Here is a 55,626-nt window from a genome sequence, read left to right on the forward strand (position 1 = left end):
CGCACTGGTCCTTCGGCACCGGCCTGGCCCTGCCGGCGACCGTGGGTATTGCCACGCCGATCGGCGGCAACGGCGAAGTGCCGGGGCAGTTCCGGCGCGATACCGCGTGGGGTGCCGCGGCGGCTTACCAGGGCGGTCCGTTCGGCGTGACCTTCGGCTACGACCAGTGGAACCCGACCATCGGCACGAGCAACGGCACGGTCAAGAAGGCCGTGGTTGGCGCCAGCTATTCGTACGGCCCGGCAAAGATCATGGGCGGCTACCGCTGGGGCCAGAACAAGAACGCCGCGGACGTGGTGATCCAGCGCGACGATTTCTACTGGATCGGCGCTACCTACCAGGTCACCCCCGCCGTCGGCCTGACGCTCGAATACAACTACGACGACGTCAAGAGCCTGTATGGCGACACCCATGTCGCCAATCCGTGGCAGGTCGCCTTCGTCGCGAACTACGCGTTCTCCAAGCGCACCGACTTGTACCTGACCACGGCATACGCCAAGAATGCCGGCCTGATGATGGAATCGCTGGCCACGGTCTATGCCAACAGCCTGTCTCTGGGCAACAGCTACGTGCTGGCCAACGGGCAGAGCAACATGTTCGGCGCGGCAGTGGGCATCCGCCACAAGTTCTGATAACGCGTCTCGCAGCATCGACCCTGCAACCGATGCTCTTTCGCGGCCGTCCGGGATTCCGGGGCGGCCGCGTTTTTTTTGGGGGGGTCTTTGCTGGTTTGCGGGACGGTTATGAATTGCGCTCCGGGAACCGCGGTGGCACAAACGTGCTGATTTTGGGGGCTCCCTCTCCCGCTTGCGGGAGAGGGTCGGGGTGAGGGCCGGCGCCTCCACGAAGGGAATCGCTGCGCTGCGTCGATGCTCCGGCCCTCAGCCCTTCCCCCACTCACTTACCCCTTCTCCCCCGCCCCCTCTACCGCGAGCGGGACAGGGGAGCAAACAGGCAGGAAAATGAAGGCAACCGGCACACCAGCGATGGTGTGCGCGAGCGCAGCGACGCACTCCGTGCCCGGGCTTCGAACCGGCGATACTGCCGGCGCGCAGCGCAGCCGAAGGCTTCCAAACGTTTCAGGTTCAATCAGCGTTGATCTGGATCCGGCGAGCTGTCACAACGTACTCGTGCAACAGGCGCCGGCCATTGTGGCGCTCCAGCTTCGCCCGGCTCGCCGGCAGTCCGCTAGCCGCGCAAGAAGCCGCGGACGACGCTGGCTGCGTGCTCCGGCCCGGTCACCAGGAAGAGATGCCCATCATCGACCATATGCAGCGTCGAGTCAGGGATGCGGGCCGCCAGGATCCTGGCATTGACGGGGGGTACGATCGGATCGTCGGTGCCGTGCATGACCAGCGTGGGCTGCCGCAGCGCCCCCAGCCACGGCAGGCTGCTCCAGCCCCATGCCGCCAGCAGCTGGTAGAGATAGCCGCGCCCTGGCGGCGGCTGCATGTGCTGGCCGTGCTCGTCGAGCAGGGAGGGATCGTGGCGGAAGGCACCGCCGTAGAGGTCGGCGCCGATGCGGCGCAGGTATTGGGGGTCGGTATAGCGGCGCACGCCGATCATCCTTGCAAGCACCGACAGGCGGCCCGGCACCATGAGCACGCCGGGCGACGTGGCCGCCAGCACCAGGCGCCGGCACCGCGACGCATAGAGGCGGGCGAACTCCTGCGCCAGCGCCCCGCCCCACGACACGCCGAGCGTGTCGACCTGGCCCGTATAGCCAAGGTGCGACAGCAGGCGGTCGGCCAGCACGCAAAGACCGGAAAGGCGGTAAGGCAACACCGGCGCGGGCGAGCCGCCGGCGCCGGGAACGTCGAAAAGAATGACCTCGATGCCCGCCAGGGCATCGACAAAGGGGGCGAGCAGTTCGAGATTGGCGCCGATGCCGTTGAAGATCAGCAGCGGCGGTCCGGCATCGCTGCCGGGCCGGATGCCGGCCCGCACAACCTGGCCATCCAGGTCCACGGTCAGCACCTGCAGCTTTTGGCCGGCGTGCGTGCCGGCGTCTGTTGTTGTCATCAGCTTGTCCTGGAGAGGTTGCGCACGGGCATGTCCGGCGCGCGGCCATGCCCGCCGCAGCTTATTGTTTCGGGCGCAGGATCCCCTTCACCTCCTCGACGTTCTCGGCGATGCGGCGTCCGACCACCGAAATGCTGTCCGCCTGCGCCTTGTACAGCGTGTCGGTCAGGCCGCGCACGCCGGCAACGGCCTTCTGCAGCGAGCGCGGCAGGGCTTCCGCCAGCTTCGCGGGCGCCGTGCCATCGACGGCCTGGCCGCGCGACAGCGCCTGCAGGTCGGCGGCGGCATCGCACAGGAACTCGGCCTGCTGGCGCACCAGCGACTGCAGGCCTCCCAGCAGCGTCACGTTGACGCTGGCGAGCGCCTCGATGTCCTTGCGGCGCGATTCCAGGACCGCGGCCGGGTCCAGGCGGTTGTTGCGCACGAAGTCGAGCAGTTTCTTGTGCGGTGCCTGCGCGGCCGAGGCACTTGCGGTGTTGGTCGATTCCATCTTGGTATCTCCTGACAGTTGGGTTGAAAAATTAAGATTGCAGTGTTGCGGAGTGCGCCGTGCGCGCTACGCCTCGGTCACATAGCGGCCCGGCGCTTCGCCGCAGGGGGCGAAGCGCAGGCTGCCGGGCGCCGCGGGCGCGTTGCGCTTCGGGCCCGAGCGCTTCTTCATCCACTGGGTCCAGTGTTCCCACCATGAGCCCTGCTCGGCGGTCGCGCCCTCCAGCCAAGTCTCGGGCTGCGCATCGGGCGTGCCGTTGCGGAAATACCTGGCCTTGGCATTGCCGGGTGGATTGACCAGGCTTTGCACATGGCCGCTGGAGCTCAGCACGAACTCGGTGCGCCCGCCGAACGCTTGCGCCGAACGGTACACCGCCTTCCACGGCGTGATGTGGTCGGTCATGCCGGCCAGCACATACTTGTCGCAGTCCACGTCGGCCAGCGAAATGGCGTGGCCGAGCACCTGCAGCGCGCCCGGCGTGGCGAGCTGGTTCAGCGTCAGCATGTCCAGGAACTGGCCATGCAGGCCGGCAGGCAGGCGCGTGGTGTCGTTGTTCCAGTAGAGGACGTCGAACGCCGGCGGCGCATTGCCGAGCAGGTAATTGTTGACCCAGTAGTTCCACACCAGGTCGTTGGGCCGCAGCCACGCAAAGACCCGGCCCAGCGCGTCGCCGTCGAGCACGCCGCGTGACGCACTGCCGTGCCGCGCCGCCGTGACCGCCTCGGGCGTGCTGAACAGCCCGAGTTGCGACTCGGCATCGAGGCCGAACACCGCCACCATCAGCGTGACGGCGTGCACGAGCTTCTCGCCACTGGCCGCGCAATAGCCCAGCAGCGCCGCCATCGTCATCGCGCCAGAGCAGGCGCCATGCACGTTGACGTCGGCACTGCCGGTGATATCGCGTATCGCATGGATCGCCTCGACCAGCGCGCCGACATAGGTATCGAGGTTCCAGTCGCGCTGCGCCGCCGTGGGATTGCGCCAGCTGACAATAAACACCTGCAGGCCCTGCCCCAGCATGTACTCCACCATGCTCTTGCCCGGTGCAAGGTCGAATACGTAGAACTTGTTGACCTGTGGCGGCACGATCAGCTGGGGCCGCGCATGCACCTTCGAGGTGGTCGGGGCGTACTGGATCAGCTCCAGCACTTCGTTGCGGAACACCACCACGCCAGGCGTGGCAGCAAGATTCTGGCCGACGCTGAATGCGCCCTTGTCGACCTGCGTGGGCATGCCGCCGTTGGTCAGGGCATCGCTGGCCAGGTTGAACAGGCCGCTGACCAGGTTCATGCCGCATGACTCGAAGGTCTTGCGCAGCGCTGCCGGGTTGCCCGCCAGGGTATTGGTCGGCGCCAGCGCGTCGGTGAGCAGCGACATGAAGTATTGCGCGCGATGCTTGCTGCGCGGGTCCATCACCGAACGCCGCACCGTGCCCTCGAGCGCGTCGCGCCAGGCCTGGTAGCCCTGCAGCGACATGCGGAACAGCGGAAGGTCGCGCCAGGCGTCGTCGCTGAATCTGCGGTCGCGCGTCGACGGCATCGGTGCCGAGCCGTCCAGCACGCTGACCAGGTCATGGGTGAGCTGCACCTGCTGCTCGAGTACCAGCACCGGCTCCTGCACGCACTGCGCGCCGATCTGCTGGGCGGCTGTGATGAAATCCTCGGGACGGATCCCGACAAACGGATTGGGTCCCGCCAGAAAATCGGTTGGCGCCTCCACGTTGGCTGCACTTGTCATACTGCTTCTCCTGTCTCTTCCTTGCTTACATCTGCTGTTGCCGCTTCACGCCATGACAAGCGCCAGGGCTTCGGCCACCATGGCCGGCTTGGCTTCGCCCTCGATCTCCATCGTGTTCTCGGTGCGCAGCAGCACACGGCCATCGCCCTTGTTGTCCGCCGACATCAGCCTGACGCGATTGCGCACGCGCGCCCCCGCCTTCACCGGCGCCAGGAAGCGTGTCTTCTCCACGCCGTAGTTGACGGCGGCGCGCGCATCCTCGGGCACCACGCCCATCTCGACCAGCTTCCCGGCCAGCAGCGACAGCGTCAGGTAGCCGTGGGCGATGGTGCCGCCGAACGGGCTTTCCCTGCGCGCGCGCTCCACGTCCACGTGGATCCACTGGCGGTCCCCGGTGCACTGCGCGAATGCATCGATGCGCGCCTGATCCACTTCCATCCACGCCGAAACGCCGAGTTCCTTGCCGACGAATGCGGCGAGCGTGCCCATGCTGTAGCCTTGAATTGCCATATGCTTCCTTGCTTGCTCTGGTTTCCCGTGCCTGCCGACCGTGTCGCATGCACGCATGTTTGTTTGTCTGCCGCATCGTAGTGCTGCGGCGCACAAAACCGGCTACCAAATCCGGCCCAATCGCTGACAATGCATGCCGCTTTGCATGGCGCTGGCACGGCGTGCGCGCAATGCGCAGCCGGGTCCTCACGGGATGGCGCGATTTGTCAATCGGGCGGCCGGCATTGCCAGCCACGGTGCGGCGCTAGGGCGCGCGGCGATAGGCGTTGGGCGTGCTGCCGGTCCAGTGCCGGAAGGCCCGATGGAAGGCAGTGGGATTGTCGAAGCCAACGTCGAAGGCAATGGCCGTGATCGCGTCATTGGATCGTGTCAGCCGCTGGATGGCGATGTCGCGCCGCACGCCGTCCTTGATCGCCTGGAAGGTGGTGCCTTCCGCGGACAGCCGGCGGCACAGCGTGCGTACGGAGCAGTGCAGCGCCGCGGCCACTGCTTCGATGGTCGGCGCTACGGGCAGGCAATCCGCTACGTACTGCCTGACGCGATGACAGGTCATCGGTTCCGCGAACGTGACGAAGATCCAGTCCTCGGGCGCGCGTGCCAGGAATTTTTCAAGGTCGCCCTTGCGTTGCCGCACCGGCATGTCGAGGAATGCAGCGTCGAACACAATGCCGCCGCGCTCGCAGCCGAAATGCACCGGGCCAGGAAACAGGTAGAGATGGTCGTTTGCCTGCGCCGGCCGCCCTGACGGCAGTTGCACGGCCTGCAGCGGGATCTTGTGGCGAATCAGCCATGACGCCACGCCATGCACCAGCTTCAGCATCAGTTCGCGCGCCATCGGGCTCACCGCCGGACCCGCCGCAGCCTCCACCAGCTCCACATATGCGGCATTGCCTTCGCGCCGTGACTCCACGCGGAACTCGTCCAGCAGCAAGCGGAAGAATTGCCCGAAGCGATGCAGTGCCACTTCAAGCCGTGGCGCATCCAGCAAGCTCAGGCAAAGGTACTTGAGCGTGCCGTTGCGCAGCGGGCGGCTGAAAATGCCCGGCATTTCATCGTCGAGCTCGTGCGCCAGCAGCCGGTACAAGGTCGAGAACTGTTCCTGCGTCACGCGTGCCGCGGGCTCGTCCATCAGCTCCGCCGCAATGCCCGAGCGCGCTGCCAGCTGCGCGATCAATGCAGGATCGGCGCCGGGCAGGAAGCCGTGGACGAAGGAAACCGGGACGGTGGGAGACAGGCAATTCACTTGAAAACTGGCAGGTATGCCGCAGCTGGAAAATGACATTAGGGCGCGATTGCGCCAGCGCCACGACACTGTGCAACGTTGCCCGCGCCCCGCACATCGTGTTTTCCCTGACTGTCCCGAAATGCCAAGCGATCGTCCCGGATCGTCAAATTGTTTCATGCCGTTGACCGATACTTCGGGTCATCGAATGACGATGAAAACAGGCGGACGGACCGCGAACCAGCAGGTTCTGGCCGGACCGCATGCGGACAACACCCAGGAGCAACAGTATGCAATTCCTCGACGATTCCCTGCACCCCGAGAACCAGGACAAAGTGGTTATTACCGTGGCCCCGTACGGCCCTGAGTGGATGCCGCAGGACTTTCCGGAAGACATCCCGGTGACGATGGAAGACCAGGTGCAGAAGGCTGTCGATTGCTACAACGCCGGCGCCACCGTGCTGCACCTGCATGTGCGCGAACTGGACGGCAAGGGCTCCAAGCGCCTGTCGAAGTTCAACGAACTGATCGCCGGCGTGCGCAAGGCCGTGCCCGACATGATCATCCAGGTCGGCGGCTCGATCTCGTTCGCGCCGGAAGACGACGGCCAGGCCGCCAAGTGGCTGTCGGACGATACCCGCCACATGCTGGCCGAACTGGATCCCAAGCCGGACCAGGTGACCGTGGCGATCAACACCACGCAGATGAACATCATGGAGCTGCTGTACCCGGAATACCTGAAGGGTACGTCGCTCGAGCACCCGGCCTACCAGCAGGCCTACCGTGAAATGACCGTGCCGGCCGGCCCGGGCTGGGTCGAGGAACACCTGCGCCGCCTGAGCAATGCCGGCATCCAGCCGCACTTCCAGCTGACCGGCATCCACGCGCTGGAAACCCTGGAGCGCATGGTGCGCGCGGGTCTCTACAAGGGCCCGCTGAACCTGACCTGGATCGGCATCGGCGGCGGCTTCGACGGCCCCAACCCGTTCAACTTCTTCAACTTCATCCACCGCGCGCCGGACGGCTGCACGCTGACCGCGGAATCGCTGCTGAAGAACGTGCTGCCGTTCAACATGATGGCCATGTCCATGGGCCTGCACCCGCGCTGCGGCATCGAGGACACCATCATCGACCAGCACGGCAACCGCATGACTTCGGTGCAGCAGATCGAGCAATGCGTGCGCGTGGCCAGGGAACTGGGCCGCGAGATCGCCTCGGGCAAGGAAGCGCGCGAGATCTACCGCATCGGCACCTGGTACGACAGCGCCGAGGAAACCCTGGCGGCACACGGCATGGCGCCCAACCGCAAGAGCGGGCAGAAGAACCTGCCGCTGCGCGCGGCCTGACGCGCTTCGCCTGGCTGGGGCCCCCCGGCCGGGTATTCATCGGCCGGGCGTTGCCCGGCCCGTGCGCCAAACCAACCACGACATCGCTGAAGTCATGAACCCTGCCCCCGCCGTCGCCAACCCGTGCCTCAACATCTGCCGCCTCGACGTTGCCGGCCGGTACTGCCAGGGCTGCGGCAGGACACCGCTGGAAATCGGCACCTGGGACCGCATGACCGATGCCCGGCGCGCCGAGGTGCTGACCGAGCTGCCAGCGCGCCAGCCCTGGCGCCGCGCCCCGGCCGCGTCCGCGCCCTGATTCCCCATCGCCCGCCCCCAGGCACGCATGTGCCGGCGGGCGTCATCAAGCTGTCGCCATGAACTACCCGACCACGCTTACGGTTGACGCCTACTTCGACCTGATCTGCCCCTGGTGCATGATCGGCAAGAAGCACCTGGAAACCGCCATCGAATGGCTCGTCCAGGAGCACCCGAACGTTGCCGTCCGGGTCGACTGGCGCTCTTACCCGCTGCTTCCGGCCACGCCTGCGGAGGGCACGCCCTACCGCGATTTCTACCTGGCACGGCTGGGAGGCCCCGAGGCCCTGGCCGCGCGCCAGGCGCAAGTCTGCGCCGCGGCACTGGACGCCGGCATCACGCTGGCGCTGGACCGCATCGAAACCTTTCCCAGCACGCTGCTGGCCCACCGGCTGCTACGCCACGCTGTCAGGCAAGCCGGCGCCGGCGCGGCGCCGGCGCTGCTGGACGAGCTGTTCACGCGCTACTTCATGCGCGGCGAGAACATCGGCGACCCGCAGGTCCTGCGGTGCGCGGCGGCAGCCTGCGGCATCGCATTGCCCGACGCCGGCGCCAGCACCGGCCGGCCAGACCTGGACTGGCTGCCGCCGCTGCACGACGCAGAGGATCCTCCCCTGCGCGCCGGCTTCGGCGTGCCCCATCTTGTTTTCAACGGCACGCACAGCGTGTCGGGCGCACGGCCGCCCGCCGTGCTGCTCGAAGCCATGCGGCGGGCGCTGGCGCGCGCGAAGCAGCGCGCCACGCTGGCGGCCGGCTGAATCTGCCCGCGCCGGCCCACGAACCGGCGCAGGCCCCCAATCTCTTCAACCTGATCCCATGACCACCCCGGCAAGAAGGCTGGCATGGGCCGGTTCTATCTCATATCTTTAAACGGAGACAACCATGCCAACCCGCCCCACCCTGTTCCGCCCCCGCCACGCCGTGGTTGCCGCCATGCTGGCACTGGCAATGCCGGCCGCGATGGCCTGGACCAGCAAGCCCGTGCGCATGCTGGTGCCGGCGCCTGCCGGCGGCACCATGGACGTGATCGCACGCCTGCTGGCCGACCAGCTTTCGGCCGACCTCGGCACGCCCGTGGTGGTCGACAACAAGCCGGGTGCCGGCGGCGGCATCGCGATCAGCGCAATGCTGGCCGCGCCGCCGGACGGCCAGACCATCATGGTGACCGCGACCAACGTGCTGACCGAAGTGCCGCACGTGCTGAAGACCCCCTACAACACGATGAAGGACATCCGCCCGCTGGCCGCGGTGGCGCGGTCGCGGCTGCTGCTGGTGGGCTCGCCAACGCTGCCGGCCAAGGACTTCAACGGCCTGGTGAACTATGCGCGTGCCAATCCCGGCAAGCTCAGCTTCGCGTCCTACAGCGCCGGCACGGCGTCGCACTACGCGGGCGTGATCATGAACCAGAAAGCGGGCATGGACCTGCAGCACGTGCCGTTTGCCGGCTCGGCGCCGGCGCTGACACAGGTGATGGGCGGCCAGATCGCCGTGATGTACGACGGGATGGTGACGTCGCTGCCGATGATCAAGGCGGGCAAGCTGCAGCCGTACGCCGTGGCATCGAAGAGCCGCTCGCCGCTGCTGCCGCAGGTGCCGACCTTCGCGGAACTGGGCTATCCGGATGTCGAGTTCAGCAACTGGGTTGGCGTGATCGCCTCCGCGCGCGTGCCTGTCGAACTGGCGCAGAAGATCCAGACCGCCACCTACAAGGCCGCGGCAACGCCTAAGGTGCAGGAGCGGATGCAGGCGCTGAGCTATGAGCCGATGGCCGCACAGACGTTGCAGCAGCTTGGACAGTCGCTGCACGATGAGTTCGACCGCAATGGCGGGATTGTGAAGGCGTTCAATATCCAGCCCTGATCGGGCGCTACCGTTCCGACGGTCCGCTCGCCCCTGCCTCGCCCTCTCCATTGAAAAGGGAGAGGGCGAGGCAGTCATCGTTACGGACCCCGGCGCGGAGTCGGGGCTTTTTTGAGAGCCCACCGCCGGCGAAGCGTCCGACCTGGGCTACTGACGCCCTACTCACTCTCGAGCCACTGGATCGCAAAGCGCATCAACTCCTTGCCGCTGGAAATATCCAGCTTCTCCTTGATGTTGGCCTGATGTGCCTCGATGGTCTTGACGCTCCGGTTCAGTTTCATGGCGATCTCGCGAGTGCTGAAGCCAAGTCCGATCAGATGCAAGACCTCGAACTCGCGTTCCGAAAGACACGCGACCGAACCCGCCGGGGTCTTTCCGGGGGCCGCCAGAGACCGCGCCAGCCTGGCATGCATCGCGGCGCTGAGGTAGATATTGCCTGCCAGCACCTCGCGGATGGCACTCATGACGTGCTCCGTGGCCTCGAGTTTCATCAGGTACCCATTGGCGCCCGCCCGCAATGCGCGCTCGGCAAACAAGGTTTCGTCATGCATGCTGAGGACGAGTATTGCCAGCTTCGGGTGGTGTTGCCTTAGCGTCTTGATAAGGTCCAGGCCGGAGTCCGACTGCAGGCTGAGGTCCACAATGGCGATGTCGGGCTGGCAAGCCATCGCCGCCAGGGCTTCTTCCGTACTGGCGGCCGCACAGCAGACGTGCAGATCCTCTTGCATCAGCAAATGGGTCAGTCCCTCCCGGATGATGGGATGGTCGTCGACGATCAGGACCCTGGTTGCGGGGCCACGGCTAGATAGCGTCTCTGGCATGGCCGGGACCCTCCGGTATCGGATAGCTGATGGCAACCGTGGTGCCGCCCATGGCATTGCGGGTGACGGCGCACGAACCGTCCAGCAGGCTTGCGCGGTGACGCAGGTGGTGGAGTCCCAGTCCCGAAGCGCGTTCCATCCGGTCCGCGTCGATCCCAACGCCATCGTCGCTGATCGATAGCGTCTGGATTTCGCCCTCGCGCTCCAGGTCGATCCAGATATGGCTGCCCTGGCTGTACTTCAGGGCGTTATTGACTGCTTCCTGTGCCGCACGGTAAAGGTTGGTCTGCATTGGCGGATCCGGCAAGTCCACATCTGAGGCGATGCGCAGCGTACAGCCAATGCCGTTCAGCGAGCGTGTCGATTCTGCCAGACCCTGGAGTGCGGCCGTGAGGTCGCCGGACTCCCCGGCGACGGGATCCAGGCCATGGGCAATCCTGCGGGTCATCAAGGACGCCTGTTTCACCAGTTCGACGACCGTAGCCGCATCTGCGGACGCCGGGTTCCCCTGCTTCTGCAGTTCCCGGCTCAACGTGGCGCAATAGAAGCCCAGGCTGGTAAGGTGCTGCCCGAGGCCGTCATGCAGTTCCCGGCCAATGAGCCTTTGTTGGTGATCGCCGATCCGGATCAGCTCCGCCTCCAGCCGGCGCCGCCTTTTCATCTCCTGCTTCAGTTCATCGTTGGCCCGCTCAAGGTCCTGGGTTCGCTCTTGCACGCGCCGCCCGAGTTCCTTGTGGGATGCCATCAGGAGACGATGAAAGCGCTTCTGCCGGGCATGTGCCGCCACCAGCAGCAACCCGGTGATCGCCATCACGTTCGCGAACGCACACCATCTTACAAGGCTGTCCACGGGGGATTCCGCGGCAAACGGGCCGGTGCCGTGCGTGGTGCCCCGAATGGCGATGATCGAGACCAGCAAGGTCGCGAGGCTGGTGCCAAGATGATCAAAGCGCAGGGCGGCCCAGATAACAAACGGAAAGATCGCCATGGCCGCAGGATAGTAGCCGTGCCCGGCAAGCTGCGGCGCGCCGAAGATCAGGTAACTTACCCAGAGGAGCCCCACGGCCAGTCCACACGATTCCACGGCTTGCCTCGCCGAACGGACAGGACTCGGATAGGTGAGCAGGTTCAGCAGCGGCGGAGCCACCACGAGCACCCCCATCATGTCGCCGAGCCACCATTTCAAGAAGGCGGCGCTGTATTCCCCGCCTGACAGCAGCCCTCCACCCCAGAGGGCAGTCGCGCCAATCAACGCGCTCAGAGCCGAGCCGAGCGTCGCTGCCAGGATGATGAAGGCCAGGACGTCCTTGATGCGATCAAGCGACACCTGGAACCCGGCGACCCGCTTTAGCAACCATGTGGCCGTTAAGGCGGCTGCCGTCGCGCCGAGGCCGATCACCGCGGCGACATGCGGAGGCACGCCCACGGACATGTTGGCCAGCAGCGAGCCAATGGCAACGCCGGGGGCAACGCCGAAGCCCATCGTGAGCAGCGCAACGAGGGCGATGCCGCTGGATGGCCAGACCAGGGACACCGCACCGCCCACTACCGCATAAGCAAGCCCCAGCCTTGCACCTGCAAAATACGCCAATGCGACTAATCCGGTTTGAATAAAGAGGTTGAGCCTCGACTTCTGCAGAATGATGGGCATTGTTCGATTCTCAAACCCCGGGACAGACTCCGGCACACCAAGCCATGTCCAGCGTTAGCCGAAATGACAAAATTCCTGCGAAAACCAACACATCAAAATTTGTAAAAACCTATAAATTTGCACCGAATCCGTGCAACGTGCAGCTGGGCAGATCCATTGGAGATGCAATGCCTCCTACGAATCTATGCCAGAACGCTGCTGCGCGGGTAAATGTTCTTGAATGAGTTCGATAGTTCCCGCCCGCCCTTCGAATAGGGCATTCCCCTAGCCGCTTTTCGGAAACAAGCCCTATTCATCAACCTACCGTCAGGGCATACATTGCAGTCGTACGAAGCTATGTCCTCAAACTGGAGCGAAAATGATTCGCGCCAGCTCTTGCAACCGCCATAAGTAGGAGGTGGAAAAATGGTAAAGACACTCATTCTGCTAGCTGGCGCGAGTGCGGCGCTTGGCTCCAGCCTGGCCTATGCCGGCATCGGGGCGCGAGATGTGTATACGGACGGCGCGAGCATCATGGGGCCGCGAGATCCATATTCCGATGGAAGCGCGAAGTTTGACGTCTACTCAGACGGGGCGAGAGTCATGGACAGGCGTGACGTGTTCACCGACGGCGCGAAAATCACCAACCGCGATGGCCTCGTAGAAGACGGTAAGTAAGCAACTACAGAATGGCCCCAGAGCGTCTGCAATAGTGGGGGCGCCCTACGTCGGCGGCCACGACCCAGCATCTTCCCCGAGCAACGGCGTCGGGGATTTTTTTATTCTTCGCTGACGACCGCGGCCACCTGAGCCGAAGAACGGGCATTCCTGGCCCGCATGCGCGGGCCGAAACGGCGCGGCACGCCGGCGGGCTCAGCCGTGGTGCCCCGTCCCCAGCGTGTCGCGCTTGATCTTCTTTGCCAGCGACCACTTGTGGACTTCCGTCGGGCCATCGTAGATCCGGAACGCACGCAGTTCCCGGAATGCCTGGTCGACGATGGTGTCGCGCGACACGCCGTTGCCGCCCAGGATCTGGACGCAACGGTCCGCGACGCGGAACAACGCTTCGGAGACGGCAACCTTGGCCATCGAGCTTTCGGTGGTGCCTGCCGACCCCGCGTCGAGCACGCCGGCGCACCAGTCGATCATCAGCGCAGCCTGCTGCAGGTCTATCAGGTTCTCGGCCAGCATGAAGCCGACGCCCTCATGGTCGATCAGCAGCTTGCCGAACGCCTTGCGCGTCGTAGCGTAGGCCCGTGCGATCTCGTCCGCCCGCGTAACCGTACCGAACCAGCGCATGCAATGCGAAAGCCGCGCCGGGGACAACCGTACCTGCGCATAGCGAAAACCTTCGTTCACCTCGCCCAGCACCTGGTCGGCCGGCACGCGCAAACCGTCGATGAGGACCTGCGCATGGCCGCCCGGCATCGAGCTGTCGATGGTACCCAGTACGCGCTCGGTGCGGATCGCCGGGTGCGGCAGGTCGACGAGGAACATCGTGGCCTGCGCGCGCTCACCCTCCCCGGTTCGGGCCATCACGATACCGACGCTGGCGCCTTCGGCACCGGTGATGAACTTCTTGCGGCCGTTGATCACCCAGTCATTGCCATCGCGGACCGCCGTGGTCTGCAGCATCGACGGATCCGACCCGGCGCCGCCCTCTTCCGCGGGCTCGGTCATGAAGAACGCCGAGCGGGCCTCGCCGCGGACTAGCGGGGCAAGGAAACGCGCCTGCTGTTCGGCGGATGCCACCTTGCCAAGCAGGAACATGTTGCCCTCATCGGGCGCCATGGTATTGACGGCGACAGGGCCGAGCGGCGACAGGCCCGAGCGCTTCAAGACAGCGGCAGTCTCCAGCTGGCTCAGGTGGCTGCCATCGGCAAGGATATGCGGCGTCATGACGCCTGCCTCGCGCGCCTTGGCACGCAGTTCCCCGACCAGTTCGGCCGAGGGCCCATGCGCGGTGCATCGCGCATCATGCTCGTACGGGGCAACGACATCGCGCACGAAACGCTCCACGCGGTCTGCGATGTCCTGGCTTCTTTCGGTGGGACAGGGGGTGAACATGGATGCCATTCCCTCAGAGTGTGTTGACCAGATGGCCGCCGTCGACGGCCAGCACGGTGCCCGTCATGTAGCGCGAAGCATCGGACGCGAGCAGTAGCAGCGGCCCGTCCAGATCCTCCAGTTGTCCGAGACGGCGCTGCGGAATGCGGCTGACAAGCGCCCTGCCCGCCTCAGTCTGCCAGAAGTCACGATTGATATCGGTATCGATGTAACCCGGCGCGAGCGCATTCACGCGAATGCCGTAGCGTGCCCATTCGAGGGCGAGCGTGCGGGTCAGCTGCACGACACCGGCCTTGGACACCGCATAGGACACCACGCCGCCTGCCTGCCGCAGCCCCAGGATCGACGCCACGTTGATAATGCTCCCGCCACCGCGCTCGCGCATGCCGGCGGCCAGCGCCTGCGCCAGGAAAAACATGCCTTTGAGATTGGTGTCCATCACCAGATCCCAGTCTTCTTCGGCATGTACGAGAGCCGGCCCCTCGCGTACCAGCCCGGCGTTGTTGACGAGAATATCGATGGGCCCGGCTTCTTCCACCAGGGCCGCGCGCGACGCGGCACTGGTCACATCGAGCGCCACGCAGCGGGCGCGCCCGTACTGTTCCACCATGCTCGCCACCGACTGCAGCGCGTCCAACCGGCGTGCGGCCAGCACCACGTCAGCGCCGTGTGCGGCCAGCCGTTGCGCGAAGTGCGCGCCCAGCCCGCTCGATGCGCCCGTTACCAGCGCGCGCTTGCCGGCAAGGCCGGGCAACGTTTCCGCCATGGTTGTCTCCATCCGTTTGTGTGATAGGATCATATTGTAGGATGACTTCATCCCATGTCAATGGCTCCGGATCCTGGTCCCGGCCAATCCATTAGAATGGCGCCCGTGCCACGACCAACCTCGTCTTCCTCTGCAATGTCCATCGATACACCCGTTGCGCCTGGCCCGGCGGACAGCAGCGCGTCTGATATCGTGTTTTTTGGGATCATCAACGGCCTGGAACTCGGCAGCTTCGTGCCGGGCCAGCGACTCGTGGAAACCGACCTCGTCGCGCATTTCGGTGTTGGTCGCAATTCGGTGCGCGAGGCACTGCAGCGGCTGGCCGCCGAAGGTATTGTCGACCTCCCGCGCCATCGAGGCGCGATCATTCGCCGGCTGACCCTGCAGGAAACCCTCGATGTCCTCGATGTGGCGGAGCGCATGACCGGTCTGCTTGCGCGCGCCGCTACGCGAGGCAGTGGTAACCGGGCACTGGCACAGGCGCTGCGCGCTTCGGTACAGGGGCTCGTCGCCGCAGAGAAGGCACATGACGACGAAGCCTTCTCAGGCACCAGACGGCATTTCTACCGCACGCTGCTGGAAATGGGCGACAACCGCGAGCTGCGCAGGCTGTTTCCGACCATCCATATGCCGATCGTGCATGCACAGCATCGACTGGCCTCGCTGCGAAAGATGCGGCTGGACGATTATCGGCACATCGCCACGGCCGTGCTGGCCGGCGACCCCGAAACCGCCGAGGCCGCCGGCGTGGCGCACGTGCAGAACGTGCGCCATGCAATTCTGGAGAGACAGCCCGCCTGAGATCAGGGCCGGCAATATGCGATCGCGATCGCTGGCAGCGGCAGATCCGTCTGTCCTTCCCGTCCTGTCGTATCGGGCCGCTCCCGGCCAGCTTCAGTCAGCCACCTCGCGCTCACCGTTGGCAATCGCCAGGATCCCCCAAAGATCGTCGTACATCACTTATCTCCGAGTTTCCGTGCTGTGGCGAACTCCTGATGAGCACGCGGATTTCACACATAGCGCCGCTTCGGAAAGGCTGCACGGGTTCGAGAGGCACTTTGCAATCGGAATTTGACCGACTAATGTTGGACTATGCTCCGGGGCCAGACGACGGAGGCAGTTATGAGCACGGTCTCAACAGAACCCGGCAGCTATCACGTTACACCGCCGCAAAACCCTGGTGAAGTCATCGCTCTGATCAGGAAGCACGGGATCCAGGTCGTTGACCTGAGGTTCACCGACTTGCCCGGCGTGTGGCAGCACTTCTCGATCACGCTGCCGGAAGTCAACGACGATTTGTTCTCGGCCGGCATCGGGTTCGACGGGTCTTCTATTCGTGGGTTCCAGGAAATACACGAGTCCGACATGCTGGTCAGGCCTGACCCGGCCACAGCGTTCGTCGATCCGTTTTGCACGGCACCAACGCTGGCGCTGATCTGCGATGTGCTGGACCCTGTCCTGCACCAGCCGTACTCGCGCGATCCGCGCCACATCGCACGAAAGGCGGAGGCGTACCTCCAGCAAACCGGCCTGGCTACGGTTTGCTACGTTGGCCCTGAACTGGAATTCTTCATTTTCGACTCGATTCGCTTCGGACAGGACCAGCACTCCGGCTACTACTATGTCGAATCTGCCGAAGGCGAATGGGCCTCGGGTCGTGACGAGGGCGGCTATGGCGGAGGCAATCTTGGCTACAAGCAGCACTACAAGGGAGGATACTTTCCGGTGCCGCCAAGCGATACGCTACAGGACATCCGCTCCGAAATCGTACTCGCGCTGATGCAGGCAGGCGTCCAGGTCGAGGTGCATCACCATGAGGTAGCCACGGCGGGCCAGAATGAAATCGACATGCGCTTTGCACCGCTGACCCGGATGGCAGACAACGTGATGATGTATAAGTACATCTGCAAGAATGTTGCACGCCGCCACGGCAAGGTCGCCACATTCATGCCCAAGCCCCTGTTTGCCGACAACGCGAGCGGCATGCATTGCCACCAGAGCCTCTGGCGCGGCGGCGAGAACCTCTTCTATGACGCGAACGGTTGGGCGCAGACGTCCCAGATGTGCCGTTGGTATATAGGCGGCTTGCTCAGGCACGCCCCCGCCCTGATGGCTTTCTGCGCGCCGAGCACAAATTCCTACAAGCGACTGGTCCCTGGATATGAGGCGCCTGTCAATCTGGCCATGTCGCAGCGCAACCGCTCTGCCGCCGCCAGGATTCCGATGGTTTCGGATTCTCCAAGCGCCAGACGCGTTGAATTCCGCTGTCCGGACCCGTCGGCCAATGCCTACCTGGCCTTCTCGGCAATGCTGCTCGCGGGCCTTGACGGCATTGAAAACCAGACGGACCCCGGCGACCCGATCGACAAGAATATCTACGATCTGCCACCGGAGGAAGCCGCCAACATCCGGCAGGTTCCAGGCTCGCTCGAAGAGTCGCTTTCCGCACTGGAATCCGACTCGGATTTCCTGCGAAAGGGGGATGTCTTCACCGAAGACCTGATCAGGACCTGGATTGACTACAAGCGCACACGCGAGATTGATACATTGAAGTTACGCCCGCACCCGTGGGAGTTCCACCTCTACTTTGACATCTGATCACCTGCGCGCCGTGCGCTAAAAAAAAAAGCGCCAATCCCCGCCTAAGGACTGGCGCCGAGCTCCTTACCTTCCCTCTCAGGCTGCGTCTTCCCGCAGCTGCTTCTTGTTGATCTTGCCGACGCTGGTCTTCGGGATTGCCTCGACAAACGTGATGCGGTCGGCTTCGGGCACCGCATACTTGCTGATGCGCTGCGACGCCACGTGTCCCAGCAGATGCCCGCGGACCTGCTCCGCATCCACGTCAACACCCGGCTTGCGCACCACGAAGGCCATCGGCCGCTCGCCCCACCGGGCATCGGGGACGCCGATCACGGCGCACTCCAGCACGCCGGGCACTTCGGTGATCAGGTTCTCCACCTCGATCGACGATACCCACTCACCGCCGGTCTTGATCACGTCCTTGATGCGGTCGACGATCTGCACGAAGCCGTCTTCGCCCATCACCGCGACGTCCTGGGTATGCAGGTAGCCGCCGGCCCACAGCTCTTCCGATGCCGCCGGCTTGCCGAAGTACGCCTTGGTCAGGAACGGCGCGCGCAGCACGATCTCGCCGCGGCTCTTGCCGTCGTGCGGCAGATCCTGCATGTCTTCGCTGACGATGCGGTAATCGACCAGCGTCACCGGCCGGCCGGTGGAGCAGCGCATGCGGACTTCCTCGGCGCGGTCCTTCGGCGCGCGCCCTGGCGGCAGCTGCGCCAGCGACACGATCGGGCCGGTTTCAGACATACCGTAGCCGGCGAAGATGTCGATGCCGCGCGCCAGTGCCGCCTCGCACAGCGCGGGCGGCAGCGCCGATCCACCGATGATGATCTTCCACCCTGACAGGTCCGGCTTGCCGTCGGCAGACGCCTGCAACAACATCTGCAGGATGGTCGGCACGCAGTGCGAGAACGTGACCTTCTCCGTCTCGCGCAGCTTCAGCAGCTGGTCGGGCACGTAGCGGCCCGGCAGCACCGTGCGCAGTCCCAGCATCACGGCGATATACGGAATGCCCCATGCCAGCACGTGGAACATCGGCGTGATCGGCATGTAGACATCCTCGCGATGCATGCGCTGCCCCTCGCGCGGCGAGCACAGGCTGGTCGCCGACGCCAGCGTGTGCAGCACGATCTCGCGGTGGCTGTAGCAGACCCCCTTCGGGTCGCCGGTGGTGCCGGTCGTATAGAAGGTGGCGGCCTTGGTGTTCTCGTCGAAGTCCGTGAACTCGAAGTCGGCCGACGCCTGCGCCAGCAGCGCCTCGTACTCGCCGGCGAACGGCACGCTGGTCTTCGGCACGTCCTGGCCATCGGCCAGCAGCACGAAGCGCGGGTTGCCGGTGAGCTGCGGGCGGATCTGCTCGATCACGGGCAGGAAGTCCGGATGGACCAGCACGATCTCGGCGGCGGCATCGTTGAGCGTATAGAGGATCTGCTGGGGCGACAGCCGCACATTCACGGTGAACAGCGTGGCCCCCATCATCGGCACGCCGAAATAGCATTCCAGGTAGCGGTGGCTGTCCCAGTCCATCACGGCGACGGTGCTGCCATGGCGGATGTCCAGCGCGGCCAGTGCCGAGGCCAGCTTGCCGATGCGGTGGCGGAAGTCGCGGAAGGTATAGCGCATCTCGCCGCGATAGCTGATTTCCTGGTCGCCGTAGAGGCTCAGGGCATTGGTCAGCAGCTGCTTGACCAGCAGCGGATAGGCGTAGGCCGACTTGGCCGGGGTGATCAGGTTGTCTTGCATGCTCGTTTGCTCAAAGCAATTGTTCAGTACGGCCGCGTGCCGATGATGCCGGCCCGCTCCATCTTGCGGTGGCAGGGCGGATAGTCCATCACCGCGTAGTGCTGTGTGGCGGTGTTGTCCCAGATCGCCACGCTGTCGGGCGCCCAGCGCCAGCGCACCTGGTACTCGGGGATATAGGCCTGGCTCACCAGGTAGCGCAGCAGGTCGGCGGCGCCCGGATTGGCGTCCTGCCCGAAGCGCACGCGCGCGGCGGTGTGGTAGTTGGTGAAGTGCGTGGTGAAGGCGTTGACGTAGAGCACCTTCTCGCCGGTGTCCGGGTGCGTGCGCACGACCGGATGCTCGGCGTCAGGATACTGAGCCTTCAGCGCCAGGCGCTTCTCGATCGGCATGGCGGCGCCGAAGCTGGCTTCGATGCTGTGGCGCGCGCGCAGGTCGGCGATCTCTGCCTTGATGTGGTCGGGCAGCCGTTCGTACGCCAGCGCCATGTTCGCCCACATGGTGTCGCCGCCGACCGGCGGGCATTCCACGCAGCGCAGCACGGCACCGAACTGCGGCGCCTCGCGCCACGTGGTGTCGGAATGCCAGGCGTTCTCGTAGCGGTCGTTCGGCTGGTCGGGCGTCTTGTAGATGCGCACCAGGCCCGGGTGCTCCGGATCGCTGCCGGCCACCGGATGGTCCTCCAGTTCGCCGAAGCGGCTGGCGAAGGCAACATGCTCGGCCCGGCTGAGCTTCTGGTCACGCAGGAACAGCACGCGGTGCTGCAGCAGCAGCGCGCGGATCTCGGCGAACAAGCCGTCATCGCGCACGGCATCGGCCAGGTTGACGCCGATCAGTTCGGCGCCCAGCGCGCAAGTGAGTTGTTGGACTCGCATGGCATTGGCTCCTCAGATGACAAAGATCGACGAACCGGTGGTCTTGCGCGACTCCAGGTCGTGGTGCGCCTGCACCGCATCTTCGAGCGCGTAGCGCTGGTTGATCTCGATCCGGATGCGGCCAGCGCCCACGTGGTCGAACAACTCCCCGGCCAGCTGCGACTTCTCGGCGGGATCGAAGATGTAGTCGGCCAGCGCCGGGCGCGTCAGGAACAGCGACCCCTTCATAGCCAGCAGCACCGGGTCGAACGGCGGGATCGGGCCGGACGCAGTGCCTACGCAGACCATGGTGCCGCGGCGCCGGAGCGAATCCAGCGACGCCGCGAAAGTGTTCTTGCCGACGCTGTCGAACACCACCGCCACGCCGACACCGTCGGTCAGCTCGCGCACACGCTTGGCCACGTCTTCATGGCTGTAATTGATGATGTGGTCGCAGCCATGGGCGCGGGCCACTTCGGCCTTGGCCTCGCTCGACACCGTACCGATCACGGTAAGGCCGAGCAGCTTGGCCCATTGCGAGACGATCAGTCCCACGCCGCCTGCCGCCGCGTGCAGCAGGATGGTGTCGCCGGGCTGGAATGCATGGATGCGGCGCATCAGGTAGGCGGAAGTCAGGCCGCGCATGGTCATGGCCGCGGCGGTCTCGAAGCCGATGGTGTCGGGCAGGCGGATCAGCGGCGCCGCGGGCACCAGGCGCTCGGTGCTGTAGGCGCCCAGCGTGTTGATGAAGCCGGTATACGTGACGCGATCGCCCACGGCGACGTTGGTCACGCCCGGCCCAATGGCCTGCACCACGCCCGCGGCTTCGACGCCCATGCCGGACGGCAGTGGCACCGGATACGTGCCGTTGCGGAAGTAGGTGTCGGCGTAGTTCAGGCCCACCGCCACGTGGCGGATGCGCACCTGCCCTGCACCGGGATCTCCCACCTGCGCGTCTTCGTAACGCAATACCTCCGGGCCGCCAGTCTCATACATGCGGACGATCTTTGCCATGCAATTGTCTCCTTGGAACACTGCGGCACCAGCGTGTGCCGCCTATGCATGCAATGTAGGTCGCCGCGGCCCCGGCAGCTTTGCAATAGGCACCAGCCGCTTTGCATTTCATGCCAACCGCGCATATCATGCCGGGCAAAGACCATGCGGCAGCCCCAGGCAAGCCCGCCGCCATAAGCAGGGAGACAACATTGGACACGCTGGTACGTGCCGCGGCACTGACCAATTTCTTTGAAGTGGCCAGCGAACTTGGCCTCAATACGCAGCCTTTGCTGCGCACCGCCAGGCTCAGCCGGGCGCTTCTCGCGGATCCGGACCAGCGCATTCCGGTGAGCGCCTGCGCCACCCTGCTGGAAGCCGCCGCCAAGGCCGCGGACTGCCCGACCTTCGGGCTGCGCATGGCGGAATCGCGGCAGCTTTCGGACTTTGGCGTGATGAGCCTGCTGATCAGCCAGCAACCCACGCTGCGCGCGGCGCTCGCCACGATCATCCGCTACCGGCACCTGGTCAACGAATCGGTGTCGATCCTGCTGGAAGAGGCCGGCGGCGCGGTCATCATCCGCCAGGAAATCGTGCTGGACCAGCCTTCGCGCCAGGGCACCGAGCTGGCGCTGGGCGTGGTGTTCCGCCTGTGCCGGGCCTTGCTGGGCTCGCATTGGCGCCCGTTGAGCATCAACTTCACGCACCCGGCGCCCGACGACCAGCGCGTCCACCGGCGCCTGTTCGGCTGCCCGCTGGAGTTCGACAGCGAATTCAACGGCATCGTGTGCCGGGCAGCCGACCTCGACGCGCCCAATCCCACCGGCGATCCGGCGATGGCGCGCTATGCCGAGCGCTTTGTCGACACGCTGCCGCGCATCAACGCGCCCAGCATCGGCCGGGACGTACGCAACGCCGTCTACCTGATGCTGCCGATGGGCCGCGCCACCTGCGAAGGCGTGGCGCAGGGGCTGGGACTGAGCCTGCGCACCATGCAGCGCCAGCTCGACGAAGCCGGCGAAACCTTCACCGATATCCTCAATGAAGTGCGGCGCGAACTGGCGCTACGCTATGTGGAGAACCCGCAATACGCCATGTTGCGGGTGGCGGAGCTGCTGGGATACAGCTCGGCCAGCACCTTCACGCGCTGGTTCTCGATCCAGTTCGGCGAACCGCCGCTGGCATGGCGCCGGCGGCACGCGCATCCTGCGGGCTCTGAGGGAGTGCGGCGATGAGCGCGAGCACTTCGGACCGCTTGCATTTCGCGACACTGGAATAACGCGATGTCCTACTATCTGCGCAGCGCCAGCCTTACCAACTACGTCGAAGTGGCCCGCGCCGTCGGCCTGGATCCGCACCAGCAGATGCGCGCCGCCAAGATCAGCCGCGACGTGCTGCTCGATCCCGATATCCGCATCCCCGCCGCGCTGGTGGGACGGCTGCTGGATGCCTCGGCACGCGCCGCGCAGGTGGACGACTTCGGCCTGCGCATGGCGGAGCTGCGCCAGTTCTCGAACCTCGGGCCGCTGGCCTTCGTGGTGCGCGAGCAGCCCACGCTGCGTCGCGCGCTGGAGTCCATGGTGCGGTACATGGGCCTGCAAAACGAATCGCTGGCCATGCGCCTGGAGGAATCCGAAGGACTGGTCATCATCCGGCTCCATGTCCTGAGCGAGGAGTCCGGCGTGCTGCGCCAGGCCACCGACCTCGCCGTGGGCGTGATGTTCCGCATGCTGAGCCTGTTCCTGGGCACCTCATGGCGCCCGCGCAGCATCTGCTTTACCCACCCGGCACCCGCGAGCGTGGCGACCTGCATGCGGGTGTTCGGCATCGAGCCGCTGTTCAACCAGGACTTCGACGGCATCGTCTGCGCCGCCGCCGATCTGGAGGCCCCGCTGCCGTCCTACGATCCGGCGATGGCGGGCCAGGTCAAGCGTTACCTCGGCAGCCTCCTGGCCCAGGCCAATGCCACCGCGCCGGACAAGGTGCGCAAGCTGGTCTACGTGCTGCTGCCAACCGGCATGTGCTCGGTGGACCGGGTGGCCCAGCATCTCGGCGTGGACCGGCGCACCATCCACCGCCGCCTGGCGCGCGAGCAGACCAGCTATTCCGAGATCCTGAACCAGGTGCGTGCGGGGCTGGTGGTCGGCTATATCGAGAACCCCGACAGGCCGCTGTCGGAGGTGGCGACGCTGCTGGGATTTACTTCACTGAGCACGTTTTCGCGCTGGTTCAGTGGCGAGTTTGGCTGCAGTGTGTCGAAGTGGCGGTCACAGCAGGCACAGCAGGCACAGCACGCGTAGGGGCGCGGGGCGCCGGGATCAAGCCCCCCGCCGGGCCGCCTCGATTTTTGCGATATCGATTTTCCGCATCGTCATCATGGCGTCGAACGCGCGCTTGGCTGCCGCGCGATCGGGGTCGGTGTACGCCGCGGTAAGCGCGCGCGGGGTGATCTGCCAGGACACTCCCCACCGGTCCTTGCACCAGCCGCATTCGCTTTCCTGGCCGCCATTGCCGACAATCGCATTCCACAAGCGGTCGGTCTCGGCCTGGTCGTCCGTCGCGATCTGAAATGAGAAGGCCTCGCTGTGCTTGAAATGAGGGCCGCCGTTCAGGCCGATGCAGGGAATGCCGGTAACGGTGAACTCGACTGTCAGGACATCGCCTTCCTTGCCGTCGGGATAGTCGCCAGGGGCGCGATGGACGGCCTTGACAGCGCTGTCGGGGAAGGTCTCGGCATAGAAGTTCGCGGCATCCAGCGCGTCGCGGTTATACCACAAACAGATCGTATTCTTGCTCGGCATGGTGTGTCTCCTGGAAAGGTGAGCACGGGCATCCGTGGTCGTCGAACACTCAAGAGCGTCCGCCGGGCACGGTTTGCCGGTCGTCCGCCTCAGGGGTCGATATTAGCCCTATCTTGTCGCCCACCCAATGTGGAGAAAAAGCCACTCCGCGCAGTGCGTGCCTCGAAACGCCCTCTCTATCCCCGCCACTGCGGCCGGCGCTTTTCCACGAATGCCGCAATCCCCTCCTTCGCACCACCGACCATGCGGCACATTTCTTATCGTGAAAGCGTCGCTTATTGCCTTTGCAGGGATCCATGACCGTCGCCTATCCTGTCCTAACCGGCAGATTAATCTGTGCGGAACCAGACATAGCAGAACAATAACAAGGGGATATTCCCCAAAAGCGGGCTGATGCGAGAAGCGCGCGCCGTCCGCGCGACCGGCCTGGCTGGAGTCAAGGGGATGCAACCATCGCACGCGGTGCTGTAGCGGCCGCGGGCGAGATACTCCATTGACAAAACATGGCCGATGCATTCCTGTTCAGCAAGCCGTTCACGTTTCTCGCCTGTCCCGGCATGTCCGAGGTCAGGGCCGGCGTCGATGCGCTCGAATCCCTGCCCGGACATATGTTCTGGCTCGAGAACGAAGACTTCATCCGCCACGTCCACGTGCCGGACTTCCTCGCGCAGAGCCGTGCCGCGCTCGAAGCGGTGATGCCCGGCGGGGCCGCGCTGGTCGACGCGAAGGCCGATGAGATCCGGCGCAGCACGCATCTCATCCCTGCCTTGCAGCGCCTCGATGCGGAAGCGGCCGCCGCCGCCCACTCGTATTGCTACTGGCGCTATTCCGCCGACGTACTCGGACGCTCGCAAGGCATTCCGCGCAGCGCAATCGAGCGCCAGTTCGACCGCGCGGTCGCGCCGCGCGACGGTGCGCACAAGCTGGAATGGATCTGCCCGTGCTGCGACGGCCAGGCGCACTATCAGGTCGATGGACTGCTTGCATCGCAACGCGCCTCGCGCCAGGGTGGCTTTTCGGTGGAATGCCCGCACTGCGGGCACCGGGAACGGCTCTATGCCGGCTTCCTGCACGCGGGCCGCCTGGAGTGTCATTGCAGCGTCTGCACCAGCTTTATCCAGACGCTGGCAGGCCAGCTTGCCAGGCCCGCGCGCAAGCTGGCGGGCGGCCTGGAAGCATTTGCCTGGAAGCAGGCCGCCGATACCGTCGCGGAGATCCACGAGCTCAAGGAAGCCGCCTTGCAGCGGCTGGCGCGGGGCGACAGCCCTTCGGACAACGCGATGGCATTTGCGCTTGCCGTGCAGGCGGACAGCGGCCGCCCCCTTCCGGATATCCTCGGCCAGATCGATCCCACGCTCGACGGGAGGTTCGACAAGAACCCTCGCGTGTGGGCCCTGCTGTGCGAGCTGCTGCAGGAAGGCGTGCTCGACTGCCAATGCACGATCTACGACCAGGACGGGCGCCAGCAGGTGGCGCTGGAGCTTGCGTTGCTCGACGACGACCCGGCCGCGGCCAACCCCGCGGCCCAGGAGCAGCTCGGTACGCTGCTGAAGGGCTACCAGCCATCGGAGCGCGACGCCTTCATCGGCTGGCTGCAGGCGCTGAAGGGCTTGCGGCTGTGCGCGGCGCGTTTCAATGTCGCCGTCGACGTGTCCTGGAAGACCAGCGTCGAGCATTGCCGCATCCTGACCGCGCGGCAACCGGACAGCGTGGCCGCTCCCGGCACGCATGCCAGCGCCGCCCCGCAGCGCTTGCAGCCCACGCGGCGCCTGCGGCGCCCGGAACGGCCGGTGTACCTGGATGCCGAACTGGAGGCAGTGCAGCTGTTGAAGTCCCTCGGGTATATCGTATTCAGTCCGGAGGATATCCGGTCGCAACATGACCATCTGGAAGACATTTCGTAGCCCCCCGCTGAACTGAGACTGGACGTGATCGGCGCGCTCCGAAGCTGACCTGCCCGCCGGGTCGTGCCGGATGGCAAGGTTCCTGGCAGCGCCTCTTGCGATGGACGGCTTTGCGCACTAATCCTATGAAGGAAGCGTCCCCGAGGAGGCCCCATGGCGCAGTGCACAAAGTGCGGATGCGATAACCCCGCGGGGGCCAACTTTTGCCAGCAGTGCGGCAGCGCCCTCGCCCGCCAGTGCCGCCGCTGCGGCCATGCCCTGGCGCCGGCGGCGCGCTTCTGCAGTGCTTGCGGCGAACCTTGCGGCGATCCGGCACCCGCTGCGCCCTCCGCGCCGGCCTCGCCGATCTCGCCGGTCTCGCCCGTGTCCTATACGCCGCCCCACCTGGCCGAGCGCATCCGCAGCGAGCAGGCGGCGCTGGAAGCCCGCGGCGAGCCCGCCGGTGAGCGCAAGACGATCACTGTCCTGTTCGCGGACATGGCCGGTTCGACCGCCCTGATCCACGACCTGGACCCGGAGGACGCCCACCGGCTGATCACGCCGGTGATCGACCTGATGATGGAGGCGGTGCACTACTACGAGGGCTACGTCGCCAAGTCGCTGGGCGACGGCATCCTGGCGCTGTTCGGCGCGCCGATCGCGCACGAGGACCACCCCCAGCGTGCGCTCTACGCCGCGCTGCGCATGCAGAAGGCGATGCAGCGCCACAGCGACCGGCTCAGGCTGGAGCAAGGCATTTCGCTGCAGATCCGGGTCGGCATCCACACCGGCGAGGTGGTGGTGCGCTCGATCCGCAAGGACGACCTGCACACCGACTACGATCCGGTCGGCCACACCATCCACATTGCCTCGCGGATGGAGACCATGGCCGCGCTGTCATCGATCTTTGTCAGCGAATCCACACACCGGCTCGCCGAAGGGTATTTCGCGTTCAAGCCGCTTGGGGTTGCGCAGGTCAAGGGCATCCCGATGCCGCTGGCCGTGTACGAGCTGACCGGCATCGGGCCGCTGCGCACGCGCCTGCAGGTGTCGGCGCACCGCGGCCTCGCGTGCTTCGTCGGGCGGGACATGGAACTGGAGACGCTGCAGCAGGCGCTGCAGCGGTCCGCGGAAGGACACGGGCAGATCGTCGCGGTCGTCGGCGAGGCCGGGGTCGGCAAATCGCGCCTCTTCCACGAATTCAAGGCGCGCGCGCCCGGCGGCTGCCTGACGCTGGAGACGTTCTCGGTGTCCCATGGCAAGGCCTTTGCCTATCTCCCGCTGATCGAGCTGGTCAAGAACTACTTCCAGATCGAGGTCCAGGACGACGAACGGAAGTGCCGAGAAAAGGTTGCGGGCCGCGTGGTGATGCTCGACCGGACCCTGGAAGACGTGCTGCCGTACCTGCTGCACCTGCTGGGCATCAGCGAGCCCGGCTCGGCATTGCCGAACATGGATGCGCTGATCCGGAGGCAGCGCACGTTCGAAGCGATCACCAGCCTGCTGGCGCGCGAGAGCAGCAATCAACCTCTGGTGCTGTTGTTCGAGGACCTGCAATGGCTGGACAGCGAGACCGAAGCCTTCCTCGATGTCCTGGTCGAGCGCCTTTCCGGCGCCAGGATCCTGCTGCTGCTGAACTACCGGCCGGAGTACCAGCATGGATGGAGCGGGAAGGACTGCTACACGCCGCTGCGGCTGAATCCGCTGGGCCAGGCGGAGGCCGGGCAACTGCTCACCGCGCTCCTTGGCGACGACCCGGCGCTGATGGCCCTCAAGCGCCTCATCCTGGCCAAGACCGAGGGCAATCCCTTCTTCATGGAAGAGGTAGTGCAGACCCTGTGCGAGGAGAAAGTGCTGCTTGGCGAACCGGGCCATTACCGCATCGAGGAGACACCCACGGCGCTGCATATCCCGACGACGGTGCAAGGCGTGCTTGCTGCCCGCATCGACCGGCTGTCCCGTGCCGAGAAGGACCTGCTGCAAACGCTGGCCGTGATCGGCAAGGAATTTTCCCTCAGCCTGATCCAGCGCGTGGTCGCGCAGCCGGATGAACAGTTGCGCCCGCTCCTCGCCCAGCTGGAGGCGGGCGAATTCATCTACGAGCGGCCGGCGTTCCCCGACACCGAATACACGTTCAAGCACGCGCTGACCCAGGAGGTGGCCGGCAACAGCCTGCTCACGGAGCAACGCACCGCGCTGCACCAGCGCACGGCGCAGGCGATCGAGGCGCTCTTCCAGAACCAGTTGAAGGATCACTACGGTGAACTGGCCCGGCACTACAGCCTCAGCGGCAACGGTCCGAAGGCGGTGGAATACCTGCAGTACACGGGACAGCAGGCCGTCCAGCGCTCTGCCTACCAGGAGGCGATCAGCCACCTGGATGCCGCGCTGGAGTTGCTCGGCCGCCAGCCGGATACGCCGGAACGCGCCCACCAGGAACTCGTGCTGCGGCTGGCCATCGGGCCGGCGCTGATCGCCGCCCGGGGCTTTGCCGCATCCGAAGTGGAAGCGACCTACAGCCGCGCGCTGGCCCTGTGCGGCCAGGGCAGCGATACGCCACAGCTGTTTCCGACGCTGGTGGGGCTGCGTAGCTATTTCTCGCTGCGCGCGGAACATGCGAAGGCTTACCGGCTGGGCAAGCAGCTGCTGCGGCTGGCCAGGCAGACGAACGATCCGGAGCAGTTGGGAGAAGCGCATGTGGCGCTCGGGATGACCGCGTACTACTCGGGGAGATTCGGCGCCGCGCGTACCCATCTGCGCGATGCCCTTGCGATCTATGGCTCGGGACCGCATCTCACCCACCTGAATGTCCATGGCGTGGATCCGGAAGTGCGCGCCCTGTCGGCTTCAGCGCTCGTGCTCTGGACTCTTGGCTATCCCGACCAGGCCCTCCAGTGCGCGCAGAGCGGACTTGCGCTGGCGCGGCAGCTATCCCATCCCTTCAGCCTGGCGCATGCCCTGTGCCAGGTAGCGGAACTGCACCAGTTCCTCCGCGAGCCGCGGCTCACGCAAGAATATGCCGACGCCGCCATCACGCTGTCGACCGAGCATGGCTTCCCGCTCTGGCACGCGTGGACGACGCTCCTTCGCGGCTGGGCGCTGACAGAACAGGGGCAACAACAGGCCGGAATCGTACTGATGCAAGAAGGGCTGGCTGCCTATCACGCCACGGGCGCAGTCCTGGGCAACTCCCACTTCCAGTGCCTGCTGGCCAATGCCTATGGACGCCAGGGACAATGGCAGGCGGGGCTGGACGCGCTTGCAGCGGCGAAAGACGCGGTGGATCAGACCGGGGAGCACTATTGCGAAGCGGAGTGGCACCGTATCAAGGGCGAGCTGGTACGGCAACGCTCGGCTGTCGAGGGGCAACCTGAAGGCGAGGCGGAAGCGCAAGCGTGTTTCCACAAGGCGATCGAAGTCGCTCGCCACCAGCATGCCAGGTCGCTGGAGTTGCGGGCCGCGCTGGATCTGGCGCAGCTATGGCGGCAGCAAGGCCAGGAGCAATCCGCCACCCAGTTGCTGGCGGACATCCGGGCTGCGTTTACGGAAGGCTTCGACAGCGCGGACATGCAGGGCGCGCTTGCGTATCGTTGATGCGATGCCGGGGCCCGGATTCCAGGAGCCGGCAGGCGCCGCGGACTTCACGATCCTGTTCGGCGCCTTCGACCGCCACAACTTCGGCGACCTGCTGCTCGCGCATGTGGTGCGGCGCATGATCGGCCAGGACGGCCCCTGTGCCAACCTCCTTTACGGAGGCCTCGCCGGGCGCGACCTGAGGCCCCATGGCGGCCATCAGGTCCACGCCCTGGCGCGTCTTTCCGCCACAGTGGGCGACGCCGCCGTCGATGTCATCCACGTGGGCGGCGAAATCCTGACCTGCTCGCTGTGGGAAGCGGCCGTGATGCTGCTGCCGCCCGAGCAGGCCGAGGCGGTGGTGGCGCAGCTCGATAGCCGGCCGCACGCGCGCACCGCGTGGGCGCGCGACCAGTTAGGCGTGCCGGACCTTGTTCCCTACCTGTTGCCTGCGAACCTGTTTGTCAATCTCCGGCGCGTGATCGTCCACGCCGCGGGCGGCATCGACCTTGGATCGGTCGAGCCTGGCATGCGCGCCGAGGTGGTAGCCAAGCTTGGCACCGCCACCAGCGTCGGCGTCAGAGACCGGCAAACCCTGACCGTGCTTGCCGAGGACGGCATCGATTGCCGCCTGGAGCCGGATCCGGCGGTGCTGGTGGCCGAGCTGTTCGGCGAGCGCATCCGCCGGCGCGCCGGCCATGGCGAATGCGCCCGCATCGGGTCGGGTTTCCCTGGCGGATACCTGGCGGTGCAGTGCAGCGCTGATTTTGGCGACGACGAAACCCTATCACGGCTGGCGTCCCAACTCGATCGCGTAGCCCGGGACAGGCACCTGGGCGTGGTGCTGTTCCGCGCCGGCGCCGCACCGTGGCATGACGACCTGGCATGCTACCGGCGCCTCGCCGCGCGGTTGTGCGGCACGCCCGCCGCGCTGTTTGGCTCGCTTGAGCTGTGGGATATCTGCGCGCTGATCGCGCACAGCCAGGGCTACATCGGCAGCAGCCTGCACGGCGGCATTGTCGCAGGCGCCTTCGCGTTGCCGAGGCTGGGCCTGCTGCGGCCCGCGCAACCGCCCGAAGCCAGCAAGCAGGTTGCGTTCGACGCGGCCTGGGGGGCCCCGGGCGCGCCCGGGGCCGTCCCAGTGGAGAAGCTTGCGGCAAGCATGGACCAGGCGTTGGCAAGCGGGCCCGCACAGCGCCGCGAGCTGGCCCGGGAATGGGTTGCGGCATGCCGGACTGCATTCAAGCTGGTTCAGGACGGCTAGCACTCCGGACGGCTGGCACGGGTGGGCCAACGCAAGACGGCGCGACAGGGTATCTGCCCCATCGCTTTGTCGCTCCCCTTGCGGGCCGGAGACTCAGTGCCCGGCGCTCTGGCCGCCGTCGACATGCAGGATCTCGCCCGTCACGAACGGCGCGCGGTCAAGGTACAGCACGGCATCGACGATATCGCGCATTTCCCCCATATGCCCCACCGGATGCAGCGCGCCCAGCGCCTCATGCGTTTCCGGCGGGTGCATCGGCGACTTGATGATGCCGGGCGATACCGCGTTGGCACGGATTCCGGTCTTCGCATACTCGATCGCCAGCGACTTCATCGCCGCGTTCAGACCGCCCTTGGTCAGCGAGGCCAGCACCGACGGCACGCCGCTGATCGCATGGTCGACCAGGCTGGTCGTGATGCTGACCACATGGCCGCTGCGCTGCTTCTCCATTTCGGCGATGGCCAGTTGCGTGATATGGAAGAAGCCCGTCAGGTTGATACCCGTGACGGTGGCATAGTCCTCGTCGGTATAGCTGGTGAACGGCTTGGCGACGAAGACCCCGGCATTGTTGACCAGCGTATCGATGCGGCCGAACTTTGCCACGGCTTCCGCGATGACGCGGCGCGCGGTGGACGGATCGGCGATATCGCCGGCGACCGCCAGGATATCCTGGTCGTCAGACGGCTTGATGCTGCGCGCCGTGGCGACCACCCGGTGTCCGCGCTCGCGGAATGCCTTGACCAGTTCCGCGCCGATGCCTTGCGATGCGCCGGTGATGACGACAACCTTCTGTGCTGCACTCATTTTGTAACCTCGATGTCAGTTGACTCGGCCCTCTGGCCGATCGGGCCAACGGCTCCGATGGGCTCAAATCTAGGGGAACGGTCGCGGCATTCGAAGACCTCCACGGAACAAACAGTTATGCACGCGCGGAACAAATGGCGCCGGGAGCACCGTTGCCGAAGCGGCGCGACATAGGCTCCCGGCCGCTTTAGCGCCCGGGAGCCTGCCGCCATCGACTTCTGGCAAAGGCCCACATATGATGGCGACACCGCTCCCCCCCACCCCCATCCACCGCCTGGTCCGCACCGATGAAAAGGCAATTCGATGACCTCCAGCTCGGCAGCATCGAGCTGTTCTGCCTGGCCGCCGAACTGGGCAGCTTCACCGCCGCCGCGGTCGCGGCCGGCGTGACGCCGCCGGCGGTCAGCCGCACCGTGCAGCGGCTGGAGGAACGGCTGGGGGTCCGCCTGTTCGTGCGCACCACGCGGCAGATCCGCCTGACCGACGAAGGACGGCTGTATTTCGAGCAAAGCCGGGGCGCGCTGGCGCAACTGCTGGATGCGGAGCGGCAGGTCAGCGGCCAGCGCGCTGCGCCCGCGGGCCGGCTGCGGATCAGCTTGCCGACGCCATATGCCCACTACCGCGTGCTGCCGGTCCTGCCGGCATTCCGGGCGCAATACCCGGAAGTCGAGGTCGACGTGCACATCAGCAACCGTAACGTCGATTTCGCGGATGACACCTATGACCTGTCGGTGCGCGGCCGCGCGCCGGACGACTCGAACCTGATTGCGCGCAAGCTGGAAGATGCCGAGCTGGTGGTCGTGGCGACGCCCGCCTACCTGCAGCGCGCCGGCACGCCCCGGTCACTGGAAGACCTGCTCAGGCATGAATGCATCCAGTTCGAACGCCCCAGCAGCGGCCGGCGCATTCCGTGGACCTTCCGCGTCAATGGCGAGGACATTGATATCGCCACCACCGGCGGCTATGCGGCGACCGAAGATATCCTCGGCGGGGCCACGCTGGTGCGGGCCGGCGCCGGCCTGTTCCAGACCTATCGCTTCGTCGTGGAACAGGACTTGCGCGACGGCACGCTGGTGGAAGTCTTGCAGGAATTCAGCGGCAGCACGCGGCCGTTCGTGCTGCTTTACCCGTCGGCCCGGCACGTGACGCGCCGCGTGCGGGTCTTCGTCGACTTCCTGGTCGAGAAATTCTCCGCGTAAATTTCCACCTGGACGGGCACGCCGCGCTCACGCAGGCCTGACCTGCGCAATGACCACGAGGATCACCGCTGCATTGGCGGGCTGCTGGAAGTGCGAGGAAATGGTCCGCGCATGGCCGGCCTTGTCTCCAAGCACATCGCGGAACAGGTCGGAAGCGCCGTCGAGGACCGCCGGCTGGTCGAACCAGCCCGGCGCACTGGCAATATGGCCGTCGACGCGGACGATGTGGTCCAGGCGCTCGAAGCCACCCAGGTAAGCATCGATCTGCGCCAGCACGTTGAGCGCCGCGAGTTCGGCGGCAAGCTTGCCCTGCTCAACCGTCAGGTCCTTGCCGATCTGGCCTTGCCAGGCCACCTTGCCGTCCTGCCATGGCAACTGGCCGGAAATAAAGAGCAGGTCTCCCGCCTGGCTGACGGCGGTATAGCTTCCCAGTGGTTGCGGGGGCGGCGGCAGCGCCAGGCCGCGCGCCGAAAGTCGTTCATGTACGGGCATCGTGTATTCCAGTCAGGTCGGGTGTGCTGACAACGGGCAGGAGTACCGTGCCGCCTGCCTGACGGCAACAGCAGTCTTCTCCTCCTCCTGTCAGGCTCACTGTAGGTGCGCGTTGACTGGAAATACAGGCACTGGCGGGAACAGGAATAGAAACGTCATGGAACAAGCCAGCCGGCCTGCCCCGGACTCGTCAGGTTCCATGGATTTGCAGGAGCGCAGTCGGGCCGTTCGGCCGCTTCGCGAACGAAGGGTGCGAACGGGTTCGGTGGTCGACAACTGCCAATGTCTCAGCGGCGTCGAAACTTCGACCATGCCCGCGGTTCTAATTTTTGTATGCTGAGCAATTTGTCTGCCAATCGGCGCACCATCTGGTTCTGGGCTGCGATCGGCACCATGGCGGTGCTGGTCGCATTGGTCGTCCTGTCGCCGCCTTTCAAGGGCTTCGCCGACCAGGCCATCGCCTGGGCCCAGGCGACGATGGAACAGCACCCCGGAACGGGCGTGCTAGTCTTCTTCCTGTTCTCGGCTGTATCTGCCATGCTCGCATTCGCCTCGAGCGTGGTCCTGGTGCCGCCTGCCAGCGCGGTGTGGGGCAAGCCCCTCACCGTTCTTCTGCTCTGGGGTGGCTGGGTGCTGGGCGCTGTTGCCGCCTACGGCATCGGCCGGCTCGCCTATCCATTGCTTGCCCGCAGTGGTTACGCGGACAAGCTGGCGAAGTACCAGAACTATGTGTCGCAGCGCATGAAGTTCTGGGCCGTGCTGTTGTTCTGCATCGCGGTGCCATCGGAAATTCCCGGCTATCTCTTCGGTACGATGCACTACCCCTTCCCGAAGTTCCTGGCCGCCATCGCCATCGCCGAAACGGGCTACGGGATCGGCATCGTAGTCGCGGGCGAGAGCCTGGCAATCGACCGCCCCCTGCCCTTCCTCATCGCCGTCGGCATCCTGGCGATCGTCGCGGTGCTGGCGGGCCTGGCGCTGCGTACGGCCAGGAAGCGCAAGTCTGGCGGCCTGCGTCGGCGCTGAGGCCGCCGCCTGCTGCCCGCTCTGAAGGTGCCGGCAGCGCACGCGCATTGAGTTCACAAGCTCGGCGATTTGCAGCGCTTCCCCACCGCCGTCGAACGAAAGCGGCTGGGCGAGATCGTCAAGGCGGCCAGGATGCAAGAGAAGTGATGGCGGCGCGGGCCATCGCGATGGCCCGCGCTCTCAGGCATCCGGTGACTAGGTCCAGGCTGCGCGTGGCGCGCTAGTAGGCCAGCTTCGGCATGAACTGCCCGCGCCCCTCGGGCGTCATGTCGAGCAGGCCCCAAAGCGCACTGACAGCATCGCCGGAGCGATGGTCGATGCCAGGTTCCGATGGCGCCCAGGTAAGGTCGCTGCCCCAGAAATGTCGGACCTTGCCATTGTCGAGACGGAATACGTTGAACGCGGTGTCGTCCCATTCCTCGCCAGGCTTGCCGCCGCTCAACGCCCGTATCTCCGCCGGCAGTTTCGTCGAGTCTCCGAAATAGTCGGCGTCGTAGCTGTTGCCTGCGGTCGAGAGAAACTGAAGATGCGCCCATCCCCGTTCGCGCGCCCACGCGACCAGCCGCGCGATTGGCGACTTGGCGACGATGTAGAGCGCAGCGCGCTGGCCGATATGCCTGGCCGCGCCGTTGACGGAGTCAAGCAAGAGCGTGCACATCGGGCATGGCGTGTCGCGGTCCGGGCCGTACATGAAGCTGTACAGGATCAGGGTGGGATGCGGGCCGAACAGCCTGGACATTGCGACCGTTTCGGGCATGCCGGTCGCGCCGATACGCTCGAACAGGTAGTCCTGCGGCACATCGCCGCCTGGCGGCAGCGCGCGGCGCTGCGCTGCGACGGCCTCGATATGCCTTCGCAAGGCAATTTCCTCTTCAAGCAGTGCATTGCGCGCCTTGCGGTATTCGGCGCTTTCGTTGGGATAAGTGATGTGCGACATGCTTGTCTCCCGCGGTTTGCTGCCTGTTAGTCCGTCAAGGCCGGGATCGGTTCGTCCGTGCGATGCCGCCACGCCCGCCCTGCGAACGTGGCGCCCGGTCGCGTGCCGGCCGGCTGGCGAAACTGGCCCAGAAGAAATCCTGGAAACTGTCCCTTCCGATTGCGCCAGTTACAGGTCACAGTACCTGCGACGCCCAGGACACCGTTAACCCTATGTACATCCCTGCCCACTTCGCCGAAACCCGCCCCGAAGAACTTGCGCGCATCATCCGAGCGCACCCGCTCGGCATGCTGGTCACCCAGGCAAGCGGCACCCTGGATGCCGACCACATTCCGTTCGAGTTCGACGCCGACGCGGGACCGCACGGCGTGCTCACCGCCCACGTGGCGCGCGCCAACCCGGTCTGGCAGCGCTGCGCTGCCGGCACGCCGGTCATGGTCGTCTTTCGGGGCGCCGAGGCCTACATCTCGCCGAACTGGTACCCGAGCAAGCAAGAGGCGCACCGCCAGGTGCCGACCTGGAACTACGAGGTGGTACACGCGCACGGCACGCTCACCGTGCATGACGACGAACGCTTCGTCCGGCGCATCGTCGCGCGCCTGACGCGCCGGCACGAAGCGGACGAACCCAGGCCGTGGAAGATGGGCGATTCCGCGCCCGAATTCATCGACGGCCTGCTGCGCCATATCGTCGGCATCGAGATCGCCGTCACTTCGCTGCAGGGCAAGGTCAAGCTGAGCCAGAACCGGGAAGCGCGCGACCGGCTGGGAGCCGCGGAATCGCTGGAGGCGCGGGGATACGGCGGGCTTGCGCAGTCAATGCGTCGCGCCGGGTAATGCAGGCCGGGTAATACAGGCCGGGTAAGGCAGGAATGCAAAAAAAGGCGAGCCGCGCGGGCTCGCCACTCATTCTGCTACGCCTGCCTGCGCATCATTGCGTCGCGCAGGTAAAGCTCGATGCCGCGTTGACATCGCCGGAGCCGTTGTACTTCGGCCAGGTCGGGTATTCGCACAGCGGCCGCGTGCGGCCCGACACGCCGATCGTGTCGGTCACCGTCAGCGAAGCCGGCGCGGTACCCTGCTCGACCCACTTTTCAAGCGCCGTCAGCGAATCCCACGCAGCATTGAACACCGAGCTCACCGAGTGGCCATAGCCCGGGATCTCGTAGTAGCGCATGAAGTTGCTGACATTGCCCGCACCCATCGCGCCCTGTACGCGCGTGAAGTAGTCCTCGGTCGCGCGCGTGCTGACCAGCGCATCGGACATGCCGTGCGCCATCAGGATCTTGCCGCCCTTGTTCATGAACGCGGACAGGTCGGTCTTGTTGATGTCCTGCAGCCCGGCAAGCTGGCTGATGCGGTCCTGCCAGGGTCCCGGGTTCTGCGGGTCGAGCGTGAGCGAGTTGAAGGTCGGATCGCGCGTGACGAAGTAGCGCACCCACTGGTCCCAGAACACGCTCAGGTACGGCGCGGTAGCCGGCATCGGATTGACCGGGGCATCGAGGTTGAGCGCCAGCGCAATGACCGTCGGCTGGACGGATGCGTTGCCGGCCATGCCGAGGTCGGCGCCCCAGACGTTGAAGCCCGGATACTGCGTCTCGCCGCTGCCCAGCGCATAGCCGAACACGATCTGCGAGTTGTACACCTTCAGCGCGTTGATCTGCGCGTCGGACAAGCAGGTGTCGCCGGTGTCGGCGCCGTTGGCGCAGCGGACCGGCTGGCCGTTGAGCATCGCCGTGGACGGATCGAAGCTGGCATTGCAGGCGGCGACATTGCTGATCAGGCCGTCATTGACGCCGTCGAGGTTGTCGCACGCAGCAATGGCGGCGTCGTACAGCACCTTGCGCTTGGGCTGGTTCGGGTACGCGCCCGGCGCGGCCAGCGCGCGGGTGATGCGGCCGAACTGCAGATCCAGGCTGGCGGCATTCCAGGCGGGATAGAGCACGATGGCGCCATCCCAGTCCTGCGGCCAGCGCTGCACCACGGCCAGCGCTTCGCGGCCGCCGGTCGATCCGCCTGCAAAGTACGCTTTCTTCGGGCCATCGGCCTGGTAGTGCATCTGGATCAGCGCGATCGCGACGTCGCGCGTCTTCTTCAGCGCATCACCGGCATAGTTGCGCAGCGCCTCGTCATTGGTGCCGAACGAGCCGTCGCGGCTGCCGAGCGCGCCCGCCTGGTGGCCGGAATCGCTGGCGAAGGTGGCATAGCCGCGTGCCAGCGGCGAGGGCTGGTCAGTCGGGCCGGCCGGCACATTGCCTGCCGTGTTGGGGATGGTCCCGTCATAGCCACCGCCGCCGAACATCACCACCTTCTGGTTCCAGCTGGCGGGCATGTTGACCTCGAACCGGATCGATGGCGCCGTGGGATCGACGGGCGCGATGGTCCCGGTCACCTTGCAGTACGCGCCAGTGCCCAGCTGCCCGCCGCCGGTCGCCGGCACCATGTCGGCCTCGGCAACCGTTGCGCCCTTGGTGGGCAGGCCGATGCTGCTCGCGGCGACGGTCTTGCCCGGCAGGTTCTGGCACGATACCGGGGTCTTTACCGGCGGGGAATGGTCGTCGTCGCCGCCGCCGCCGCAGGCACTCAGCACAAGGCCGGCCGCGGTCGCAACAAGGACGGGGGCCAGTTTAAAGGTCACTGGCAAGACTCTGCTTTGCATGTCGGTTGACATTTGTCTTCTCCACGGTGTCTCCTGGGGACGGGATAGCGCCAGCGGGACCGGCCCGGCGGGATATCCTCGGCGCCTGCGTCTGCATTCGGCATGCCAGCGCGCAGGTGATGAGACGGATGTGGAGCGCGAAACATGCTCCGCACTGCGGAGGCGGAGGGCCGGGTGGTTCTTGGATGGAGGCGTCACACGCGCGCCCGGCCTGCGGCGAGAAGTTCTTTCAATCGAATTGCAAAAACGGCCCGGCAGGCAGCTGTCTATGCCGCAGCCGAGGGGAGGCCCGCCAGCGCCTTGCGCGCTGATCAGGCCGCGGCGTTCTCCATCGCCGCTTCGTATTGCCCCAGGCACGCCATGGCGTTGAGCCGCGAGCGCTGCAGCAGCGCCCGTTGCGCCAGCGCGGCGTTGGCCGGCTCGCCGCGCCACGCCAGCAATGGCGGCTCCTGCAAGGCGCGCCCGTAAGAGAAGCTGAGCCGCCAGGGCAACGGGCCCAGCCGGTTCATCGCGTCGAGATTGGCCGTGGCTTCGGCAGGAGTCTGGCCGCCGGACAGGAAAAAAATACCTGGCACCGCGGCGGGCACGGTGCGCCTGAGCACCTGCAGGGTCTGCGTGGCAACCTCTTCCGGCGCCGCCTGCCCGGCATCCTTGCCAGGGAGCACCATGCTGGGCTTCAGCAGCATGTGCTCGAACACCACCGCATGCTGCTGCAGGGCGTCGAACACTTCATGCAGCACGGCTTCAGTGACTTCCGCGCAGCGCGCCATGGTGTGCGCGCCGTCCATCAGCACCTCGGGTTCGACGATGGGCACGATGCCTGCCTCCTGGCAGATCGCGGCATAGCGCGCCAGCGCCTCGGCATTGGCGTGAATGGCAAGCCGGCCCGGCAGCTTGTCGGAGACGTTGTAGACCGCGCGCCATTTGGCAAAGCGCGCGCCCTGCTGGCGATAGCCGGCAAGCCGTTTTGCCAGCCCGTCAAGGCCCTCGGTGATTTCGTCCCCGGGAGCATGCGCAAGCGCGAGCTTGCCCTTGTCCACCTTGATGCCGGGCACGATGCCCTGGCGCACGGCCAGCTCCGGCAGCGGCGTGCCATCGTCGGCCCGCTGGCCCAGCGTCTCCTCGTACAGGATCACGCCGCTGATAAACTCGCCCAGGCCCGGCGTGGACAGGAGCAGGTTGCGCCACGCCCGGCGGCTCTCCTCGTTGGATGCCACACCGATACGGTCGAACCGCTTGGCGATGGTCGGCCCGCTTTCGTCTGCGGCCAGCAGGCCTTTGGCGCCCTGCACCATGGCGTCGACGGTGGCTTGCAGTTCGCTTCTGGTGTCCATGACGTTGCTCCGCGAGTGGGTATGCGAGTGGGTATAGCAGAAGCATTGGCGCCTGGGTGCGAATGCGCAAGCGCCGGGCGTGCGGGGCGTCGCGGACTGGAGACGGGGGAGCCGAGGCAATCCGGGTGGAACCGCAAGTCGCCATCTCCACCAAGTTCCGCGGGGCCGCGAAGCGTTCCAGCGCGCGGGAGGGGAGCGTATGCGTGAGCCCGATCACGTCCCCGGCGGCGCCGTTCAGCGGTAGAGCCCCGCCATCCTCTCCATCGCCACCGGCTTGATCCGCGCCGCCCGTCCGGCGCAGCCGAAGGCCTCGAAGCGCAGCTTCACCACGCCCTTCGCCCCCTTCTTGGCCGCCAGCAGCGCCTTGCGCGGATCAAACTCGCTGCGGTCCTCGGACAGCGACTTGCGGATCGCGCCGGTCATGGCCAGCCGGATATCGGTGTCGATATTCACCTTGCGCACGCCCATCCGGATGCCACGCAGGATCTCCTCGACCGGCACGCCGTAGGTCTCCTTGATATCGCCGCCGTACTGGCGGATGATCTCCAGCCATTCCTGCGGCACCGAGCTGGAGCCGTGCATCACCAGGTGGGTGCCGGGGATCTGCTCGTGGATCTCGCGGATGCGCTCCATCGCGAGGATGTCGCCGGTTGGCTTGCGCGAGAACTTGTAGGCGCCGTGGCTGGTGCCGATGGCGATGGCCAGCGCGTCCACGCCGGTGCGGGCGACAAAGTCGCGCGCCTGCGCCCGCCGGCCAAGGTGATCACACTGGGCAGCAACGAGGCCTTCAAGCAGGCGGTGATGGCGGGCATGGGGATCAGCCTGCTATCGCTGCATACGCTATCGCTGGAACTGCGTACGCGGGAAATCGCGTTGCTGGACGTGACGAGTACACCGATCGAGCGCGTTTGGCATGTAGCGCATATGGCAGGCAAGCGCCTGTCTCCGGCCAGCGAGAGCTGCCGGGCCTATCTGCTTGAGCACACTGCCGAGTTCCTGGGGAAGGAATATGCGGGGCTGCTGCCTGGGCGGCGCGTGGCGTGATGCACCAGGTTTGCTTGCCCATCTCCGACAACTGAAAGCGCGTTTCACATTGCGAAATTCACTCCGGACTTTCGCGACGCATCTTTTCGTTTTCTGAAAACACGTTCCGCATCACGAAATACAACACCTATCTTCTTGAAAAATAAGGATAAATTAACTCTTATGTCTTATATAAGACCTTGCCGCGACGCATCAAAAACACCCTACAATAAGTCCACGCTGCTTGCTTCGACATCCGTAGCGGGACACACAACCATTTCTTCAAACGCGCCTTACCCCTAGGAAATTCACCATGGCCCAGTATCAAGACGACATCAAGGCAATTGCCGGTTTGAAAGAGAAACACGGCAGCGCGTGGGACGCCATCAATCCCGAGTACGCCGCACGCATGCGCGCCCAGAACAAGTTCAAGACTGGCCTGGACATCGCCAAGTACACCGCCAAGATCATGCGTGCCGACATGGCCGCCTATGACGCGGATCCGTCGAAGTACACCCAGTCGCTGGGCTGCTGGCACGGTTTCATCGGCCAGCAGAAGATGATCTCCATCAAGAAGCACTTCAACAACAGCACCGACCGCCGCTATCTGTACCTGTCGGGCTGGATGGTGGCCGCGCTGCGCTCCGAGTTCGGCCCGCTGCCGGACCAGTCGATGCACGAAAAGACCTCGGTCAGCGCGCTGATCCGCGAGCTGTACACCTTCCTGCGCCAGGCCGACGCCCGCGAACTGGGCGGCCTGTTCCGCGAACTGGACGCCGCCAAGGACGCCGCTGCCAAGGCCGCCATCCAGGAAAAGATCGACAACCACGTCACCCACGTGGTGCCCATCATCGCCGACATCGATGCGGGTTTCGGCAACGCCGAGGCCACCTACCTGCTGGCCAAGCAGTTCATCGAAGCCGGCGCCTGCTGCATCCAGATCGAAAACCAGGTGTCCGACGAGAAGCAGTGCGGCCACCAGGATGGCAAGGTCACCGTGCCGCACGAGGACTTCCTGGCCAAGGTCCGCGCCGTCCGCTACGCCTTCCTGGAACTGGGCGTCGACGACGGCATCATCGTGACCCGTACCGACTCGCTGGGCGCCGGCCTGACCAAGCAGATCGCCGTGACCCACAAGCCGGGCGACCTGGGCGACCAATACAACTCGTTCCTCGACTGCGACGAAATCCCGGCCGACGCACTGGGCAATGGTGACGTGGTTATCAAGCAGAACGGCAAGCTGTTGCGTCCGAAGCGCCTGCCGAGCAACCTGTTCCAGTTCCGCGCTGGCACGGGCGAAGCACGCTGCGTGCTGGATTGCATCACCTCGCTGCAGAACGGCGCAGACCTGCTGTGGATCGAAACCGAAAAGCCGCATATCGAGCAGATCGCCGGCATGGTCCGCGAGATTCGCAAGGTCATCCCGAACGCCAAGCTGGTGTACAACAACAGCCCGTCGTTCAACTGGACCCTGAACTTCCGCCAGCAGGCGTATGACGCAATGAAGGCCGCAGGCAAGGATGTGTCGGCCTACGAGCGCAGCCAGCTGATGAGCGTGGAATACGACGACAGCGAACTGGCAAAGGCCGCCGACGATAAGATCCGCACCTTCCAGGCCGACGCGTCGCGCGAAGCCGGTATCTTCCACCACCTGATCACGCTGCCGACCTACCATACCGCCGCGCTGTCGACCGACAACCTGGCCAAGGAATACTTCGGCGACCAGGGCATGCTGGGCTATGTGGCTGGCGTGCAGCGCAAGGAAATCCGTCAGGGCATCGCCTGCGTCAAGCACCAGAACATGTCTGGCTCGGACATCGGCGACGACCACAAGGAGTACTTCAGCGGCGAAGCGGCCCTGAAGGCGGCGGGTAAGGACAACACCATGAACCAGTTCTGATACCCGTAATTCCCCCCGCAAGCAAAAAACGCCGACCCATAACGGGTTGGCGTTTTTTTTATCCGGTGAGATAGCTCGCGGGGTTCTCATCGAACGTATTCTTGTGCGGTTACGTGCAGAAGCTGTACGTGTGGCTCGATAGAGAGCGACGAAGAGCGGCCGATTCGCAGGCGGCGATTCGATGATCACGTTCGACCCTGAATCTCCCGTGCCCCAGCAAAAAAATGCCTCTTGGATCACCCTCGTCTTTGGATTTCTAGCGTGGAACCCCTTATGCAGTGAGTTTGATAGAATTTGCGCAAAAGCTTGCAATGAAAGCTAAGTGAGAATTCGACTCATGGCCACTACTTCTGCTACAGCCAAGATGCTGACTATTACGAATCCGGCGTGCCTCGTAAATGGTTCCGACAGCGAATTTCGACATCTCGTAAACGGCTTGCTGCCATTCGCCGCGCGCCTGCTCTCGGTTCGCGATGGCTTCGGCAGCCTGATCGGCCTGACTGGCGTCCAATATTCCCTGCTCCGCTCGATCTCTCACCTTTCCCAGAAGGGCGAAGTTTCGGTCAACCAACTGGGTGACCATCTTCATCTGAGTGGGCCATTCATTACCATCGAGACGAACAAGCTCAAGGAGTTGGGCCTGATCGAGAAAAAGCCGCATCCCGACGACAAGCGCAAGATGCGGCTTACGATCACTGCCCGAGGAATGAAGCTGCTTGGTGAACTGCTCCCCGTTCAGCAGCAAATTAATGACGTGTTATTCGATAGCATCACCAAATCGGAGTTCAAGATGTTGTGCTCGGTTGTCGACCGGCTCGTTGCGAATGGTGACCGCGCTGCGCTCGATCTGGAGCACTTGAAAGCCCGCAAGCAGAAAGGCTGACGGGCTTTCTCAGAACCCTTCGCGCGATATCTCTTCCCTAGCGATTGACAGGCGCTACAGGCTCAAGACTATGGTCTGACTGCACGTGCGCGGCCCCCCGCACGCCCTCGCCCTTGATACCGCGCTGGTCGACCAGCCCGATACTGATCGTCGCGACGATTGCCGGAATTGCGATGGCAAGAAAATTCAACTGCAACGGCAGTTGCATCGCCACCAGCGCACCGATCGCAATCGGCGCCAGAATTGCGCCACTGCGCCCGACTCCGGACGCCCAGCCAATGCCGGTCGAGCGTACCGCCATCGGATAGTACTGCCCGACATAGGCATACGCCAGAATCTGCGTGCCGATAGTGGTAGCGCCTGCCACGGCAACGAGGAAGTACACGACTTCAATAGGAGCCTTGTACCCGAGCAGCGATATCGACACGCCTGCAAGCGCAAAGAAGACCATCAGTACGTACTTGATGTTGAATCTATCGGCCAGCCAGCCGCCACCAATGGCCCCGAAAATTGCCCCGAAGTTGAGGACGAGCACGAAAGTCAACGCGGAGCCCAGGCTATAACCCGCACTGGCCATCAGTTTGGCGAGCCAGGAACTGAGGGCATACACCATGAACATGCACATGAAGAACGCTGTCCAGAACATGGCCGTGCTGAAGCCGCGCCCATCCTGGAACAGGTGACGGATCGGCGTCCCATCGGCCTTGTCCTGCGACGGCAGCGCAAAATGATCACCTGCCTGCGGACGATAGCTTGGCTCGATCTTCGCAACCGTCTTACGCAATTCGTCGAATCGCCCCTGCTTGATCAGGAACGGCATGGATTCGGGCAGCGATTTGAGAACCAGCGGAATCAGAAGCACCGGAAGCCCGGCCGCGATGAAGACTGACTGCCAGCCGTACGATTCGATGAAGCTCTTGCCAAGGATCGCAGCCAGTACCCCCCCTACTGCATAGCCGCTGAACATCAATGTGACCATTGTGCTCCGGATGCGTTTCGGTGAGTACTCGGTCATCTGGGCCACCACGTTTGGCATGACGCCACCGATTCCCAGGCCAGCCAGGAACCTGGCGATACTGAAGAGGACCGGATCCTTCGTGCATCCGGCTGCGGCCGTGAAGACACTGAACAAGGCAATGCAGATCGCCATGGCCCGAGGACGGCTGATTCTGTCGGCAATGGTGCCGAGGAAGATGGCGCCCACCATCATTCCGAACAATGCGGAGCTCACCATGAAGCCGGCTTTCGTCGCATCGACGCCCAGGTCTTTCATGATCGATGGCAAGGCTATGCCCGCCACTGCCAGGTCATAACCATCGAAGATGATGATGAGCGCGCACCAGAACAGAACTTGCGCGTGAAAACGGTTGAAGCGGGCGTCATCGGCCAGCTTGTGAACGTCAATGTGACGCATGTCTTGTCTCCTCCATGCATTGCGCACGTTGAATAGAATGCCTGCCAAAGAACTGCTTTAGGCAGGTGCTGTTGTTACTGCGTGAGTAAAGTCCCCGATGAGTAAGCGACTTCCGAAGAAACCACGAACTCTATACAAACGGCCCGCTTGTTATGCGGCGCTGAGCTGCCTCCGAGTCCTACAGTGATATGTTTATTATCTATTTTTCAAAGCTTTTTTCTTTCGTAAAGGATAGTGCGTGGCTGCTTTGGATGTAGCGGGGATAAACCCTGAGAAACGTGAAGATTTCACGGCGAAGCCAGAGACGCGGGGGTTGCCGCGGCGCGGCAAGGAGGCATGAGTGCCAGCATGAAGACGTTCCAGAGCGCCAAGCAAATTGGGGGCGCATCGCCCCCAATTTGCTTGCTCCAGACTGCGGGATGCAGCGCTGCTGACTAGCGTCGCTCGTGACGTAAGGCGGCTTCCACTGCCATGCCGATGGCAAGCAGCCGGCGGTCCGACCCGTGCCGCCCAAACAGCATGAGGCCGACGGGCGCATCGCCAAGGACATGGCACGGGACAGACAGAGCGCAAAGGTCAAGCATGTTCGCGATGGCCGGATTGCGCAGCAGAAGCCTGTTGGTGCTGAAAAATGCTGCGTCGTTGTCCAGTTCATGGATGCCCGGCGCGACGATGGGAACCGTGGGCAATACGACCGCATCGACCTCCGCAAGCTCGGCGTCCGCACGATGGCAGAGCTCCGCCCGCCTGCGCAGCATGCGCACGTAGTCGGGAGCGCCCTGCTCATCGGCTAACCGGATACGCGACAGCACACGAGGGTCGTAGCGGTCTGCCTGACTGGCAATCAACTCTGCATGCCAGGCCATGGCTTCCGCCGCAACCAGGCCTCCGTTTGCACCGAGATCCGTCAAACTGTTCCAACTGTCGAAGGTCACGTCTCTCAGCTGAGCGCCCGATGCGGACAGCCGGCGTATCGTTCGGCTAAAGACCTCTGCAACTTCAGAGGAGATCCCGTCCATGACGATTCCCGTGGGTATCGCCAGACGCAGCCCTGCAAGCTGCGCTGCACCGTGTGGCGGAGCCTCCCCCGACAGAACGGCGTCGACGGCGGCACAGCAAGCCACGGTGTTGGCCAGACATCCGACGGAGTCATAGGAGCTTGACAGTGGCACGATGCCGTCCAGAGGCACGCGGCTCGCTGTCGGCTTGAAGCCGACAATCCCGCAAAGCGCAGCGGGAATCCGGCATGAGCCGCCTGTGTCAGACCCGATCGCGGCGAGTGCCATGCCATCCGTTACCGAGACGGCTGCACCGGAGGATGAGCCCCCGGGAATGCGCCCGGATTGCCGGTCATATGGATTGCGAGGCGTGCCATAGTGCGGATTGATGCCGACACCAGAGTAGGCGAACTCGGTCATGTTGGTGCGGCCAACAAGCACTGCGCCCGCCGCCCTCAGCCGCGCAATGGCAGGCGCGTCCTGAACGGCAGGCTGTTCCGGCATGACGCGCGCGCCGGCCCGCGTAACGTCGCCCTGGACGTCGAACAGGTCCTTGACCGAGATCGGAATGCCGGACAAGGGGCCGATAACGCCCTGCTCACGCAGCATGTCACTGGACTGCGCCTGCTTATGCGCCGCCATACTCACGCCGTGCGGGAAGACCCTGCTGCCTTCGCCGCCTGGATCAGAGATGCGCTCCACACATGATGTCAGCAATGACAAGGCATTGGCGCTGCCGTCAGCCAGTTGGCGCTGCGCGGAGGAGATGGTTGTCGCCATGGTCAATTCTCCGAAGCGTGAGCGGCTAGGCAGCCCGGGCCTGTGTGGACAGTTCGTCTTCCAGCGAATAGCTGCCCAGCAGGTTGTCCACGAGACCCGATGCCTTCTTCCAGTCGTACGTGCGGTACGCATGACCCTTGGTCACGAAGGTGGCGCCCGCATAGAACATTTCGTACTGGTTGTGCCGCGACGCGAATTCGGAGCCAACTGCATCCCAGGCTAGCTTGAAGAACTTGACGCGATCTTCCGGGCTGCAAACCGGGGACTTCTGCGTCTTGGCGATGATCTCAGCGAGGGCCGGGTTGTTGAAGTCCTCGATGCTCGAAGGGAGCATGATCATCCCGCCTCCGGCGAGTTCGCGCAGTGTGTTGAGCACCTTGGCGTAAAGTTGCTGGGTCACAACCTGAGAGCCATAGAGCATGCCACGGTCCGGTACGAAGTAGCCGCCCCTGGTCATCTGTCCCTTCGCTTCCATCCCGTACACCCACGCCTCTACCATCCCCGCTTCCGCGGCAAGCTGGCCGAGCATTTCCTTCACTTGAGGGAAACCGCTTGTGCCATTGATCTCGGTAATCTTGTGCGCCAGGCCAACGAGAAAGCGCAGCTTCACCATCAGCCGCACCTGGCACTGGTAGTTCTGGTACACGTGAGCAGGCGTTGCGTGGAACTGCCTGGCGCACATGGCCACGTCACCAGCCACGAAAATGCGTTCCCAGGGGACCTTGACGTCATCAAAGTAGAGCACTGCATCATTCTCGTCAAAGCGGCTGGCCATCGGATTGTCGAAGACCGATGTCGCATTGGCTTCATACGACTTGCGCGACAGCACCTTCAGCCCCTTGGTGTTCATCGGGATGGCAAACGAAAGCGCATACATCTCGTCGCCCTCGCGCAGCGGCTGGATGCAACTGCAGAACACCTCATTGGCCATGATGCCGCTGGTGGCCAGCATCTTTGCACCACGCACCGTGATGCCTTCCGCGTCCTGGTCGACAATTCCCACCGCCAGATACTTGTCCTCCTGCTCGTGGGCAACCTTTGACTGGTTCGCCTGCGGGTTGACGATCACGTAGGTCAGGAACAGGTCATTGTCACGGGCATATTTGTAGTAATCGCGCAGGGCACCAGCGCGGGCAGGGTCCGCCTGCTCGAACACGTCGATTCCCATGTACATGCCGGAAATGCACGACGCGACGTGATCCGGCGAGCGTCCCATGAACCCGTAGTGGAGCTCGGTCCAGGCTTCCAGCATGTGACGGCGCTCGACCAGCTCGTTGTAGCTGGTGGGCAACTGCCAGATTCGACTCACGCGCTTGTCAGTACCCTCCGGCCGGAAGGTCATCTTGTCCACGCTCTCGGGACGCGCCTGGAAATCGTAGAGGTTGGCATAGCTGCGAATGGAGTTGCGGAACGCAGGATGCGTGGTGACATCGCTGACTCGCTTGCCATCGATATACACCTCGCGGCCATCGCGCAGCATCGCAATGTGCTGGTTGCCTGTCTTGATCATGTTGTTCTCCTGTCCTGTATTTCTGTGCGTTCTGCGTTTAGGCGTGGGTCCGGATATCTTCAAGAACCCGGTACTTTCCGCCGAAGAAGATCAGTGGCCGGCCATCGTGCCGGGCCTGGTGATTCACGACGCGACCGATGAAGATCACGTGCTCGCCGCCATCGTGTTGCGCATAGGGCTCGCATTCGAAGGTGGCGAGGGAATCCGGCAACAGGACGTGCTCGCCGTGCTGACGGGCAGAGAAATCGATGCCCTCCCACTTTCCGGAGCACGCCTTGGCAAACCGGTTCGAGACCTCTTGCTGGGCTTCGGCGAGAACATTGACCGCGTATCGCGGCGCGACGCTCAGGTCGCCCAGACTCAGACATCTGCGATCGACCGAAAACAGGATCAAAGGCGGATCCAACGAAACCGCGTTGAACGATGCCACCGTGATGCCAACCGGCGCGCCCTCGTCCCGGCGGGCCGTGATGACTGCCACGCCGGTTGCGAACATGCCGAGGGTGTTGCGGAACTGGCGCTGTGCATCCGCATCCACTTGCGCGTTACCATTGTTGTTCCTTGATTCAGCCATCTTGCCTCCCGCATTGGTTACGCCGCAGCTTAACTTCGTTTAATAGCTTTGTTTGTTAGTTACTATTCAACGCGAAAGTGCGGGGCCATGCAAGGTAGTGGAAACCCTCGGAAGCAGCGCAGTAACAACGCCGCCAGCCGAAATCCTTTCATGCATAAGGATTGGCGGGCGGTCGCGCCTGCCAGACCGGGGCACATGTTCCTTCGAACGTGCCGGCAGTGCTGAACAGGCATGTGTAGCGCCATCTCTACTTCCCACCAAGAGACTGGGTACCTCGCTCCCGCCGGGGTGCATGGCCTCCTGCGCCAGCGCACTCATGTCGGTCCAATCGCTAGGGTTTCCACCAGCTTGCATGCCATCGGTGTCTGACGTTCAATTAAAGCTACCTTACAAAGCTTTGTGTAAGCGTTAATTTGCGCCAGATTCCCTTTCTGGACGTTCCCTTGCCTTGATCGCGGAGACACCATGGCTATCAACAAACTGCACGACGAATTCCACACGCTGGACCTGGCCTCCGGCTGGGAGGTTCCGGAAGGCTACCCCGCGGGGATTCAGCAGAAGATCCTGTCCGGATCGCTGGACGAAGGGATTCGCGCGGGCAGCCGCACGCGGCTCCTGCGCTTCGACCCGGGCGTGTTCACCAAGTCCCCCTTCGTGCATGAATACTGGGAAGAGGTCTTCCTGCTCAGTGGCGATCTCACCGTCGGCAACGACGCGAACGGTGAAGGTGGCGAGGCGTTCTCGCCAAACACTTACGCATGCCGACCGCCGGGCGCCTTCCATGGCCCGTTCAAGTCCCACGGGGGCTGCATGCTGCTGGAAATCCATTACTACGATCCGGCTTGATCGATCCGACCGAAAGGCCTCCTGGAAGACGCTCCTGCCAGACGGCCAATGTCATCCACACTCGCACGACAAGAACTGATCATGAAGACCCTCACTTTTGACATCGAGAGCAGCCAGGGCAAGCAGCAGCGCGCACTGGTCATCGGCCAGCTCATCGTGGCAGGCTGGACTGGCCGCGACGTGGCAGCCATGGAAGCCCATATCAAGGAACTTGAAGAACTCGGCGTAAGGCGCCCGCCCTACACACCGGTGTTCTATCGCGTCGCGGCGGAACGACTCGGGCCCGCTTCCGACATCCAGGTAAGCGGCGAAGCCAGCAGTGGCGAGGCGGAATTCCTACTTGTCGGCGATGGCAGCGATATCCTGGTTGGGATTGCGTCAGACCATACGGATCGCGAAGCGGAAACCTATGGCATCACGCTTTCCAAGCAGATGTGCGAGAAGCCATGCGCCTCCACGCTCTGGCGGCTCGAGGAGGTCCAGGGACATTGGGACAAGTTGGTGCTGCGCTCGTACGCCACCATCGGTGGGGAACGGGTGCTGTACCAGGAAGGGCCTGTCACTGCCATGCGCTCCCCCGCCGACTTGCTGGAACGCTTCGCCACCCATGGGGGGAAGTTCGGCGATGGCAGCGCGATGTTGTGTGGCACGCTGCCGGCAATTGGCGGCATCCGCCCCGCCGAGCAATTCGAAATCGAACTGGAAGATCCGGTTCTTCAACGCACGCTGCGCCACACCTACGCCGTTTCGACGCTGCCCATTGCAGGCTAGGACACTTCCCGCGTACTGTCCGGCGCTCAGGCTGCCGGGCTCCCGCGATCTGTAGTGACCTCGAACTGAAGCGGCGTGAGTCGCTCGTTCAATCGAGGTCAGTTTCCCAATTCAGTCTTGCGCGTCCCCCGGCAGCGATCTCAACCGTGGCAGCGGCGGACCTGCAGGTGACCGAGGTCGAGCGCCGCGCGGTCACCATTGACAACGAGCCGATCAATGACCGAACACAGCAACCTGAATTCGGTTAGCGAGACACCTTCGAAGAGCACATCATTGATCCGCTGCTGAACCGGCAGGAGTTCATCCAGAAGCCGGTCTCCCTCTGCCGTCACGCTCAGGCACATCTTTCGTCTGTCCTCGGCATGAGACTTCTTGTCGATGATTCCGAGCTTTTTCAGCTTCCCGGTTTCGATGGTAATGAACGCTCCACTCAGGTGAAGATACTCCGCCACCTGGTTCACAGTGACCTCGCCCGATAGCGCATGGAGCGTCGCAATTGCGCGGATGATCGAATACTGTGCACCGGTCAGATCAATGAGGCTTCCGAACCCATCCCGAACCGACAGCAGCCGTGCGGCAAACGGCAACAGACCGTTCACCAGGGTGCGAAACTCGCGGTCCGAACCATCCACCAGGCACTCGGGATGCGTGACGGTCAAGGTCAATGGTGTGTGCTTCGTATTCTCTCTTTTCCGGAAGGAAGCTGAGCATCTACGCAAAGGGGCCGTAAAAAATGCCGCGCTGGGCGCGTGCCAGCGCGGCAGAAAGGATCATCGATGCGCCCGGGTTCGTCGCTGCCAGGGCAGCCTTCGGCGAAGCCCGCCTGGCAGGAATCTCAACCGAACTTCGGGAACCGGCTCAGACCGCCTGGCCGTGCCGGCAGTTCACGCGATACTGGATCTCATCGTTGTAGTCATCCGCCATCAAGAGATGGGGGTAGTGGCCGCCGGTGGAAAGCTGGACCTTGCGTGCATCAGGATAGGCGCTCACCAGTTCCTTCCACGTCTCGGCGTGGATGACCTTGTCGTCCTCGCACCAGAGGAGGGTGATCCGGTCCGGGGGCAGGTCGAGCGGCGCGATGCGATCTGCGAAAGCGATGGTGCGGGACCGGCCGTCGAGCTCCGCTGCGGATTGCCGCGCGCACACCGCCTCGAGCATGAAGTCTTTCAACTCCGGATTCGGCAGCGCCTGCACAAATCCAAGCCAGGCACTCTTGACTGCAGCCGGCTCGTTCTCGGCAAGGAAGGCAGGGCTGAACATTCTGATAAAACGCAGGCGGGCAGGGTCCAGGAACGTATTCCCTAGGACAAGGCTTTTGACCCGCGCGGTGTCGCCCCGGAGGAAGACCTGCAGCCAGTATCCCCCCAGCGACGAGCCAACGAAGTGGGCCTTGTCGATGTCCAGTTCCTTCAGCAGCTCACGAAAGCTAGCAGTCATCGCCTCCGGATTCGAGGCCCCCGGATAGCCGAGTACGACAACGCGGCATGTCTGCGAGAACTTCAGCAATTGCTTGTAGAAGACCTCGACCGTGCCCAATGTACCGGGCAGGAGAACCAGCGTTTCACGCCCCTGCCCGGCCTCCAGCACTGACCACTCCAAACCGCCGGCAACCACAGTCCTTCGCTTCGAGCGCCCCCGGAGCACTTCCGACACGCTCCACGATGTCCCAGCAGTCTTCGTCATATCAGAGGTCATTAAAGTCATGGCCTGTCAGCGGCGTTTCAAAGATCCAGAACCAGCCTGCCGCTCATCGAACGCGAGCAGCACGGCGTGATGCACTGACTATCCGCTTCCTTTTCTTCGTCGGTCTGGAACATGTCACGATGGTCCGGCTTGCCTTCGATCACCCGTGTCAGGCAGGTGCCGCATACCCCCTGCTCGCACGACACCGGGACCGCAATGCCAACGCGTGCCAGGGCCTGGACAATGGTTTCCTCCTTCGAGACCACCACTTCCGCCTGGCTGCGCGCCGCAACGACGACAAAGGAATCGCCGGTCACATCCACATTGGCGCTAAAGCGCTCGACGTGTACCTGAGAGGCCGGCCAGCCTGCCGCCTCCGCCCCACCCACCACATGGTTGATGAAACCTTCCGGCCCACATATGTACATGTGGGTGTCCGGCTCCATCTCCGGCAGGCAATCCGCAAGCACGAACCGCTGGTCCGGGGTGCCATCGTCCAGATGCAGCCTGAATTCTTCGCCAAGGTCCAGGGCCGCGATCTCTTCGAGGAACGCCGCCTTGTCCCGGCTTCTGCAACAGTAGTGGAGCGTATATGACTGGCCTCGGGCGGAGAGTTCACGCGCCATCGACAGAATGGGCGTAATCCCGATCCCGCCGGCGAAGAGGATGGAATGCTTGGCCGATGTCAGCAGCGGGAAGTTGCACCGGGGAGAGCCGATGCGGACGGAACGGCCCACGTGGAAGTCCGAGTGGATCGCCTTGGAGCCGCCGCGAGACTTTCCATCCAGCAATACCCCGATCACATAGTGCCCCCGTTCACCAGGGTGGTTGATGAGCGAGTATTGCCGGACAAGGCCCGCATCGACGTGGACGTCGATATGCGAGCCCGCGGCAAACTCCGGCAACTGCTCACCGTCCGGCGCCGCCAGCGTAATGCGAACAATATCGCTCGCGGCGCGCTCCCTTGCGATGACGGACACCTCCAGGCTGTTGGTAGTCATCTTATCTCCTCGCTTGCTCTGCCCTTACCTGAATTCGAACCGCTTACTTCACGAAGCCTTTCTCGTATCACCATCCACCTCATTGGCAACACGTTCCTGCTGAAGCAGGCGGTCGAGCACACGGCGATAGCGCATCGGTCCTGCGTCGATTGCGAGCAGGGTCGGCGTGAGCGGCGTGGGCGATTCGTCCATGCGGCGTTGCTGGGCTTCGATAATGGGTGCGTCCTGTTCCGCGAATGCGAAGGTCCGGAGCTTGCCGATCTTCTCGCGAATCTCTTCGTTCGTTTCCTCGCCTTCGGTCATCACGTTCCAGCGCACCGCGCTGTAGCGATAGTGCGTGGACCGCTCGTTCTCCGGCGTGAGCAGATGCAGCGCGAAATAGCCGGTCCCCTTCTCCTTTGGCTCACCAACCTTGCTGACGCCATATTCCAGGATCAGGTTCGACGGCGCATACCAGGAAATCGTGCTCCACTGGTCGCCGCGTTCAAGCCCGCTCAGCATCTTGAGCATGCCAGGCGTTTCCGCATCCTTGGACGGACGGCTCACGACCACCACATCGCCTCGCTGTTCGACGCCGATGTCGGCGACGACCGTTCCGGCGGTGCCCAGGATGCCTTCGTGCACGTAGGTGGTATGGGAAAGGTCAAGCAGGTTATCGACGATCAGCTCATAGTGCGCAGCAATCTTCAGATACCCCGGCGTCGTGACGTGCGCGGCAGGGCTCGTGTCAAGGCAGCTATAGTCGGGAATCAATCCCGGGTCGGCAACGCGATCGCCCATCCAGATCCAGACAAAGCCGTGCTTCTCCACGACGGGGAACGACCGCAGATGGGCTGCGTTCGGAACGGTGCAGTTGCCGTGCGGATTCTTGACACAGGCGCCGGTCGCACCGAATTCGAGTCCATGATAAGGACACTGGACCCGGTCGCCGGGAAGCAGCTTGCCCATGGACAGCGGCGCGAAACGGTGGGAGCAGCGGTCCACGATCGCGGCAGCCGAACCGTCCTCCTTGCGGAAGAAGACAACAGGCTCGCACAGAACGGTCTGTGGTACGAGCTTGCCCGCCGGCAGCTCATGCGCCCACAGGCCAACATACCATGCATTGCGGGGGAATCGGTCGGCACCTTGCTTCATCGCGGCGGGACCCTTCACTTGCGTAATCACTGCGTTCATCTCAAACCTCCAGGTCAACAGTCAGTCGATGCAGGACGCCAGGCCCCATGACCCGGCGTGCCCCGCCTTCAGTGCATGATGTGTCCGCCGTCGACGACGATGGTCTGTCCCGAGACGAATCCGGAAAGGTCCGAGACGAGATAGATGGCCGTGCCGACCAGGTCATCCGGACGTTGCTCGCGTGACAGCGCACGCGCCTTGAGGAATGACTGCTGCCATTCCGTGGGACGGTTCTTCGTCGCATCTGTCAGCACGAAGCCCGGTGCGATGCAGTTCACCCGCACGCCATGCTGGCCGACCTCCTTGGCCAGCCCCTTCGTCATCGCCAGCACGGCGCCCTTGCTCGACACATACTGCAGGTAGCCCGGCTGGCCCGCGAGGGCTACCACAGAAGCAATGTTCACGATCGCGCCGCGTCGCTGCTCGCGCATGGCGGGGAGAACGGCCTTGCAGCATTGCCAGACGCCTTTCACGTTGACAGCAAAGATGCGATCCCACTGGACCGGATCGATCTCTTCGAAGCTGGTGAGCTTGACCTCGCGGAAGTAGGCTGCGTTGTTGACCAGGCCATCGATCGAACCGAACTTCTCAAGCGTCGCTTTGGCCATGCCTTGCACCGACTGCTCGTCGCTGACGTCTGTCTTAACGTAGAGCGCCTCGCCGCCGACGTCTTTGAGCGCCTGCATCGTCTCATCGGCCGGGCCCATATCCGCTACAACAACGTTGGCACCTTGGGTAGCAAGGCCCAACGCAAACGCCCGGCCGATACCAGTCGCCGCGCCCGTGACGATCACAGTACGGCCACCCAAAAGATTTGCAGTGTTCACGTTTGTCTCCTCCAGATGAGTTTCGTTGACTGCCGCACCACGCGGTGACAGCTAGTTTTCTTGCGGCTACCCCACCCTTGCTACGTCGATTGCAGCGAGGCTGCCTCACCGCATCGTCAATTACATAACAAAGATAGCTTGCTAACTTACGTAAAAATATAGCTATTGATGTTAGGAGTGTCCATGGGGCAAACCCTAACGGGGGATGGCTTGCAGTGCGGACGTGCTCGCGCGAGCGCACAGCAGCAGGCTCGTTTCCATCGGGAGGATGTCTCGAATCGTTCGAGCTCCAGCGGTACAAGGTACCTGGAGCGCTTTGTCCGAACGCACAGCGAGTCATTCGACCGGTGCTCCCTGTCGGCCAGCCCTTTCACGAATGTCGCCGGCCGACCGATGCAGTCTTCGGCGCCGATGTCGTGTGGCGGGATTGATCGCGAAGCCGGCATTTCGGCCCGACGACCCGAAACCGCCCTCCTTGGGCTGCCACCGTGTCATTCGCTAATCGCGGCGCCAGTTGTCGGAGCGGCTAGGCCGGAAGCCCGGCGCCATTGATCACCCAACGCGCTCGTTCTGCCGAAAGGCCGAGCATTGGCTTGCGCAGGTGCTCAAGTGAAATCCGGCTTTCAGGTGGAGGAATCGCCACGTATTGAAGAAACTTTGGCCATCTCATCTCGCTCCTGGGTCACACTCGCCTGCCTGGCATCAGTTGACGCCCCGCGCATGGATTGTCTACCATTTGTAGACAAATAATATTTTTTGCGCAGGCAAACAGCTATCGGGGTTTACGCCCCCGCCAGATTGAAACGAGCATTACGCCGGAGAAGTGGCGACGGGCCATGCTGCTCCAGGTGCTCTATAACTCTTCAGGCGACCGCAGCCGGGCCAGCATGAGACGTTCGACAGCCACGACCAGTTGGCAGCAATCGTTGGCATACGGGTGCGGCCGACCGGCCGTCCTTTAGCTCACGCCATCGACCCTATTGCTGCGTGAGCATCAAGTTCAGGTTCTGAACCGCGGCACCGGATGCGCCTTTGCCAAGATTGTCGAAAACCGCGGACAGCAGGACGTGTCCGTGTTCCATGTTAGGAAATACGCTTAAGTGCATGTCGTTCGTACCGTTCAGCACTTGCGGATCCAGGTGCTTTAGAGCACGCGATTCGTGCAACGGCAGGACATGTACATGGGCCGCGCCGGCATAGTGGCGGGCGAGGCATGCGTGGAGCGTGGCGCCATCCACGTCGGGGGCCAGCAGCCGCAATGCGAGGGGCACCGTCAGCACGATGCCCTGGCGGAACGCACCATACGCGGGAACGAAGATGGGACGCTGCGCGAGCCC

47 protein-coding genes and 3 pseudogenes (1 of these 50 only partly in view) are annotated in these 55,626 nt (G+C 64.2%); 21 read left to right on the forward strand and 29 right to left on the reverse strand.

Features of this window, described 5'->3' with window-relative positions:
• Positions 1-632, forward strand: partial view of a porin gene (locus J8I34_RS09370; protein WP_209805895.1) — the 3' portion only. The gene continues 532 nt to the left of window position 1, outside the view; only the last 632 of its 1,164 coding nucleotides appear in the window; its start codon lies beyond the left edge, outside the window; it ends in the stop codon at positions 630-632.
• Between the two features lie 556 nt (positions 633-1,188).
• Here J8I34_RS09370 and phaZ read toward each other — a convergent pair.
• From phaZ to J8I34_RS09395, 5 genes are all read right to left on the reverse strand, one after another.
• Positions 1,189-2,022: a poly(3-hydroxyalkanoate) depolymerase gene (gene phaZ, locus J8I34_RS09375; protein WP_209768735.1), complete on the reverse strand. Its 834-nt coding sequence runs from the start codon at positions 2,020-2,022 to the stop codon at positions 1,189-1,191.
• A gap of 61 nt (positions 2,023-2,083) precedes the next feature.
• On the reverse strand, positions 2,084-2,512 hold the full coding sequence (gene phaP, locus J8I34_RS09380) for a TIGR01841 family phasin (protein WP_029049873.1): 429 nt from the start codon (positions 2,510-2,512) through the stop codon (positions 2,084-2,086).
• 66 nt (positions 2,513-2,578) lie between these two features.
• Complete coding sequence (locus J8I34_RS09385; protein ID WP_209805896.1) at positions 2,579-4,249, reverse strand: alpha/beta fold hydrolase; 1,671 nt, start codon at positions 4,247-4,249, stop codon at positions 2,579-2,581.
• Positions 4,250-4,294: 45 nt separating this feature from the next.
• The gene (locus J8I34_RS09390) at positions 4,295-4,759 is read right to left on the reverse strand and encodes a MaoC family dehydratase (protein ID WP_029049875.1); all 465 of its coding nucleotides are present in this window, start codon (positions 4,757-4,759) and stop codon (positions 4,295-4,297) included.
• A gap of 244 nt (positions 4,760-5,003) precedes the next feature.
• Positions 5,004-6,002 carry an AraC family transcriptional regulator gene (locus J8I34_RS09395; RefSeq protein ID WP_371748054.1) on the reverse strand — a complete coding sequence of 333 codons (999 nt, stop codon included), beginning with the start codon at positions 6,000-6,002 and terminating at the stop codon, positions 5,004-5,006.
• 269 nt (positions 6,003-6,271) lie between these two features.
• Here J8I34_RS09395 and J8I34_RS09400 point away from each other — a divergent pair, with 269 nt between their 5' ends.
• The 4 genes from J8I34_RS09400 to J8I34_RS09415 all read left to right on the forward strand — a co-directional run bounded on the left by J8I34_RS09400 (position 6,272) and on the right by J8I34_RS09415 (position 9,484).
• Positions 6,272-7,327: a beta-keto acid cleavage family enzyme gene (locus J8I34_RS09400; protein ID WP_209805898.1), complete on the forward strand. Its 1,056-nt coding sequence runs from the start codon at positions 6,272-6,274 to the stop codon at positions 7,325-7,327.
• 94 nt (positions 7,328-7,421) lie between these two features.
• Positions 7,422-7,625 carry a DUF1289 domain-containing protein gene (locus J8I34_RS09405; RefSeq protein WP_209805899.1) on the forward strand — a complete coding sequence of 68 codons (204 nt, stop codon included), beginning with the start codon at positions 7,422-7,424 and terminating at the stop codon, positions 7,623-7,625.
• A gap of 58 nt (positions 7,626-7,683) precedes the next feature.
• The gene (locus J8I34_RS09410; RefSeq protein ID WP_209805900.1) at positions 7,684-8,382 is read left to right on the forward strand and encodes a DsbA family oxidoreductase; all 699 of its coding nucleotides are present in this window, start codon (positions 7,684-7,686) and stop codon (positions 8,380-8,382) included.
• 124 nt (positions 8,383-8,506) lie between these two features.
• The gene (locus J8I34_RS09415) at positions 8,507-9,484 is read left to right on the forward strand and encodes a tripartite tricarboxylate transporter substrate binding protein (RefSeq protein WP_209768719.1); all 978 of its coding nucleotides are present in this window, start codon (positions 8,507-8,509) and stop codon (positions 9,482-9,484) included.
• Between the two features lie 158 nt (positions 9,485-9,642).
• On the opposite strand, the gene J8I34_RS09420 is transcribed toward J8I34_RS09415, so the two are convergent.
• Both J8I34_RS09420 and J8I34_RS09425 read right to left on the reverse strand, forming a co-directional pair.
• Entirely contained in the window at positions 9,643-10,305 is a 663-nt protein-coding gene (locus J8I34_RS09420) for a response regulator (RefSeq protein ID WP_209768717.1), read from the reverse strand.
• Positions 10,286-11,956, reverse strand: a complete 1,671-nt coding sequence (locus J8I34_RS09425; protein ID WP_209805901.1) for an MASE1 domain-containing protein — start codon at positions 11,954-11,956, stop codon at positions 10,286-10,288. The genes J8I34_RS09420 and J8I34_RS09425 overlap by 20 nt, the downstream gene beginning before the upstream one ends.
• Before the next feature lie 405 nt (positions 11,957-12,361).
• Here J8I34_RS09425 and J8I34_RS09430 point away from each other — a divergent pair, with 405 nt between their 5' ends.
• Positions 12,362-12,613 (forward strand): hypothetical protein, encoded by a 252-nt coding sequence (locus tag J8I34_RS09430; RefSeq protein ID WP_209805902.1) that lies wholly within the window; start codon positions 12,362-12,364, stop codon positions 12,611-12,613.
• Positions 12,614-12,808: 195 nt separating this feature from the next.
• Here J8I34_RS09430 and J8I34_RS09435 read toward each other — a convergent pair whose 3' ends face one another.
• Both J8I34_RS09435 and J8I34_RS09440 read right to left on the reverse strand, forming a co-directional pair.
• Positions 12,809-14,002: an acyl-CoA dehydrogenase family protein gene (locus J8I34_RS09435; RefSeq protein ID WP_209805903.1), complete on the reverse strand. Its 1,194-nt coding sequence runs from the start codon at positions 14,000-14,002 to the stop codon at positions 12,809-12,811.
• 13 nt (positions 14,003-14,015) lie between these two features.
• Positions 14,016-14,768, reverse strand: a complete 753-nt coding sequence (locus tag J8I34_RS09440; protein ID WP_209805904.1) for an SDR family NAD(P)-dependent oxidoreductase — start codon at positions 14,766-14,768, stop codon at positions 14,016-14,018.
• Positions 14,769-14,903: 135 nt separating this feature from the next.
• Here J8I34_RS09440 and J8I34_RS09445 point away from each other — a divergent pair, with 135 nt between their 5' ends.
• Together J8I34_RS09445 and glnA are read left to right on the forward strand one after the other, a co-directional pair.
• Positions 14,904-15,569 carry a GntR family transcriptional regulator gene (locus J8I34_RS09445; RefSeq protein ID WP_209769255.1) on the forward strand — a complete coding sequence of 222 codons (666 nt, stop codon included), beginning with the start codon at positions 14,904-14,906 and terminating at the stop codon, positions 15,567-15,569.
• 321 nt (positions 15,570-15,890) lie between these two features.
• Positions 15,891-17,366 carry a type I glutamate--ammonia ligase gene (glnA, locus tag J8I34_RS09450; RefSeq protein ID WP_029049887.1) on the forward strand — a complete coding sequence of 492 codons (1,476 nt, stop codon included), beginning with the start codon at positions 15,891-15,893 and terminating at the stop codon, positions 17,364-17,366.
• A gap of 78 nt (positions 17,367-17,444) precedes the next feature.
• Here the strand turns inward: glnA and J8I34_RS09455 are convergent, their stop codons facing one another.
• From J8I34_RS09455 to J8I34_RS09465, 3 genes are read right to left on the reverse strand one after another with little or no spacing between them, the layout of a single operon-like run.
• On the reverse strand, positions 17,445-19,091 hold the full coding sequence (locus tag J8I34_RS09455; protein WP_029049056.1) for a fatty acid--CoA ligase: 1,647 nt from the start codon (positions 19,089-19,091) through the stop codon (positions 17,445-17,447).
• Between the two features lie 23 nt (positions 19,092-19,114).
• Complete coding sequence (locus J8I34_RS09460; protein ID WP_029049055.1) at positions 19,115-19,963, reverse strand: TauD/TfdA dioxygenase family protein; 849 nt, start codon at positions 19,961-19,963, stop codon at positions 19,115-19,117.
• A gap of 12 nt (positions 19,964-19,975) precedes the next feature.
• Positions 19,976-20,956 (reverse strand): quinone oxidoreductase family protein, encoded by a 981-nt coding sequence (locus J8I34_RS09465; protein WP_029049054.1) that lies wholly within the window; start codon positions 20,954-20,956, stop codon positions 19,976-19,978.
• Between the two features lie 191 nt (positions 20,957-21,147).
• On the opposite strand from J8I34_RS09465, the gene J8I34_RS09470 reads away from it, so the two are divergent.
• Together J8I34_RS09470 and J8I34_RS09475 are read left to right on the forward strand one after the other, a co-directional pair.
• Positions 21,148-22,170, forward strand: a complete 1,023-nt coding sequence (locus J8I34_RS09470) for an AraC family transcriptional regulator (RefSeq protein WP_035878382.1) — start codon at positions 21,148-21,150, stop codon at positions 22,168-22,170.
• 48 nt (positions 22,171-22,218) lie between these two features.
• The gene (locus tag J8I34_RS09475) at positions 22,219-23,235 is read left to right on the forward strand and encodes an AraC family transcriptional regulator (RefSeq protein ID WP_029049053.1); all 1,017 of its coding nucleotides are present in this window, start codon (positions 22,219-22,221) and stop codon (positions 23,233-23,235) included.
• 18 nt (positions 23,236-23,253) lie between these two features.
• Here J8I34_RS09475 and J8I34_RS09480 read toward each other — a convergent pair whose 3' ends face one another.
• Positions 23,254-23,736, reverse strand: a complete 483-nt coding sequence (locus J8I34_RS09480; RefSeq protein ID WP_209805905.1) for a VOC family protein — start codon at positions 23,734-23,736, stop codon at positions 23,254-23,256.
• Positions 23,737-24,239: 503 nt separating this feature from the next.
• Between J8I34_RS09480 and J8I34_RS09485 the strand changes: the two genes are divergently transcribed.
• From J8I34_RS09485 to J8I34_RS09495, 3 genes are all read left to right on the forward strand, one after another.
• A complete protein-coding gene (locus tag J8I34_RS09485; RefSeq protein ID WP_209768705.1) occupies positions 24,240-25,640 on the forward strand; it encodes a hypothetical protein in 1,401 nt (466 codons plus the stop codon).
• A gap of 153 nt (positions 25,641-25,793) precedes the next feature.
• Positions 25,794-29,213 carry an adenylate/guanylate cyclase domain-containing protein gene (locus J8I34_RS09490; RefSeq protein ID WP_209805906.1) on the forward strand — a complete coding sequence of 1,140 codons (3,420 nt, stop codon included), beginning with the start codon at positions 25,794-25,796 and terminating at the stop codon, positions 29,211-29,213.
• Positions 29,214-29,217: 4 nt separating this feature from the next.
• A complete protein-coding gene (locus J8I34_RS09495) occupies positions 29,218-30,456 on the forward strand; it encodes a polysaccharide pyruvyl transferase family protein (RefSeq protein ID WP_209769253.1) in 1,239 nt (412 codons plus the stop codon).
• Between the two features lie 93 nt (positions 30,457-30,549).
• Here the strand turns inward: J8I34_RS09495 and J8I34_RS09500 are convergent, their stop codons facing one another.
• The gene (locus J8I34_RS09500; RefSeq protein WP_209768695.1) at positions 30,550-31,260 is read right to left on the reverse strand and encodes an SDR family NAD(P)-dependent oxidoreductase; all 711 of its coding nucleotides are present in this window, start codon (positions 31,258-31,260) and stop codon (positions 30,550-30,552) included.
• Positions 31,261-31,547: 287 nt separating this feature from the next.
• Here J8I34_RS09500 and J8I34_RS09505 point away from each other — a divergent pair, with 287 nt between their 5' ends.
• Positions 31,548-32,459, forward strand: a complete 912-nt coding sequence (locus tag J8I34_RS09505; protein ID WP_209768692.1) for a LysR family transcriptional regulator — start codon at positions 31,548-31,550, stop codon at positions 32,457-32,459.
• A 27-nt stretch (positions 32,460-32,486) separates the two neighbouring features.
• Here J8I34_RS09505 and J8I34_RS09510 read toward each other — a convergent pair whose 3' ends face one another.
• The gene (locus J8I34_RS09510) at positions 32,487-32,951 is read right to left on the reverse strand and encodes a RidA family protein (protein WP_029049046.1); all 465 of its coding nucleotides are present in this window, start codon (positions 32,949-32,951) and stop codon (positions 32,487-32,489) included.
• 333 nt (positions 32,952-33,284) lie between these two features.
• On the opposite strand from J8I34_RS09510, the gene J8I34_RS09515 reads away from it, so the two are divergent.
• A complete protein-coding gene (locus J8I34_RS09515; protein ID WP_029049045.1) occupies positions 33,285-33,977 on the forward strand; it encodes a TVP38/TMEM64 family protein in 693 nt (230 codons plus the stop codon).
• A gap of 220 nt (positions 33,978-34,197) precedes the next feature.
• Here J8I34_RS09515 and J8I34_RS09520 read toward each other — a convergent pair whose 3' ends face one another.
• On the reverse strand, positions 34,198-34,986 hold the full coding sequence (locus J8I34_RS09520) for a DUF899 family protein (RefSeq protein ID WP_348635686.1): 789 nt from the start codon (positions 34,984-34,986) through the stop codon (positions 34,198-34,200).
• Positions 34,987-35,126: 140 nt separating this feature from the next.
• Between J8I34_RS09520 and J8I34_RS09525 the strand changes: the two genes are divergently transcribed.
• Complete coding sequence (locus J8I34_RS09525; protein ID WP_209768684.1) at positions 35,127-35,750, forward strand: FMN-binding negative transcriptional regulator; 624 nt, start codon at positions 35,127-35,129, stop codon at positions 35,748-35,750.
• 94 nt (positions 35,751-35,844) lie between these two features.
• On the opposite strand, the gene J8I34_RS09530 is transcribed toward J8I34_RS09525, so the two are convergent.
• The 3 genes and pseudogenes from J8I34_RS09530 to J8I34_RS09540 form a co-directional block, all read right to left on the reverse strand.
• A complete protein-coding gene (locus J8I34_RS09530) occupies positions 35,845-37,584 on the reverse strand; it encodes a tannase/feruloyl esterase family alpha/beta hydrolase (RefSeq protein ID WP_209768682.1) in 1,740 nt (579 codons plus the stop codon).
• Positions 37,585-37,883: 299 nt separating this feature from the next.
• Positions 37,884-38,906, reverse strand: coding sequence for a class I fructose-bisphosphate aldolase (locus tag J8I34_RS09535; RefSeq protein WP_029049041.1), 1,023 nt, complete (start codon positions 38,904-38,906; stop codon positions 37,884-37,886).
• Between the two features lie 234 nt (positions 38,907-39,140).
• Positions 39,141-39,653, reverse strand: a pseudogene (locus J8I34_RS09540) (class II fructose-bisphosphate aldolase); the annotation flags it as partial.
• Between the two features lie 3 nt (positions 39,654-39,656).
• On the opposite strand from J8I34_RS09540, the pseudogene J8I34_RS09545 reads away from it, so the two are divergent.
• The 3 genes and pseudogenes from J8I34_RS09545 to J8I34_RS09555 all read left to right on the forward strand — a co-directional run.
• Positions 39,657-39,950: pseudogene (locus J8I34_RS09545) on the forward strand (LysR substrate-binding domain-containing protein); the annotation flags it as partial.
• A gap of 292 nt (positions 39,951-40,242) precedes the next feature.
• Positions 40,243-41,829: an isocitrate lyase gene (locus tag J8I34_RS09550; protein WP_209768628.1), complete on the forward strand. Its 1,587-nt coding sequence runs from the start codon at positions 40,243-40,245 to the stop codon at positions 41,827-41,829.
• A gap of 337 nt (positions 41,830-42,166) precedes the next feature.
• Positions 42,167-42,712: a MarR family winged helix-turn-helix transcriptional regulator gene (locus J8I34_RS09555; protein WP_029049037.1), complete on the forward strand. Its 546-nt coding sequence runs from the start codon at positions 42,167-42,169 to the stop codon at positions 42,710-42,712.
• Between the two features lie 37 nt (positions 42,713-42,749).
• Here the strand turns inward: J8I34_RS09555 and J8I34_RS09560 are convergent, their stop codons facing one another.
• From J8I34_RS09560 to J8I34_RS09575, 4 genes are all read right to left on the reverse strand, one after another.
• Positions 42,750-44,126: an MFS transporter gene (locus J8I34_RS09560; RefSeq protein ID WP_209805907.1), complete on the reverse strand. Its 1,377-nt coding sequence runs from the start codon at positions 44,124-44,126 to the stop codon at positions 42,750-42,752.
• Positions 44,127-44,560: 434 nt separating this feature from the next.
• A complete protein-coding gene (locus J8I34_RS09565; RefSeq protein ID WP_209805908.1) occupies positions 44,561-45,904 on the reverse strand; it encodes an amidase in 1,344 nt (447 codons plus the stop codon).
• Positions 45,905-45,929: 25 nt separating this feature from the next.
• Entirely contained in the window at positions 45,930-47,414 is a 1,485-nt protein-coding gene (locus tag J8I34_RS09570; protein WP_209805909.1) for a 4-hydroxyphenylacetate 3-hydroxylase family protein, read from the reverse strand.
• A 37-nt stretch (positions 47,415-47,451) separates the two neighbouring features.
• Complete coding sequence (locus J8I34_RS09575; protein WP_209805910.1) at positions 47,452-47,988, reverse strand: flavin reductase family protein; 537 nt, start codon at positions 47,986-47,988, stop codon at positions 47,452-47,454.
• 465 nt (positions 47,989-48,453) lie between these two features.
• Between J8I34_RS09575 and J8I34_RS09580 the strand changes: the two genes are divergently transcribed.
• Together J8I34_RS09580 and J8I34_RS09585 are read left to right on the forward strand one after the other, a co-directional pair.
• Positions 48,454-48,834: a cupin domain-containing protein gene (locus tag J8I34_RS09580; RefSeq protein ID WP_209805911.1), complete on the forward strand. Its 381-nt coding sequence runs from the start codon at positions 48,454-48,456 to the stop codon at positions 48,832-48,834.
• A gap of 81 nt (positions 48,835-48,915) precedes the next feature.
• Positions 48,916-49,605 (forward strand): DUF2848 domain-containing protein, encoded by a 690-nt coding sequence (locus J8I34_RS09585; RefSeq protein ID WP_029049032.1) that lies wholly within the window; start codon positions 48,916-48,918, stop codon positions 49,603-49,605.
• A gap of 140 nt (positions 49,606-49,745) precedes the next feature.
• Here the strand turns inward: J8I34_RS09585 and J8I34_RS09590 are convergent, their stop codons facing one another.
• From J8I34_RS09590 to J8I34_RS09615, 6 genes and pseudogenes are all read right to left on the reverse strand, one after another.
• Positions 49,746-50,270 carry a MarR family winged helix-turn-helix transcriptional regulator gene (locus tag J8I34_RS09590; protein WP_209805912.1) on the reverse strand — a complete coding sequence of 175 codons (525 nt, stop codon included), beginning with the start codon at positions 50,268-50,270 and terminating at the stop codon, positions 49,746-49,748.
• Positions 50,271-50,463: 193 nt separating this feature from the next.
• A complete protein-coding gene (locus J8I34_RS09595) occupies positions 50,464-51,192 on the reverse strand; it encodes an alpha/beta fold hydrolase (RefSeq protein WP_209805913.1) in 729 nt (242 codons plus the stop codon).
• 134 nt (positions 51,193-51,326) lie between these two features.
• A complete protein-coding gene (locus J8I34_RS09600) occupies positions 51,327-52,289 on the reverse strand; it encodes a PDR/VanB family oxidoreductase (protein ID WP_209805914.1) in 963 nt (320 codons plus the stop codon).
• A gap of 48 nt (positions 52,290-52,337) precedes the next feature.
• The gene (locus tag J8I34_RS09605) at positions 52,338-53,462 is read right to left on the reverse strand and encodes a Rieske 2Fe-2S domain-containing protein (protein ID WP_209805915.1); all 1,125 of its coding nucleotides are present in this window, start codon (positions 53,460-53,462) and stop codon (positions 52,338-52,340) included.
• Between the two features lie 68 nt (positions 53,463-53,530).
• Positions 53,531-54,289: an SDR family NAD(P)-dependent oxidoreductase gene (locus J8I34_RS09610; RefSeq protein WP_084402542.1), complete on the reverse strand. Its 759-nt coding sequence runs from the start codon at positions 54,287-54,289 to the stop codon at positions 53,531-53,533.
• 977 nt (positions 54,290-55,266) lie between these two features.
• Positions 55,267-55,626, reverse strand: a pseudogene (locus J8I34_RS09615) (N-acetyl-gamma-glutamyl-phosphate reductase); the annotation flags it as partial.

The sequence above is a fragment of the Cupriavidus phytohabitans genome (assembly GCF_017815025.1).
Lineage (GTDB): Bacteria > Pseudomonadota > Gammaproteobacteria > Burkholderiales > Burkholderiaceae > Cupriavidus.

Bases quoted from the DNA above. Each gene is read 5' to 3' on its own strand.
- J8I34_RS09495 (WP_209769253.1), top strand. From the start codon at position 29,218: ATGCCGGGGCCCGGATTCCAGGAGCCGGCAGGCGCCGCGGACTTCACG.
- J8I34_RS09605 (WP_209805915.1), bottom strand. From the start codon at position 53,462: ATGAACGCAGTGATTACGCAAGTGAAGGGTCCCGCCGCGATGAAGCAA.
- J8I34_RS09430 (WP_209805902.1), top strand. From the start codon at position 12,362: ATGGTAAAGACACTCATTCTGCTAGCTGGCGCGAGTGCGGCGCTTGGC.
- J8I34_RS09505 (WP_209768692.1), top strand. From the start codon at position 31,548: ATGAAAAGGCAATTCGATGACCTCCAGCTCGGCAGCATCGAGCTGTTC.
- J8I34_RS09565 (WP_209805908.1), bottom strand. From the start codon at position 45,904: ATGGCGACAACCATCTCCTCCGCGCAGCGCCAACTGGCTGACGGCAGC.
- J8I34_RS09585 (WP_029049032.1), top strand. From the start codon at position 48,916: ATGAAGACCCTCACTTTTGACATCGAGAGCAGCCAGGGCAAGCAGCAG.
- J8I34_RS09570 (WP_209805909.1), bottom strand. From the start codon at position 47,414: ATGATCAAGACAGGCAACCAGCACATTGCGATGCTGCGCGATGGCCGC.
- glnA (WP_029049887.1), top strand. From the start codon at position 15,891: ATGAGCACGGTCTCAACAGAACCCGGCAGCTATCACGTTACACCGCCG.
- J8I34_RS09480 (WP_209805905.1), bottom strand. From the start codon at position 23,736: ATGCCGAGCAAGAATACGATCTGTTTGTGGTATAACCGCGACGCGCTG.
- J8I34_RS09425 (WP_209805901.1), bottom strand. From the start codon at position 11,956: ATGCCCATCATTCTGCAGAAGTCGAGGCTCAACCTCTTTATTCAAACC.
- J8I34_RS09440 (WP_209805904.1), bottom strand. From the start codon at position 14,768: ATGGCGGAAACGTTGCCCGGCCTTGCCGGCAAGCGCGCGCTGGTAACG.
- J8I34_RS09515 (WP_029049045.1), top strand. From the start codon at position 33,285: ATGCTGAGCAATTTGTCTGCCAATCGGCGCACCATCTGGTTCTGGGCT.
- J8I34_RS09445 (WP_209769255.1), top strand. From the start codon at position 14,904: ATGTCCATCGATACACCCGTTGCGCCTGGCCCGGCGGACAGCAGCGCG.
- J8I34_RS09420 (WP_209768717.1), bottom strand. From the start codon at position 10,305: ATGCCAGAGACGCTATCTAGCCGTGGCCCCGCAACCAGGGTCCTGATC.
- J8I34_RS09435 (WP_209805903.1), bottom strand. From the start codon at position 14,002: ATGTTCACCCCCTGTCCCACCGAAAGAAGCCAGGACATCGCAGACCGC.
- phaZ (WP_209768735.1), bottom strand. From the start codon at position 2,022: ATGACAACAACAGACGCCGGCACGCACGCCGGCCAAAAGCTGCAGGTG.
- J8I34_RS09575 (WP_209805910.1), bottom strand. From the start codon at position 47,988: ATGGCTGAATCAAGGAACAACAATGGTAACGCGCAAGTGGATGCGGAT.
- J8I34_RS09490 (WP_209805906.1), top strand. From the start codon at position 25,794: ATGGCGCAGTGCACAAAGTGCGGATGCGATAACCCCGCGGGGGCCAAC.
- J8I34_RS09390 (WP_029049875.1), bottom strand. From the start codon at position 4,759: ATGGCAATTCAAGGCTACAGCATGGGCACGCTCGCCGCATTCGTCGGC.
- J8I34_RS09400 (WP_209805898.1), top strand. From the start codon at position 6,272: ATGCAATTCCTCGACGATTCCCTGCACCCCGAGAACCAGGACAAAGTG.
- J8I34_RS09550 (WP_209768628.1), top strand. From the start codon at position 40,243: ATGGCCCAGTATCAAGACGACATCAAGGCAATTGCCGGTTTGAAAGAG.
- phaP (WP_029049873.1), bottom strand. From the start codon at position 2,512: ATGGAATCGACCAACACCGCAAGTGCCTCGGCCGCGCAGGCACCGCAC.
- J8I34_RS09555 (WP_029049037.1), top strand. From the start codon at position 42,167: ATGGCCACTACTTCTGCTACAGCCAAGATGCTGACTATTACGAATCCG.
- J8I34_RS09600 (WP_209805914.1), bottom strand. From the start codon at position 52,289: ATGACTACCAACAGCCTGGAGGTGTCCGTCATCGCAAGGGAGCGCGCC.
- J8I34_RS09500 (WP_209768695.1), bottom strand. From the start codon at position 31,260: ATGAGTGCAGCACAGAAGGTTGTCGTCATCACCGGCGCATCGCAAGGC.
- J8I34_RS09485 (WP_209768705.1), top strand. From the start codon at position 24,240: ATGGCCGATGCATTCCTGTTCAGCAAGCCGTTCACGTTTCTCGCCTGT.
- J8I34_RS09385 (WP_209805896.1), bottom strand. From the start codon at position 4,249: ATGACAAGTGCAGCCAACGTGGAGGCGCCAACCGATTTTCTGGCGGGA.
- J8I34_RS09510 (WP_029049046.1), bottom strand. From the start codon at position 32,951: ATGCCCGTACATGAACGACTTTCGGCGCGCGGCCTGGCGCTGCCGCCG.
- J8I34_RS09410 (WP_209805900.1), top strand. From the start codon at position 7,684: ATGAACTACCCGACCACGCTTACGGTTGACGCCTACTTCGACCTGATC.
- J8I34_RS09460 (WP_029049055.1), bottom strand. From the start codon at position 19,963: ATGCGAGTCCAACAACTCACTTGCGCGCTGGGCGCCGAACTGATCGGC.
- J8I34_RS09560 (WP_209805907.1), bottom strand. From the start codon at position 44,126: ATGCGTCACATTGACGTTCACAAGCTGGCCGATGACGCCCGCTTCAAC.
- J8I34_RS09455 (WP_029049056.1), bottom strand. From the start codon at position 19,091: ATGCAAGACAACCTGATCACCCCGGCCAAGTCGGCCTACGCCTATCCG.
- J8I34_RS09415 (WP_209768719.1), top strand. From the start codon at position 8,507: ATGCCAACCCGCCCCACCCTGTTCCGCCCCCGCCACGCCGTGGTTGCC.
- J8I34_RS09405 (WP_209805899.1), top strand. From the start codon at position 7,422: ATGAACCCTGCCCCCGCCGTCGCCAACCCGTGCCTCAACATCTGCCGC.
- J8I34_RS09475 (WP_029049053.1), top strand. From the start codon at position 22,219: ATGTCCTACTATCTGCGCAGCGCCAGCCTTACCAACTACGTCGAAGTG.
- J8I34_RS09530 (WP_209768682.1), bottom strand. From the start codon at position 37,584: ATGTCAACCGACATGCAAAGCAGAGTCTTGCCAGTGACCTTTAAACTG.
- J8I34_RS09535 (WP_029049041.1), bottom strand. From the start codon at position 38,906: ATGGACACCAGAAGCGAACTGCAAGCCACCGTCGACGCCATGGTGCAG.
- J8I34_RS09465 (WP_029049054.1), bottom strand. From the start codon at position 20,956: ATGGCAAAGATCGTCCGCATGTATGAGACTGGCGGCCCGGAGGTATTG.
- J8I34_RS09580 (WP_209805911.1), top strand. From the start codon at position 48,454: ATGGCTATCAACAAACTGCACGACGAATTCCACACGCTGGACCTGGCC.
- J8I34_RS09525 (WP_209768684.1), top strand. From the start codon at position 35,127: ATGTACATCCCTGCCCACTTCGCCGAAACCCGCCCCGAAGAACTTGCG.